This window comes from Chryseobacterium sp. c4a, from assembly GCF_009900745.1.
In the GTDB taxonomy this organism is placed as follows: domain Bacteria; phylum Bacteroidota; class Bacteroidia; order Flavobacteriales; family Weeksellaceae; genus Chryseobacterium.
In genome coordinates this window covers 1-57,671 of record NZ_WXVU01000007.1, presented here as the reverse complement: position 1 = coordinate 57,671, position 57,671 = coordinate 1, and the positions used below count along the sequence as shown (strand labels likewise).

47 protein-coding genes, 1 tRNA gene and 1 riboswitch (1 of these 49 running past the window's edge) are annotated in these 57,671 nt (G+C 36.1%); of the genes, 14 read left to right on the top strand and 34 right to left on the bottom strand.

Annotation, left to right across the window (positions count from 1 at the left end; translation table 11 throughout):
* The 9 genes from scpA to GTR01_RS11210 all read right to left on the bottom strand — a co-directional run.
* Positions 1–1,678 carry the 5' portion of a methylmalonyl-CoA mutase gene (scpA, locus tag GTR01_RS11250; protein WP_160137941.1) on the bottom strand. 452 nt of this gene lie to the left of the window's left edge, so the window shows 1,678 of its 2,130 coding nt (coding positions 1–1,678); the start codon lies at positions 1,676–1,678; its stop codon lies beyond the left edge, outside the window.
* Positions 1,679–1,815: 137 nt separating this feature from the next.
* Positions 1,816–4,827 carry a reprolysin-like metallopeptidase gene (locus tag GTR01_RS11245; protein ID WP_160137940.1) on the bottom strand — a complete coding sequence of 1,004 codons (3,012 nt, stop codon included), beginning with the start codon at positions 4,825–4,827 and terminating at the stop codon, positions 1,816–1,818.
* A 138-nt stretch (positions 4,828–4,965) separates the two neighbouring features.
* Entirely contained in the window at positions 4,966–7,068 is a 2,103-nt protein-coding gene (locus GTR01_RS11240; protein WP_160137939.1) for a prolyl oligopeptidase family serine peptidase, read from the bottom strand.
* Positions 7,069–7,174: 106 nt separating this feature from the next.
* Positions 7,175–7,840 (bottom strand): hypothetical protein, encoded by a 666-nt coding sequence (locus GTR01_RS11235; protein ID WP_160137938.1) that lies wholly within the window; start codon positions 7,838–7,840, stop codon positions 7,175–7,177.
* A gap of 88 nt (positions 7,841–7,928) precedes the next feature.
* Positions 7,929–9,014, bottom strand: a complete 1,086-nt coding sequence (gene prfA / locus GTR01_RS11230) for a peptide chain release factor 1 (protein ID WP_160137937.1) — start codon at positions 9,012–9,014, stop codon at positions 7,929–7,931.
* Positions 9,015–9,162: 148 nt separating this feature from the next.
* A complete protein-coding gene (locus GTR01_RS11225) occupies positions 9,163–10,461 on the bottom strand; it encodes an APC family permease (protein WP_160137936.1) in 1,299 nt (432 codons plus the stop codon).
* Between the two features lie 7 nt (positions 10,462–10,468).
* Positions 10,469–12,922, bottom strand: coding sequence for a TonB-dependent receptor plug domain-containing protein (locus tag GTR01_RS11220; protein ID WP_160137935.1), 2,454 nt, complete (start codon positions 12,920–12,922; stop codon positions 10,469–10,471).
* Between the two features lie 96 nt (positions 12,923–13,018).
* A riboswitch (SAM riboswitch) is annotated at positions 13,019–13,124 on the bottom strand.
* Positions 13,125–13,216: 92 nt separating this feature from the next.
* Positions 13,217–16,051, bottom strand: coding sequence for an alpha-amylase family glycosyl hydrolase (locus GTR01_RS11215; RefSeq protein WP_160137934.1), 2,835 nt, complete (start codon positions 16,049–16,051; stop codon positions 13,217–13,219).
* Positions 16,052–16,239: 188 nt separating this feature from the next.
* Positions 16,240–17,268 carry a T9SS type A sorting domain-containing protein gene (locus GTR01_RS11210; protein ID WP_160137933.1) on the bottom strand — a complete coding sequence of 343 codons (1,029 nt, stop codon included), beginning with the start codon at positions 17,266–17,268 and terminating at the stop codon, positions 16,240–16,242.
* Between the two features lie 144 nt (positions 17,269–17,412).
* Here GTR01_RS11210 and GTR01_RS11205 point away from each other — a divergent pair, with 144 nt between their 5' ends.
* Complete coding sequence (locus GTR01_RS11205; protein WP_160137932.1) at positions 17,413–18,285, top strand: helix-turn-helix transcriptional regulator; 873 nt, start codon at positions 17,413–17,415, stop codon at positions 18,283–18,285.
* Between the two features lie 93 nt (positions 18,286–18,378).
* On the opposite strand, the gene GTR01_RS11200 is transcribed toward GTR01_RS11205, so the two are convergent.
* On the bottom strand, positions 18,379–18,663 hold the full coding sequence (locus GTR01_RS11200; protein WP_181575077.1) for a hypothetical protein: 285 nt from the start codon (positions 18,661–18,663) through the stop codon (positions 18,379–18,381).
* A gap of 170 nt (positions 18,664–18,833) precedes the next feature.
* Entirely contained in the window at positions 18,834–20,441 is a 1,608-nt protein-coding gene (locus tag GTR01_RS11195; RefSeq protein WP_160137931.1) for a fumarate hydratase, read from the bottom strand.
* 197 nt (positions 20,442–20,638) lie between these two features.
* On the opposite strand from GTR01_RS11195, the gene fumC reads away from it, so the two are divergent.
* Positions 20,639–22,033: a class II fumarate hydratase gene (gene fumC / locus GTR01_RS11190; RefSeq protein ID WP_160137930.1), complete on the top strand. Its 1,395-nt coding sequence runs from the start codon at positions 20,639–20,641 to the stop codon at positions 22,031–22,033.
* A 202-nt stretch (positions 22,034–22,235) separates the two neighbouring features.
* Complete coding sequence (locus tag GTR01_RS11185) at positions 22,236–23,261, top strand: hypothetical protein (protein WP_160137929.1); 1,026 nt, start codon at positions 22,236–22,238, stop codon at positions 23,259–23,261.
* A gap of 64 nt (positions 23,262–23,325) precedes the next feature.
* Here GTR01_RS11185 and GTR01_RS11180 read toward each other — a convergent pair whose 3' ends face one another.
* From GTR01_RS11180 to GTR01_RS11150, 7 genes are all read right to left on the bottom strand, one after another.
* The gene (locus GTR01_RS11180) at positions 23,326–24,975 is read right to left on the bottom strand and encodes a DNA repair protein RecN (RefSeq protein ID WP_160137928.1); all 1,650 of its coding nucleotides are present in this window, start codon (positions 24,973–24,975) and stop codon (positions 23,326–23,328) included.
* 96 nt (positions 24,976–25,071) lie between these two features.
* Positions 25,072–25,605, bottom strand: a complete 534-nt coding sequence (locus GTR01_RS11175; protein ID WP_160137927.1) for an SMI1/KNR4 family protein — start codon at positions 25,603–25,605, stop codon at positions 25,072–25,074.
* Positions 25,593–26,498 carry a DUF4835 family protein gene (locus GTR01_RS11170; protein ID WP_160137926.1) on the bottom strand — a complete coding sequence of 302 codons (906 nt, stop codon included), beginning with the start codon at positions 26,496–26,498 and terminating at the stop codon, positions 25,593–25,595. Before GTR01_RS11170 ends, GTR01_RS11175 begins: the two co-directional genes overlap by 13 nt.
* Positions 26,499–26,619: 121 nt before the next feature.
* Positions 26,620–27,825, bottom strand: a complete 1,206-nt coding sequence (coaBC, locus tag GTR01_RS11165) for a bifunctional phosphopantothenoylcysteine decarboxylase/phosphopantothenate--cysteine ligase CoaBC (protein WP_160137925.1) — start codon at positions 27,823–27,825, stop codon at positions 26,620–26,622.
* A gap of 123 nt (positions 27,826–27,948) precedes the next feature.
* Positions 27,949–28,272 (bottom strand): DNA-directed RNA polymerase subunit omega, encoded by a 324-nt coding sequence (locus GTR01_RS11160; RefSeq protein WP_034681463.1) that lies wholly within the window; start codon positions 28,270–28,272, stop codon positions 27,949–27,951.
* 42 nt (positions 28,273–28,314) lie between these two features.
* The gene (locus GTR01_RS11155; RefSeq protein ID WP_160137924.1) at positions 28,315–29,310 is read right to left on the bottom strand and encodes an outer membrane protein assembly factor BamD; all 996 of its coding nucleotides are present in this window, start codon (positions 29,308–29,310) and stop codon (positions 28,315–28,317) included.
* Positions 29,311–29,413: 103 nt separating this feature from the next.
* Positions 29,414–30,043 (bottom strand): TetR/AcrR family transcriptional regulator, encoded by a 630-nt coding sequence (locus tag GTR01_RS11150; RefSeq protein ID WP_066693165.1) that lies wholly within the window; start codon positions 30,041–30,043, stop codon positions 29,414–29,416.
* Between the two features lie 96 nt (positions 30,044–30,139).
* Here GTR01_RS11150 and GTR01_RS11145 point away from each other — a divergent pair, with 96 nt between their 5' ends.
* The 4 genes from GTR01_RS11145 to GTR01_RS11130 all read left to right on the top strand — a co-directional run bounded on the left by GTR01_RS11145 (position 30,140) and on the right by GTR01_RS11130 (position 32,637).
* Positions 30,140–30,766: a TatD family hydrolase gene (locus GTR01_RS11145; protein ID WP_160137923.1), complete on the top strand. Its 627-nt coding sequence runs from the start codon at positions 30,140–30,142 to the stop codon at positions 30,764–30,766.
* Positions 30,759–31,484: a ThiF family adenylyltransferase gene (locus tag GTR01_RS11140; protein ID WP_160137922.1), complete on the top strand. Its 726-nt coding sequence runs from the start codon at positions 30,759–30,761 to the stop codon at positions 31,482–31,484. Before GTR01_RS11145 ends, GTR01_RS11140 begins: the two co-directional genes overlap by 8 nt.
* Positions 31,484–31,855 carry a ribonuclease P protein component gene (rnpA, locus tag GTR01_RS11135; protein WP_160137921.1) on the top strand — a complete coding sequence of 124 codons (372 nt, stop codon included), beginning with the start codon at positions 31,484–31,486 and terminating at the stop codon, positions 31,853–31,855. Before GTR01_RS11140 ends, rnpA begins: the two co-directional genes overlap by 1 nt.
* Before the next feature lie 179 nt (positions 31,856–32,034).
* Complete coding sequence (locus GTR01_RS11130) at positions 32,035–32,637, top strand: DUF4126 domain-containing protein (RefSeq protein ID WP_160137920.1); 603 nt, start codon at positions 32,035–32,037, stop codon at positions 32,635–32,637.
* 45 nt (positions 32,638–32,682) lie between these two features.
* Here GTR01_RS11130 and GTR01_RS11125 read toward each other — a convergent pair whose 3' ends face one another.
* Genes GTR01_RS11125 through miaB form a run of 7 tightly spaced genes read right to left on the bottom strand, consistent with a single transcriptional unit; the run spans position 32,683 to position 40,005 of the window.
* Positions 32,683–34,689 carry a tetratricopeptide repeat protein gene (locus GTR01_RS11125; protein ID WP_160137919.1) on the bottom strand — a complete coding sequence of 669 codons (2,007 nt, stop codon included), beginning with the start codon at positions 34,687–34,689 and terminating at the stop codon, positions 32,683–32,685.
* Position 34,690: 1 nt separating this feature from the next.
* Positions 34,691–35,242, bottom strand: a complete 552-nt coding sequence (locus GTR01_RS11120) for an LptE family protein (protein ID WP_160137918.1) — start codon at positions 35,240–35,242, stop codon at positions 34,691–34,693.
* Positions 35,232–35,939: a hypothetical protein gene (locus GTR01_RS11115; protein WP_160137917.1), complete on the bottom strand. Its 708-nt coding sequence runs from the start codon at positions 35,937–35,939 to the stop codon at positions 35,232–35,234. Before GTR01_RS11115 ends, GTR01_RS11120 begins: the two co-directional genes overlap by 11 nt.
* A gap of 15 nt (positions 35,940–35,954) precedes the next feature.
* Positions 35,955–37,244, bottom strand: a complete 1,290-nt coding sequence (locus GTR01_RS11110) for a sigma-54 interaction domain-containing protein (protein WP_160137916.1) — start codon at positions 37,242–37,244, stop codon at positions 35,955–35,957.
* 30 nt (positions 37,245–37,274) lie between these two features.
* Positions 37,275–38,072, bottom strand: a complete 798-nt coding sequence (locus tag GTR01_RS11105; protein WP_160137915.1) for a tetratricopeptide repeat protein — start codon at positions 38,070–38,072, stop codon at positions 37,275–37,277.
* The gene (locus tag GTR01_RS11100; protein WP_160137914.1) at positions 38,044–38,559 is read right to left on the bottom strand and encodes a hypothetical protein; all 516 of its coding nucleotides are present in this window, start codon (positions 38,557–38,559) and stop codon (positions 38,044–38,046) included. Before GTR01_RS11100 ends, GTR01_RS11105 begins: the two co-directional genes overlap by 29 nt.
* A 9-nt stretch (positions 38,560–38,568) precedes the next feature.
* Positions 38,569–40,005: a tRNA (N6-isopentenyl adenosine(37)-C2)-methylthiotransferase MiaB gene (gene miaB / locus GTR01_RS11095; protein ID WP_160137913.1), complete on the bottom strand. Its 1,437-nt coding sequence runs from the start codon at positions 40,003–40,005 to the stop codon at positions 38,569–38,571.
* A gap of 45 nt (positions 40,006–40,050) precedes the next feature.
* Here miaB and GTR01_RS11090 point away from each other — a divergent pair, with 45 nt between their 5' ends.
* Positions 40,051–40,257 (top strand): hypothetical protein, encoded by a 207-nt coding sequence (locus GTR01_RS11090; protein WP_160137912.1) that lies wholly within the window; start codon positions 40,051–40,053, stop codon positions 40,255–40,257.
* Positions 40,258–40,347: 90 nt separating this feature from the next.
* Here the strand turns inward: GTR01_RS11090 and GTR01_RS11085 are convergent, their stop codons facing one another.
* The 8 genes from GTR01_RS11085 to GTR01_RS11050 all read right to left on the bottom strand — a co-directional run bounded on the left by GTR01_RS11085 (position 40,348) and on the right by GTR01_RS11050 (position 51,879).
* Complete coding sequence (locus tag GTR01_RS11085; protein ID WP_160137911.1) at positions 40,348–40,818, bottom strand: energy transducer TonB; 471 nt, start codon at positions 40,816–40,818, stop codon at positions 40,348–40,350.
* Between the two features lie 9 nt (positions 40,819–40,827).
* Positions 40,828–41,307 carry an energy transducer TonB gene (locus GTR01_RS11080; protein WP_160137910.1) on the bottom strand — a complete coding sequence of 160 codons (480 nt, stop codon included), beginning with the start codon at positions 41,305–41,307 and terminating at the stop codon, positions 40,828–40,830.
* A gap of 120 nt (positions 41,308–41,427) precedes the next feature.
* Positions 41,428–43,161, bottom strand: a complete 1,734-nt coding sequence (locus GTR01_RS11075) for a thiamine pyrophosphate-dependent enzyme (RefSeq protein ID WP_160137909.1) — start codon at positions 43,159–43,161, stop codon at positions 41,428–41,430.
* A gap of 295 nt (positions 43,162–43,456) precedes the next feature.
* Positions 43,457–44,659, bottom strand: a complete 1,203-nt coding sequence (gene lysA, locus GTR01_RS11070; protein ID WP_185155121.1) for a diaminopimelate decarboxylase — start codon at positions 44,657–44,659, stop codon at positions 43,457–43,459.
* Positions 44,660–44,919: 260 nt separating this feature from the next.
* Entirely contained in the window at positions 44,920–46,143 is a 1,224-nt protein-coding gene (locus tag GTR01_RS11065) for a PolC-type DNA polymerase III (RefSeq protein ID WP_160137908.1), read from the bottom strand.
* Between the two features lie 164 nt (positions 46,144–46,307).
* Positions 46,308–48,740, bottom strand: coding sequence for a delta-60 repeat domain-containing protein (locus GTR01_RS11060; protein ID WP_160137907.1), 2,433 nt, complete (start codon positions 48,738–48,740; stop codon positions 46,308–46,310).
* Positions 48,741–48,746: 6 nt separating this feature from the next.
* Positions 48,747–50,279, bottom strand: coding sequence for a T9SS type A sorting domain-containing protein (locus GTR01_RS11055; protein WP_160137906.1), 1,533 nt, complete (start codon positions 50,277–50,279; stop codon positions 48,747–48,749).
* Between the two features lie 73 nt (positions 50,280–50,352).
* Complete coding sequence (locus GTR01_RS11050) at positions 50,353–51,879, bottom strand: helicase HerA-like domain-containing protein (RefSeq protein ID WP_160137905.1); 1,527 nt, start codon at positions 51,877–51,879, stop codon at positions 50,353–50,355.
* A gap of 358 nt (positions 51,880–52,237) precedes the next feature.
* Between GTR01_RS11050 and GTR01_RS11045 the strand changes: the two genes are divergently transcribed.
* The 3 genes from GTR01_RS11045 to GTR01_RS11035 are packed head-to-tail and all read left to right on the top strand — an operon-like array spanning position 52,238 to position 54,341.
* A complete protein-coding gene (locus GTR01_RS11045) occupies positions 52,238–53,647 on the top strand; it encodes an MBL fold metallo-hydrolase (RefSeq protein ID WP_160137904.1) in 1,410 nt (469 codons plus the stop codon).
* Positions 53,648–53,651: 4 nt separating this feature from the next.
* Positions 53,652–54,023: a rhodanese-like domain-containing protein gene (locus GTR01_RS11040; protein WP_160137903.1), complete on the top strand. Its 372-nt coding sequence runs from the start codon at positions 53,652–53,654 to the stop codon at positions 54,021–54,023.
* Positions 54,024–54,041: 18 nt separating this feature from the next.
* Positions 54,042–54,341: a thioredoxin family protein gene (locus GTR01_RS11035; RefSeq protein WP_160137902.1), complete on the top strand. Its 300-nt coding sequence runs from the start codon at positions 54,042–54,044 to the stop codon at positions 54,339–54,341.
* Positions 54,342–54,385: 44 nt separating this feature from the next.
* Here GTR01_RS11035 and GTR01_RS11030 read toward each other — a convergent pair whose 3' ends face one another.
* On the bottom strand, positions 54,386–55,138 hold the full coding sequence (locus GTR01_RS11030; RefSeq protein ID WP_160137901.1) for a nitrilase-related carbon-nitrogen hydrolase: 753 nt from the start codon (positions 55,136–55,138) through the stop codon (positions 54,386–54,388).
* Positions 55,139–55,326: 188 nt separating this feature from the next.
* On the opposite strand from GTR01_RS11030, the gene GTR01_RS11025 reads away from it, so the two are divergent.
* The 3 genes from GTR01_RS11025 to GTR01_RS11015 all read left to right on the top strand — a co-directional run bounded on the left by GTR01_RS11025 (position 55,327) and on the right by GTR01_RS11015 (position 57,514).
* Positions 55,327–55,767, top strand: coding sequence for a DUF6646 family protein (locus GTR01_RS11025; RefSeq protein WP_160137900.1), 441 nt, complete (start codon positions 55,327–55,329; stop codon positions 55,765–55,767).
* Positions 55,768–55,873: 106 nt separating this feature from the next.
* Entirely contained in the window at positions 55,874–57,355 is a 1,482-nt protein-coding gene (gene rseP, locus GTR01_RS11020; protein WP_160137899.1) for an RIP metalloprotease RseP, read from the top strand.
* An 82-nt stretch (positions 57,356–57,437) separates the two neighbouring features.
* Positions 57,438–57,514: transfer RNA gene (locus GTR01_RS11015), tRNA-Asn, on the top strand.
* Positions 57,515–57,671 lie beyond the last annotated feature (157 nt).

The window sequence follows — 57,671 nt, the reverse complement described above, 5'->3', positions numbered from 1 at the left end:
ATTCGTTTTTTCCGGCATTCATAGCGTATACTCCAGATATTGTTTTAATATTTGCTTTATATCTTCCGAAGGTTTCTTCCATAGCATCACTCATTTCGCCAAGAGTCACTCTTCTTCTTGCCGCTTCTATACAAAGGGCCAGCAGATTTCCTTTTCCTGTTTTTGCACTTTCTCGGATTTCATTAAGGATTTCCGTTACGGCATCTGTATTTCTTTCTGCTTTGATGCTATTTAAACGTTCAATTTGCTTTCTGCGAACTTCGGTATTATCAATATCAAGAATCTCTATTGCATCTTGCTTTAATGATGATTTAAATGAGTTTACTCCAATAATAAATTCTTCCCCACTATCGATCTTAGCTTGCTTTTTAGCAGCGGCTTCTTCAATTCTCATTTTTGGAATACCTGCTTCAATCGCTTTTGTCATTCCTCCTTCCTGCTCTACTTCATCAATATACCTCATCGCCTCTTCAATCATTTGCTGGGTAAGGCTTTCTACAAGGTTACTTCCTCCCATTGGATCTACAACATCACAAATTCCGCTTTCCTGTTGAAGAATGATCTGTGTATTTCTTGCAATTTTAGCTGAATAATCAGTAGGAAGAGCAATAGCTTCATCCAATGCATTTGTATGGAGAGATTGTGTTCCTCCTAATGCAGAGGATAATGCTTCAATGGCTGTTCTTGTGATATTATTGAAAGGCTCCTGTTCCGTTAATGACCATCCTGAAGTCTGTGAGTGGGTTCTTAAAGCTAAAGATTTTGGATTCTGGGGATTAAACTGCTTTAAAAGAGTTGCCCAGATATATCTTGCGGCACGCATTTTCGCAATTTCCATGAAGTGATTCATTCCGATTGCCCAGAAGAATGATAATCTTGGAGCGAAATCATCTACATTCATTCCTGCCTTGATTCCCGTTCTTACATATTCCAGGCCGTCTGCAAGGGTATAAGCCATTTCCAGTACCGGAGTAGCTCCTGCTTCCTGCATGTGGTACCCTGAAATGGAGATAGAGTTGAATTTCGGAATGTTTTGTGAAGTATATTCAAAAATATCAGCAATGATCTTCATGGATGGAGCGGGTGGATAGATATAGGTATTTCTTACCATAAACTCTTTCAGAATATCGTTTTGAATGGTTCCTGAAAGCAATTCTTGTTGTACGCCCTGCTCTTCTGCTGCTACAATATAGAAAGACAGAATTGGCAGCACAGCTCCATTCATTGTCATGGAAACGGAAATCTGGTCTAATGGGATTTCATTAAACAGGATCTTCATATCCTCTACTGAATCGATGGCTACTCCCGCTTTTCCTACGTCTCCTACTACTCTTGCGTGATCAGAATCATACCCTCTGTGGGTAGCAAGGTCAAAGGCTACGGAAAGTCCTTTCTGTCCTGCTGCAAGATTTCTTCTGTAAAAGGCATTGGATTCTTCGGCTGTAGAGAATCCGGCATACTGACGGATCGTCCATGGCTTTTGAACATACATGGTGGAATACGGGCCTCTCAGGTAAGGTTCAATTCCCGGAGAAGTCTGTGTTAATGCTTCATCTTTTACATCCTTTTTTTCATAGGATGATTTAAGTTCCAACCCGTCTTTTTCAAAGTTGTAAATTTCTCTTTCCTGAGGTAATACATTAAAATCGGGCTTTTTCACAGAAATTGTTTTTCGCATTCCAATAATTTTTGTCCCCGTAAAGTTAATTTTTTTGAGCGAAACACGAAACTTCTGTTAACATTCAGTTTTTGTGAATTTTATCAAACGAAAAAGGCCGGGCAATGCCCGGCCTTTAATCAATTTATTTACTCTTATTATTTTTTAATAAGCTTAGTATTGTAAGTGTTTTTATCATCTTTGATAGTCACTACATACATTCCTTTGATTAATGAAGCTACGTTAATTCTTTGTCCGTCAATCTGACCTTCCTGAACTAATCTTCCGTCAGCAGAGTAGATTTTGTAATCTGCTTTACCTTTAAGGTTTTTAACCTCTACGAAAGTATCTGCAGGGTTAGGATAAAGAGAAACTTCTGAAGATGCTTTTGTACCTTTTGTTTCATCTGTTCCTAATGTTCCTGTAATTTTTACAGAAAAATCCATAATTCCACCACCACCACTAGTAATTTCACCACATGGAGCTGTATCTAAAGTAGGAGTTCCATACTTAGTGATAACCCTCATTCTTAAAAGCTTATCTCCAGCATAGGTTACTGCCGGAACTATAAAGTTTCTTGGCCCAAACGTAACACTTCCTGCAGGAACTCCTCCACTCACAGAAATTACTCTTTCACTTGGATATTCAAATATTCCATTTCTGTTATAATCAATCCACACAGAAAGGTTAAGAGGAACATTACTATTACTATATGACTGAAGTACAACAGGTGTCAGATCATATGAAGTACCCTGAACTAAATTGATGATTTTATCAGGATCTTCTGATAAATCTTTATAAGATCTTAAAGTAGGATCATCATAAACAATATTAGATACTGTTACTTTTCTAATCGCCCCTACGTATGATGTTCCAGAATTTATTAGACAGTAATCAATACCTGTTTTTAATCCCTTCGTTTTAAAGGTATAATTATTAGAGGGTGCACCAGGAACACTGTTTGTAACTGCTGCAACCTGCACTTCATAATTTGTTTCATCTTCAAGTCCGGTTAAAACTACAGAGTTTACCGGGCTCGTCACATTTGTCCAGTTTGAGGCAGTCAATTTTCTGTAATTAACAGAGTAAGTAGCTCCAGGTACACTATTCCAGGATACCCTCGCTGTCGTTTTGAAAACTTCACTATCTATAACTGAAACACCTGTTGGAGCAGCCGTTGTAGACGTAGGTGCATCAGCAACCGTAATTTGAGGAGAAACAGCATAGAAAACATTTCCAATTGCTGATATTCTTAGCTTAATTGGCGCAGTAATAGTAGCTGGCATCTGACCTGTATAAATACCTGTATTTGGTGTAGAAGCTACAAGATCCGTCCAGGTAGCACCATTATCAGAGGTATAATCTATCTTTACATTTGGTGAGTTATAAGGTGCGTTATTTGTATTGGCAACTTCCCACTGAATGGTATTATTTGCATTTTTATACAATATTGAAGAAGATGTCAGGCCATTAAACTTGAAAGGCCCGTCATTTCCTACTGTAGTATTAACTTCTTCAGTAGACAACATTGGTCTTTGTGCATTCTCATCTCTTACTGTTATAGCATGTTTCAATACTCTTGGAATATAAGACACTGTCTCCCACTTTGTTTTGTCTGTCAATTTTCCACTCATAACAATAGAGAAACTAGGAAAATATCTTCTTCCGCTTGTAGTACCAAAATAAGATCTTGTCAATGCTCCTTGTGGGTTATATCCCCATCCACTATCTCCAGAAATTGTACCCAAATTCGTTACACTATCATTCTGTTCCCATGTATATTTTATAGGATCGCCTTGGGCATCTGTTGCTGAAGCATCAAGATAAAATGCTGTTCCTTTAGGAATCGTATAAGCTGTAAGCGCTGAAATTACAGGCGGAGTATTCACAGCTGAAGTAATATCTTCTGAAGTACCACAGTTTGGTTTTCCTTCCAGACTTGTAAGAATCTGATCTATAGATTTAAAATGGAAATAGGCATCTGACACCATAGCTACATTATCATCAGTAATCCCTGCATAGCCCATGATGGTAGTCCCTCCTCCCGGTTCTACATTGGCACCAGATCCTTCAGATTTATTTGAGAATGTATGATTTCCTCCCAGCTGATGCCCCATTTCGTGGGCTACATAATCTATATCAAAAGAATCCCCCATTGGGTTTGTACTTTGGGTAAAGGCAGATCCTTTTGCCAAAGAATTGTTATTTGCAGGATCAACACACGTGGATCCAATAGACCCTGCATTTCCATTTCCTCCTGCGGCATGGAATACATGCCCCATATCATAATTGGCATTTCCCACATTCTGAGTCAGCATTCGCTGAAGCTGAAGATTGAATGATGGATCTGTCTGAACTGCCGGAGGAGTATAGAAATCTGTAGCAGGATCGGTATAAATGATATTGGGAAGATCCTGAATAATTACCTTAATACCAAAATCTTTCTGGAAGACACCATTTACTCGGTTTATCGTAGCATTCATTTGTGCCACGGTATTGGCAGTTCCACCATTAGGATCAAACTTTTTAGTATACTCACCTGTAACTGCTAAAGCGAGCCTGTAAGTTCTGAATTTTGTACTGGAGGGTCTGTTAGTAATCCCTGCATTAATATTGGAAAGATTTTTTTTCCCGTTAGCCTCTAATGATTTTATATCCTTAAAGTTTTTCTCTTCCGTAGTACATTCGAAACCATGGTCACTTCCTGTTCTTTTCGTCTTATAGAAAACGCCATACACCTGCTTATCTGTAGTGATAGGCTCTATAAACTGGAATTTGCCATCCTTAATGATCATAGACTGCATTTCCGTTGGAGAGGTACTGAATCTTAAATATTTAGAAGGATCATCTACACCAACTCCCATATAAGATCCCAGCTGATATCTGTCTGCCATAGATTTTTCCATAACAGGATCACTGTATACCGCAAATTTTTCAATTTTTCCTTCTGCTGTAGGCAGAGAAACAATGACTGCCTGAGCACCTTTTCCTGTTTCTACAGCTCCTTTCAAAGTATTCCTAAGAGATTGTAAATCTATTCTATAAGAATACTGAACCTCAACTTCTTTTCTGATTTCAGATGTCTTTTGTGAGGCGGGTGTCCACCTCTGTGCATTAAAGCTAGACAGCCCTGCTGCCAATGCACAAACTAGTAAAATTCTTTTTTTCATAATTACTTAATCAATCTAAGATTAATAAACTTTAAATATCCGCGATAAAAATAAGAATTATAAACATAATTATATATAAAAAAAACGACTAACTTTTAATAAAATTAGCCGTTTTTTAAATATTTTATTTTTTAATTACTATTTCTTTATTCCCATCTCATATAAAGCAAATGATATCAAATCTGCATTTTCACCAATCACCTGATCTGTCGATCTTCCGGCACCGTGACCTGCATTCTTCTCAATTCTTAATAAAATAGGATTCTTACAAGCCTGCTTTTCCTGAAGCTCTGCTCCAAACTTGAAAGAGTGAGCTGGAACTACCCTGTCATCATGATCACTAGTAATAATCATGGTAGACGGATAACACGTTTTTGCTTTTACGTTGTGTACAGGTGAATATGATTTCAAATACTCAAACATTTCTTTGTTGTCTTCTGCTGTTCCGTAGTCATAAGCCCAACCAGCACCTGCTGTAAATTTGTTGTACCTTAACATATCCAATACTCCAACTCCAGGGAATGCTACTCTTGCCAAGTCAGGACGTAAAGTCATGGTTGCTCCTACCAATAAACCTCCGTTTGATCTTCCGGAAAGTGCCATATATTCTTTTGAAGTATACCCTTTGCTTTGCAGATATTCTCCTGCTGCAATAAAGTCTTCAAATACGTTTCTTTTCTGCATCTTTGTTCCGGCATCGTGCCATTTCTTACCGTATTCACCTCCTCCGCGAATGTTTGGCACAGCATAGATACCTCCATTTTCCATCCAGATCGCATTCACTACTGAGAAAGATGGCTGTAAACTGATATTGAATCCACCGTAAGAGTACAAAATAGTAGGGTTTTTACCATCAAGCTTAGTTCCCTTCTTGTAATTAATCATCATCGGTACTTTTGTTCCATCCTTAGAAGTATAGAATACTTGCTCAGAAACATAATCATCCGGGTTGAATTTCACTTTTGGCTTTTGATACACTTCGGATTTCCCAGAATCTACATTGTATTTGTAAGTCGTTCCAGGAGTAATATAGTTGCTAAAAGAGTAATAAATATCTTTCTCTTTTTCTTTACCTCCAAAACCTGAAATATTTCCTTTTCCAGGAAGAGTAATTTCTCGGATCAGTTTTCCGGTTTTATCATATTGTTTTACCTGATCTATCGCATCCACCATATAAGTTGCGAAGAAATATCCGCCCCCTGAAGAAATTCCCAGTACATTTTCCGTTTGTGGAATGACATCTTTCCATGTTTCCGGAGCAGGGTTAGCGATTGTTGTTTTTACAAGACGCATATTCGGAGCATCTTTATCTGTAGAAATGAAAAGATCATCACCCTGAGTATCTACGATGTGAGCATTGATATCAAATCCTTTATTGATTTGAACAAAGTCACCTCCTTTTTTCAGGTCTTTAATAAACAATTCATTTCCATTGGTTGCATTAGCTGCTGAGATGATTAAATATCTCTGATCATCAGAAACACTAGCTCCCAGATATCTTCTTGGAGTTTTTTCTCCACCAAAGATCAGCTTATCTTCAGACTGCTTTGTTCCCAGCTTATGAAAATAAACTTTATGCTTATCTGTCATTCCGGAAAGAACAGTTCCTTCCTTCGGTTTATCATAGCTTGAATAATAGAATCCTTCATCGCCCTGCCATGAAATTCCACTGAATTTTACATCTACTAAGGTTTCATCGATCTGTTTTTTGGTAACAGCATCAATGATAATGATCTTATTCCAGTCACTTCCGCCTTCTGAAATAGAATAGGCTGCAAGATTTCCTTTTTTATTGAAAGAAAGATTTGATAGTGAAGTAGTTCCTTTTTCTGAGAATTTATTTGGATCTAAAAATACTTCTGTCGCTTTGGTTTTATTATTGGTTCTGTATAATACAGATTGTGCCTGCAACCCATCATTCTTTGAATAATAAGTGTAATCTCCTTCTTTGAAAGGTGCTGAGATTTTTTCATAATTCCAGATATCTTTCAACTGGTTTTTGATTTTATCTCTGAAAGGAATTTTTGAAAGATAATTCTGGCTATATGCTACTTCTTCATCTACCCATTTTTTAGTGGCATCAGAATCATTTTCAAGATCTCTGTACGGATCTGAAACTGCAGTTCCAAAATAAGTATCGGTTTGAGCACCCTTTAATGCTTTTGGATAATTCATTGTTTGAGAGTAAAAAGATGCTGAAAACAGAACTCCAGCCGTTAATAACATAGGTTTAAAATTCATACTGAACAGTTTTTATCAAAAATACATAAAGTATGTGAAATAAAAAAAGTCTCAAAAAATTGAGACTTTTAATTATTTAATGAGCTATTAATCAATTATCCTTCAATTAAAAGCTGTCAAAATAGAAATCGGTAAGGTTGGTAACAATCTGATCCGGGCTTCCGTTCCAATAGTATATTTTGCCTCCTTCTTTCAGTTCATACAGACTAAAGTTCTGCTCTGTAGTTACTGTTTTATCTGCATTTTTAAAATCTTCTACTATCTGAATTAAATATTTTTTTAACTCTTCAGCCTTTACTTTCTTCGTGTCACCTTTGGGGCCATGCGTTAATTTTGAAGGCAGCTGAAAACTTACGGTATAACTTATTTCTGCAATTTTTTCTCCTTCAAGATATTCATTTGGAATAACTTTTACATTGTTAACGGTTACTTTTGCTTTTTTAAAATTCCCGATCATTGCCATGTAATAGTCTTCCGCTTCTTTTTTACATGCTGAAGCCGTAGCTTTAGAAAAAGCAGAAAGGAAATTCTCTACACTGCTGTTGATCATTTCCTGCGAAGACTTTTTGAAATTGATCTGGTAAGCATCCTGTCCTTCTACTGTAGGTCTTAAATAATCATTAAGCTTATTTAAAGCTGCTTCATCGTTATTTACTAAAGTCTGAAAGTAAAGCTCAAAGACTTCTTTTGGTTTCTTTACCTCTGTTTGTGCAGAAACATATTGCCCCACCATGGTAAGCAATAGCAAAAAAATAATTTTGTAGTTTTTCATAGTTTATAATTTATAATTTGAATAATTGTTCTGGTTAAAAGAAAAGCCCCTGAAAAAATCAGAGGCTTTTTTATATTTTTTGAAACTCTTAGTAGTTTTCTTCTTCTCCCTTCATTTTTTCTGCGTTCTCAGCCATAATTACGGCATCAATCATTTCAGCAATATCTCCATTCATGTAAGCATCCAGATTATACATTGATTTGTTGATTCTGTGATCTGTTACTCTTCCCTGTGGATAGTTGTACGTTTTGATCTTTGCAGAACGGTCACCTGTAGAAACCATAGATTTACGTTGTGCAGCAATATCTCCCTGTACTTTCTGTAATTCGATATCGTATAGCTTTGTTCTTAGCATTTCCATTGCCAGCTCACGGTTTGCCAGCTGAGAACGAGCTTGTTGGCAAACTACCACTAGCCCTGAAGGCTTGTGCGTTAACTGTACTTTTGTTTCAACCTTGTTTACGTTCTGACCTCCGGCACCTCCTGAACGGGAAGTCTGCATTTCAATATCAGCAGGATTCAATTCGAAGTCTACTTCTTCTGCTTCCGGTAAAACAGCTATTGTAATGGCTGAGGTATGAACTCTACCCTGAGATTCTGTTTCCGGTACACGCTGCACACGGTGAACTCCGGATTCGAATTTCATGATTCCGTATACTCCTTCACCTTCCACCTTCATGATCAATTCCTTGTATCCTTTTGCTGCTTCATTGGAATCTGTTACTTCATGTCTCCATCCTTTTGTTTTAAAATACATGGTATACATTCTGTACACGTCTTCTACGAAGATAGCTGCTTCATCACCTCCGGTTCCGGCACGTAATTCAACGATAACGTTTTTATCATCTGCTGGATCTTTAGGAATCAAAAGAACTTTAAGCTCTTCTTCTAATCCCGGAAGTTTGGACTGTGCTTCCAGTTTTTCTTCTTTTGCAAGATCTACAAGATCTCTGTCTGAGCCATCTGCAATAATTTCGTCAGATTCTTCAATGCTGTCTAAAGCACCTTTATACTGATCGTAAACTCTTACAATTTTCCCCAAATCACTATATTCTTTGTTCAAAGAAGAATATCTTTTTTGGTCTGAAATGACATCAGGCTGTATAATAAGGTCTGCAACCTCATTATATCTTTGTTTTATAGCTTCTAATTTTGGAATTAATGATTTAGACATTGTCGAATTTTTGTGGGTGCAAAGATAAGAATTATTAATTCAAAATTAAAGTATAAATTTTTGAGCATTAGGGATCAAGGGAATAAATCTGTAAAAATATCTATTTACAAATTACCTCATCTGCTTTTTTATGCTTCCGATATTCTCTTTAAACTCCTTTGGAAAGTCTTCTGTCCACCCAATATAAAATAAGACCTACAGCTATAATTCCTAGTCCTATTAAACTTTCTTTAGGATTATGGATAAAGGTAAAGTACAGAATATAAATACTGAATAATAAGAAAACTGTCGGGAAAATATAAAAAGCATTGGACTTAAATATTTTTCTATCCTTCTTTTTAAGAAAATACACCGTTGAAATTGCTAAACTGGCAAACAACTGAAGAATAAAAGCCGTGTACACAAAGATTTCTTTAAAACTTCCTGTTAAAATAATGATTGTAGCGATGATGGCATGAGCAAAGATCGCTCTTACAGGTATTCCTTTTTTATTCCCAACAGAAAGTGGCTTCCAGATGCGGGTATCTTTTGCAAAAGCCTGCGTAAGCCTTGATCCTACCCAAAGATATCCACTGATAGTTGCAATGAGCTGTAATGCAATAAAAATATTCACAATTTTCCCAAAAGAAAGCCCCAACATATTTACCGCGGCTTCTCCCATTACATCTTCTTTTCCTGCTAATTGACTTACCGGAGCATGTTTCAGCATAATGTAGTTTACCAGAATATAGCTTACCGTCACAAAAACAGTTCCTATAATCAGTGATTTGGGAAGATTTTTCTGAACATCTTTTATTTCTCCTGCAATATAGGACGCAGAATTCCACCCGGTATAAGAATAGGTAACAAAAACCAGCGAGGTTGCAAAGGCGGGAAGCATAATTTCATTCTGCCAGCTATCACTAAAGTTTAAGCTATTTCCAATTTCCGGAGAGTCTGATAATCCAACTCCTAAAATTACCAAAACAATAATAAAAGCTATTTTAATGAAGGTGAAAAAATTATGAAACCGGCTTGAAGTTTTCAAACTGAATGACAAAGTAATAGCCACCAAAAATATGGCTGCAATCGCAAAACCATTTCCAAATGAGTAATCAAATACGGAAAGATATTTTGACATCGCTAATGCTGCTAAAGCAACAGGCGAAGAAAATCCGATAATCAAGGAGATCCAGCTTATCAGATACCCGAATAAAGGATGATAAGTTTCTTTAAGATAGATAAAATCGCCGCCATTTCCTTTAAAATGGGAGCCTAATTCTGCATAGCAAAAGGCCCCGAACAACGCGAGAATTCCACCGATTACCCATAACAGGAAAATACTGTAGGTATTGGTGATATCGGATAACTGAAATCCCAAAGTTGTAAAAATACCCGTTCCAATCATATTGGAAACGACAATAGCTGCGGCTGTTTTCCAGCCAATCTGATGTGAAACAGTACTCATTTACTCATTAAAAATTAAAATTAAGCCTTCCGAAGAAATAGCTTCCCAATGTCCCCATCTGAACCGGCGCATATTTGAATACTCCATAATACGAATTTTTATAGACCTGAAGATCCGGGAAAACATCAAATACATTATTGGCTCCTACCGTAAAGTTGATATTTTTCGTAATATCATACCCTACACTAATGTCTGTTACCACTTTAGGTGAAAACTCCTGAACCACTCCGAAAGGATAGCCGTCTCTTATCACTTTACCAAAATAAGTATTTCTGACAAGAAAATTGAATTTTCCTATTCCATAAGTCAATCCTAATGATGCTTTTGTTTTGGGTGATAAGGTTTCAATAATATTGATCTGATCCGGGCCAAAGAATTCATTTTGAGGAGTTCCCAGATTTTCAGGGAAGTGAAAATCTGTAATTTTTGTTTCGGTATAATTTCCTGCAAGGTTAATATTTAAGTTTCCTCCTGCCAGCTTCCAATCATAAGAAACTACTACATCTACACCTTTCGTTTCGGTATCAATGGCGTTTGCAAAGAATCGGCCACTTTCCACCGCATTTCCTTCTCCTACTACTTTAGGATCAGATAATCTGGAATCTGTAATATTGCTGGTAATGACAATTCTGTCTTTTACTTTAATGATATATCCATCTACCGTAATGAATAGTCCTTTGACAGGTTGTAAGGTAAATCCTGCACTTCCATTGACGGATGTTTCCTGCTTTAATTTATCAAATCCAAGAACCTGGGCGGCTTGGCTGTCATTATTAAAGATTCCTTTCCTTACAATTCCCTCTCCTGAGGTAGAAATATCTGCAAAAGAGTTATTAAAATACTGCTGCTGAAGCGATGGTGCTCTGAATCCGGTTCCGACTGCTGCTCTTACTGCATAATTTTTTATAAATTCATATCTTACCGCCAGCTTCCCGTTCAGGGTGCTTCCAAAGTCTGAGTAGTTTTCAAATCTTGCAGCAGCATCAATATTCAGTTTTTTATCTAAATCATAGGAAAGGTCAGCATATACGGCTGTTGAATGTCTGTTTTTTTTCAAAGCATTATCCGGTGAAAAACCTATAAAAGACTGTGAGCCTCCTGCTCCAATCACTGCAGAGCCTTTTGTCGCTACATTACCGTTTACATCATATTGAGTATAAGAAGCCTGATCTCCTGCTTTAATTTGGTATTGTTCAAATCTGAATTCTCCTCCAAAGGCAACATTGAAGTTCTTTATTTTTTTTGAAACATCAAGATTCACCGTATTTTGCAAAAAACTATGTGCTCCTGCATAAAAACGAGTGGGTGACTTTATTCCCAAAGATGCATTATTGGTATTGCTTACGTTATAATTGAAGGTATTATTCCCAAAGGTATTACTCAGATCAATCAGCCAGTTATTTACATTATATTTAGCACCTACAGCATAGGAAATATCATAAATCTGAGAGTTCAAAACTGCCTGAAAACCGTAAGGATAGATTTCTTTTACAATATTAGAAGTTTCATTGGGAAGTCTTCTGAAGCCATATCCTTTTCCTTCTTTAATACTGAAACCTCCAAAAGAATAGAATTTAAAGTTTTCATTCAAAGGATATTCTGAATTGAAGAACAATTGTCCCTGTCTAATCTGGGCATCTCCGATCTGGAAATTAAAATCATCTCTTGTTAATCCATACTCTTTAATTTTTGCATCATCCGCAGCTATGGCTGCTTTTATAGCTTCATCATCTCCAGCAAATTCATAGGCAAAATTATCTCCAAAAATATCCAAACCATGATTTTGAGTTCTTGTAGTTTTTCCTCTGTGGCTTAGCTGTAATGAAAGATTGATAAACCCTTCATTCTTTCCCAAAGAAGTTCCATAATTTACCCCCGCCTGGTAAGTATCACCATCATTTCTTCCGCTTAATCCATAGGTTAAACTTGCTGAAGCTCCTGCATTTTTTTTCAAAATAATATTGATAACTCCAGCGATAGCATCAGAACCATATTGTGCTGCCGCACCATCTCTTAGCACTTCTATTTTTTCAATAGCAATAACAGGAATGGTACTTAAATCTGTTCCTACAGAGCCGTTTCCTACGGTATTCTGATAGTTGACAAGAGATGTTGTGTGCCTTCTTTTTCCGTTAAGCAATACTAAAACCTGATCCGGCCCCATTCCTCTTAATGTTACAGGATCAATGTGCTCTGTTCCGTCAGATGCAGATTGTCTTACCGAATTAAATGAAGGGATCACATAATTAAGAAGATCCTGAGCTGTCATTTGTGGAGATGATCTTTGAACTTTATCGATATTGATAACATCTACAGGAACCGGTGTTTCCAGCTTTGTTCTTTTAACGTTACGGTTTCCTACGATGATAATATCTTCGATTTGTTTTCCTTTTTCCTCTTGCTCCTGAGCTGCGACCAAAATTGTCCCTAGCAGTAATACGGCGGTGCTTAATTTTTTCATCTTTGTTCTTGCCAATTAATTAATATTCTTCTGCAGGTTATTCTGCAGCTATACAAGACTTCAAGAAAATGGAATTCATATAAGAAATATTGACTTCACTTATCTCCCCCTTAGGGTTGGAATTAGCACCTTTACATTTCTGGAATCATGCAGGTTGCTAAGGTTTCATTGGGCCAAATCCCTCCACCTTTCTTGATAAATCTAGTGCAAAGGTAGACTAATTTTTCAAATCTGCAAAAAGTACCTCATTACTATGAAGAAAAAAGGACAAATCTATTGATTTGCCCTTTGTATTTATTTTACAATCATCTTTTGAATAGCCATTCCACTTTCTGATTTCAGGTGAACCAGGTAAGTTCCCGGTGGATAATTGATCTTTCGTTCAAAAATACCATTCTCTTTATCCAGTTTGAATGTATCCACCTTTTTACCACTGATATCAAAGATGGTAATTTCTCCATTTTTGGCTTTGTTAAAAATTAATTGTACAGAACCATTTTTTATCGGATTGTTTGCAACCTGAAGAGATAATTTATTAACAGCATTTACATCAGAGGTCGATAAAGCTCCGGCATAATTTCCAAAAATCCTGAACTCTCCAGGTTGTAAAGTAATCGGAGCGATTGTAGAGCTAATGTTTGAGATCGTATCATCCATCAGGTTTTTCCACTGACCAGCATAAGGGAAATAAGGCACAACATTTTGTACAGAAGTGGAATAATTCGCAAGAACTACTACATTTTTCATCCCGTTGAGAGTGCTGTCATATATATAAATCCTTGTAATCAGCCCATCAGGATCATTGGTGAGATTATTTGATTCGATGCTATAGGTCTTAGATTTAAACACCGGATTTGTATTTCTGATGTCGATAATTTTCGCCCAGGTATCATAAACAGCCTTTCTATTGACATCAGTATCATATCCTAATGTGAAAGCGATAGGTTTTTCATCTGTTCTGCATCCATTATTAATGCTCCCATCAGCACATCTGTTGATGCTGAATTCATAGCCTAATTCTCCAAACTGCCAGATCATCTTTGGGCCAGGAATAGTAAAAAATGTAGCACCGAAAGTTTTCATTCTTTCTAAAGCTGTATTCAGGTTTTTTACACTATAACTCCCGTTGACTGCTCCATAGGCCAGATTTTTAAACATCAGCCTTTCTTCATCATGGCTCTCACCATATCCTACAGCACGCATATTGATAAAACCATGAAGGCTATGATTCATGCGATCATAGCTGCTGTTTTCCTTATATCCCATTGTATTCTGATTATAAGGTTCAGTTTGTTTATTCCAAAGCATAACTCCTTTTCCTTCAGCCACTCTATAATTAGCCCATTCTTGTTCTTCAGCATCAGTTCCAAGATGTTCAAATATCATATATGAATTCGGATCAAGTGCCCATTGCCTGTCAGCATAGTTTTTCATAATATCCACTCTATCTTGTTGATAGGCATTGGTACAGTTTTCATCATTTTCAGAACAGTTCTGAGTGAACCCTTTTGTCAAATCCCAACGGAATCCGTCAATATGATATTCTGTCAACCACTGCTGAAGACACCTCTCAACGTAATATTGCGTTGAAGGACTTGTATGATTAAAATCGTTGAACACATTATAGGAATGTTTAGGAACCTGATTGAAGTAAGGATTATCCGGAGCTACATCACCGTAACCATCTCCATCAGGATCTATATTCCAAAGCCTGGCTAAAGGAGAGCGCCCGGTCGCATGATTAAAGGCTACATCCAGAATAACTGCGATTCCGTTCTGATGGCAGAGATCAACAAATTCTTTGAATTTTTCAGGAGTTCCATATGCTTTATCTAAGGCATAATGAAAAGATGTATTGTATCCCCACGAAAGATTCCCATCAAATTCCATGATGGGCAGTAATTCAATTGCATTGATCTTTAAGTTTTTTAAATAGGTAATTTTATTAATCAGAGACTGCCAGTTTTTTTCCTGTGTAAAATCTCTCAAGAGCAGCTCGTATACTATAAGATCTTCCTTAGCTGGTCTTTGAAAATTAGTCATCTGCCAATTGTAAGGAGTTTGCCCCGTTTTGAATGTTGAAACCTCAAAGTTCTGTCCCGCAGGAAACGCAGGAAGATTAGGATAAGTAGCCGCAGAGATCCATGGATCATCGTAAGGAGATAAGATCTGAGACGAATAAGGGTCTGCTACTTTTTTCATGTCATTTGTTCTGTATTGGAATGTATACAGCTGTTGTGGAGTCAATCCGTTCAATTCGATCCAGTAAAGATCCGGATTTGTGGTATCTCTTTTCATCAGATAGGTATCATTCACCACCCAATTATTAAAACTTCCGATCACATGAACAAAGTTTTTATGAGGTGCATACAGAGCGAGCCCCACCTTGGTTTGATCTGTTGGACTATAGTTTATTCCCTGTCTGATCCAGTTCGGAATAGCTTCAGAAATTACATTCCGGGGAACCTGTAGAATAAATGTTGAACTTTTGGAACTTCCACCCTCTGTTGCAATCAGTTCCATATTGGCATCTTGTGAGACCGTATAATTAAAAGAATAAGCCTGGGAAGGAACAGAAGCAGTATTCACGACTACTCCATTGGCTTTAAGTTGAAAAGTAGCATTAACATTTGTACTTGCTGTAATATTGATGGAATTTCCTGTTGGAACTGTTGTAAGACTATTCGCCGCAGGATTGGTTAAGTTTAAGTTTAAAACTCCTACATTGACAAAAATATCCGGCGAAGTCTGATGTGCTCCGGTTTTATCTTTTATTAAAAACCCAAATCTTCCGATTCCCGTTCTTCCGAAGAAAGCCGTTGGTGTTAATATTAACGAATAAGTGTCTGTTCCAGGGTTATAACTAAGTTTATTTAGGTCATTGGAATTGTTCCAGCTTCCGTGGGTAGGACAATCCTGGCTATTCTGATAGTTTGTATCAAAAGACCATGACCAGATATAAATTGAATTATTGGTGACTCCCCAAGCCGATTCATCAATCTGATTCCCAGGAATTGTTAACGTAATTGCATCCGTTTCATTAAATGGCTGGGGAGAAATCGTATAATTGATCTGCCCAAAAACCACCATTGTAATGAACATCAAAACAACAGAATAAAATTTTTTCATGTCTTTATTTTTATCGAATATAATATTAATTTCTTTTTGCAGTGTTGATTTTATTTTATTTTGATTCAATAAATAACAAAAAAGACCCATGAAAAAATTCCATGAGCCTTTCAATAAAAGTAATTGTAATGAACTATATCGTATGTAACGGAAATCAATCAGATATATTGATTCAAATGTTAAAAAAATTAATCTTTCATAATTTTCTTTACCACAGACTCTCCGTTTTTTAATTTTAATTCTATCATATAGGTTCCTTTGGGCAGGCTGTTCATATCAATATTATCATTTGATAATGAAGTAAATACATTTTGTCCTATAGCATTTATAATCTTTATTTCTTTAATTTCAGATTCACTTTTAACCGTAAGAATTCCTTTAACAGGATTTGGATATACATCCACTGAATTTCTTTTCAGACGAATATCTGCTGTTCCTAATTCCTCCTGAGCTTTCATACATCTTACTGATGCACCTTGCCCTCGTGGTGCTCCAGCAGCAGCATTCACAACTCCTCCTACATACAGGTATTTTCCTCCGATTCCAGTTGGCGTAGAACTCCAGAAGTATCCTCTTTTTCCTACAAACGTAAAGCCTCCGTCTGAACCACGGTAGCCTCCCATTGGCAACTTTAAATTACCACCATAAGCTTTTACCGTAGAAATAATATTCTCAGCCTGAACAATATTTCCCCAATCTGTCTGAGAAGGAAGCCTCCAGCCTGAGCCAATTGCCTTACAAGGATCTACTCCTACTGTTTCTGTAATATCTGCCAGTCCTGTTCCTATCCATTTATCATCTGCTCCGTTAGTATCCCACCACGCTGGAGCGCCCGTGACAAAAGCTCCAGATCCTTGTAATCCATTGGGAGTATTATCAGTAGGTGAAGACACTGTGGAAGAGTTTCTCAGCTGATGTCCATCATCCCATCTCCCCCATTGAAACAAATCTCCATACGATTTTTCGTCATCTAATGATTCGGCAACTCTTTCGCTTCCAAGATTCTGCATCAACCAGACATTTCCATCTCCCGCTCTTACTGTAATATAATTAACCGACTGACCTCGATAAGTAAAACTAACACATCCCAAATCTCCAGTATTACTCCCGGGAATTGTATTGGTACAGCCTTGCTGCTGTGCATTCAAAGCGCTTCCCATCATCAACAATAACCCAATTCCAAGGTTTCGTACTGCAAAATATAAATCTCCAATCATTATTATTATTTTTAATTATTCTAAATTTAATTTAATTTTGCGCAAAAGTACTTTAGGGAATTAATACTGGGTTATCATTTTCCAACTTTTAGTTATCCTATTGAAAGTACTTTAAGCCGTATTATGATCGTAAAAATGTGTTGTATGGGGAATCAACAGAAAAATAACATGATCTTCAAATCTGAGAATATTGAAATTATGCTGCAGGATACATCGGATTCTGAGCAGGTTTCAGAATCATATATTTTTGAAAACTTTTCAAGTTTTAATCTTCTTTTTTTATTAAGCTCAGATATTCATCTCAAGGCTTATGATTGTGATACTTCAATAGTATTTAAAAAAAACCAGTATATCCTTCACTATTCTCCTCAGAAAAGCAAAGCTGTATTATGGACAGACACTGAAGAAAGTCTGAAATATCTTCAAATTCAGCTTAACTATCAATATATTTCAAACCTTATCAACCCTGAATCTAACCGAGAAGGGACTGAAATTTTGGAAAATATGATCCATAATCATTTTATTTTTCTCCAAAAAGCCACTCCTCCGAACATGACTGTTGAAATGCACATCATTATAAAAGAGATTTTAAGCTACTCTAAAAAGGGAGTAATGCAAAAGCTTTTTATAGAAGCAAAGATTATTAAACTGCTTATTCTCATCTTTGAGCAGTTTAATGACAAAAATAATTTGGAACAAACTTCAAAAACTCCTGCAATCATTAAAAAATTTATTGATGAAAATTATCACAGGAACATAAAAGCTGAAGAAATTGGAAAATTGGTGGGGTATAACCAAAACCTCATCAGAAAAGAATTCAAAGCTGAATATCATACTACAATTACACACTATATTTCAGAATTGAGAATGCTGAGAGCCCGAAAACTCATTACGGATAAGAAAATTATGATCAAAGAAATCGCGATTGAATGCGGATATGAATATCTTCAGAATTTTACCCGGGCATTTAAGAAAAAATTTGGGGTATCACCGGAGCATCTGAGAAATAATAAATAGAAAAACCGCTTAAAAAAATTAAGCGGTTTATATATGTTGTTTTGCTTTGATATTACTTTTTCAGAATTCAGGTGAAAAAGCAATGACAATCAATTAATGATGATGTCCGTGATCGTGAAGGAAAGGTCCGTTTCCTTTAGGCTGGCTGTAGATTGTTTCTACGCCTTCCTGCTCAGTAATAAGCTTTCTTCTGATATCTTCAGGATCGAAAGGCTTCACTTTTCCGAAGTACTCTTTCAAACCTTCAGTCAGCCACATTGGGATAACTAATCCGAAGAACATAAAAATACACCAGAATCCTACTAAGAACATAGTAATGAAAAATACAGTCCAAAGGAACTGGTAAAACGGCCAAAATGCTGATAAAATAGTTATCATTCTCTTAAAGATTTTAGGCAAAAATAAAGCTTTTTTCTTTTTTACACAAAAGATACAGGCTCTATTTTTTAATTTATTTTAATTCTATATAGATTATAAGCCTATGAGAGTGGAGATTTAAGGTTTAGACAACATCTTGTATCTCCACACTCAAGACCATTTTATTCTGATTAATGAGCCAGATCTGCAAAGAAATCATTTCCTTTATCATCAGTAATGATGAATGCAGGGAAGTCTTTTACTTCGATCTTTCTTACGGCTTCCATTCCTAATTCAGGGAAGTCTACTACATCTACGGATACAATATTATCCTTTGCAAGAATAGCAGCTGGGCCACCGATAGATCCAAGGTAGAAACCTCCATATTTGCTACAAGCATTGGTCACATCTTTACTTCTGTTTCCTTTTGCAAGCATAATCATACTTCCACCATGGCTCTGGAATTCATCCACATATACATCCATTCTTCCTGCAGTAGTAGGCCCAAAACTTCCTGAAGCCATTCCTTCCGGTGTTTTTGCTGGCCCTGCGTAATAAATCGGGTGGTTTTTGAAATATTCCGGCATTGGTTTTCCACTATCGATAATTTCTTTGATCTTAGCGTGAGCAATATCTCTTGCTACAATCAATGTTCCGTTTAGCTTTAACCTTGTTTTGATTGGATATTTTGAAAGCTCAGCCAGGATTTCAGGCATTGGCTTATTCAAATTAATTTCAACTGCTTCTTCAAGATGCGGTGGTGTAGCTGGTAAGAATCTCTTTGGATCTTGCTCCAATTGCTCAAGGAAGATTCCGTCTTTTGTAATTTTTCCTTTGATATTTCTATCTGCAGAACATGACACTCCCATTCCTACCGGACAAGAAGCAGCGTGTCTAGGAAGTCTGATTACTCTTACATCGTGTGTAAGGTATTTCCCTCCAAACTGTGCTCCAATCGCACTCTCCTGGCAGATTTTCTGAACTTTAGCTTCCCATTCAAGGTCTCTGAATGCCTGGCCTGCTTCATTTCCTTCTGTTGGAAGATTGTCATAATATTTTGCAGATGCTTTCTTTACTGCAGCAAGGTTTGCTTCCGCTGAAGTTCCTCCAATTACCAAAGCTAAGTGATAAGGCGGACAAGCAGCCGTTCCAAGATCAGAAATCTTTTCTTTGATGAATTCTTCAAGAGATTTCTCGTTCAATAAAGATTTTGTCTTTTGATATAGGAATGTTTTATTTGCAGACCCTCCACCTTTTGTTAAGAATAAAAACTCATAGTAATCTCCTTTTTTAGCATAGATATCGATCTGTGCCGGTAGGTTTGATCCTGAATTTTTCTCATCAAACATAGTCAAAGGAACTACTTGAGAATATCTTAAATTTCTTTTTTGATAGGTATTGAAGATTCCACGGCTTAAAAATTCACCATCATCCACTCCTGTGTATACGTTTTCTCCTTTTTTACCCATTACAATTGCAGTTCCTGTATCCTGACAAGAAGGAAGAGCTCCCTCCACTGCTACAGCAGCATTTTGTAACAAGTTATAAGCAACGAATCTATCATTGTCGGTAGCTTCAGGATCATCAATGATTCTTTTAAGGCTTTCCAGGTGGGAAGAACGCAACATAAAAGAAACATCTGCCATAGCCTCTTCAGCCAGTAATTCCAATCCCTTCGGGTCAACTGTTAAAATTTCTCTGTCGCCCAGTTTTTCAACCTTTACATAATCTGATGTAAGCTTTTTGTACACCGTATCATCTTTCTGAATTGGATACGGATCCTGATATCTAAAGTCCATTCAATTTTTTGTTTGTACAAAAATACGGCTTCCATTAAAAAAATATGAGTAAAATCAGTCATTAAAATTGATATTTATAATGATTATAAATTGCGAGTTTTTGAGTTTATAAGTACCTTTATACTAATCAAATAATGAATCCATAAAAAGGTAAAAAGTGGCTTCAGAATTAAAAAGACTATAAAATTTCAACCACAATGAATTACAGAATAGAAAAAGACACCATGGGAGAAGTGCAGGTACCTGCAGATAAATTTTGGGGTGCACAGACAGAACGTTCAAGAAACAATTTCAAAATTGGCCCTGAGGGATCTATGCCTCATGAAATCATTGAAGCTTTTGCTTATTTAAAGAAAGCTGCGGCTTATACAAATACTGATTTGGGAGTGCTATCCTCTGAAAAAAGAGATATGATCGCGAAAGTTTGTGATGAAATTCTTGAAGGAAAACTAAATGATCAATTTCCTTTGGTCATCTGGCAGACCGGTTCCGGAACCCAATCGAACATGAATGTCAATGAAGTGGTATCCAACCGTGCTCACGTTAATAACGGCGGAACTTTGGGCGAGAAATCTGAAATTCATCCGAATGATGATGTGAATAAATCTCAGTCGTCCAACGATACCTACCCTACTGCCATGCACATTGCAGCGTATAAAAAAGTAGTGGAAGTAACCATTCCGGCCGTTGAAAAGTTAAAAAATACGCTTGCTGAAAAAGCCAAAGCCTTCAAAGATGTAGTAAAAATCGGAAGAACTCACCTGATGGATGCTACTCCATTGACTTTAGGACAGGAATTCTCCGGTTATGTTGCACAATTGGAGTTTGGACTAAGAGCTTTAAAAAATACATTACCTCACCTTTCTGAATTAGCTTTGGGTGGCACTGCAGTTGGAACAGGATTGAATACACCAGCTGGTTATGATGTAAAAGTTGCGGAATACATTGCAAAGTTTACCAATCATCCGTTTATTACTGCTGAAAATAAATTTGAAGCACTGGCTGCCCACGATGCGATCGTTGAAAGCCATGGTGCATTAAAACAGCTTGCGGTTTCTTTATACAAAATAGCTCAGGATATCAGATTATTGGCTTCCGGACCACGTTCCGGAATCGGTGAAATTCATATTCCAGAAAATGAACCTGGATCTTCTATCATGCCCGGAAAGGTAAATCCTACACAAAATGAAGCAATGACAATGGTTTGTGCTCAGGTTCTAGGAAACGATACTACCATTTCATTTGCAGGAACTCAGGGAAATTACGAACTGAATGTTTTCAAACCCGTAATGGCTTACAACTTCCTTCAATCTGCACAGCTTATTGCGGATGCATGTATTTCATTCAATGATCATTGTGCTATAGGTATTGAACCAAACCACGAGAGAATTAAAGAGCTTGTAGACAAATCTTTAATGCTCGTAACCGCTTTAAATACTCATATCGGATATGAAAATGCAGCAAAAATTGCTAAAACAGCTCATAAAAATGGAACAACATTAAAAGAAGAAGCCGTTAATCTCGGACTTTTAACTGCTGAACAATTTGATGAATGGGTAAAACCTGAAGATATGGTAGGTAGTTTAAAATAATTTTAGAAACATAGATTAAATAGCAAGAAGCCACAGATTTTCTCTGTGGCTTTTTGCTATTTCCTGCTTTCTCAATTGATTATAGTATGAATTACTAATTACCTAAAACAACACTTTAATTTAACAGAAACAATCTCATTTTTTACTTACTTTTACAACATTAATCCACATAAAGTGGCATTATTATAAAAAATTAATATCCATGAAAAAAATGTTTTTGTGGGCTTTTATAGCCCTCTCATTAAACTGTCATGCTCAATTGCTGGGAAAATTAAAAGACAAATTAGCGTCCAAAGATAAATTGGAGCTCTTCCCTGAACAAAAGCTTGACTTTCCACAATACCAAAATCATATTGGAGAAGTCTGTTTTTCAAACGATGATTTTGATCGCACACTTCCTGAAGCTAAATACATCAAGACTTACACCCTTGGAGATAATTTATCAGTCCGAGCATTCATGGCTAATTCTCCGGCCAACAGCGCGATGATACAATGGGCAGAAAGCGGCAAAAAACCTAAAGAAATTAACGCGAACAAAAGTGCTTTTGGCCGTTGTAAAATTGCATTCCTGGTATATTTTGATGGAAAAATGATTGGCGGAACAAGCCATGGTGAATATTTTGAGCCCACATCAATGACAGGATTGCCAACCTATAGAATGGAATTAAATGATGGTACTGATAAGAACTTTTTTGGTGAAAGTATATATCGTACACTTCTTGAAAAACAAGAATTGCTAACTCCCGGAACTCACAAATTAAAGGTAGAATTGGTACCAGTTATGATGGGTGATGCCACAGGTTTTGAGTACAAACCTATTGCTGTTGGTGAAATTGATATGATCGTTCCAAAAGAAATAAAAATAGCGGCAGGTGATTGTTTTCCTAAAAGTGTTATAAATGATCCTAAATTGGAAGCCGAAGTACTGAAAGCCGCTAAAGTAGCTTTTAAAGAAAATGCACCCAATGCCCTCAAGGCTCTATTTCCATTCGAGAAAATTTATATTGTAAGAGGAGATCACGGTGAAATTATTAAAAAATCATTTATGGCAGCAATTGCCTGCAAAAACAATAAAGGAGAAGTTTGGTATGATTACTTTATTTTTGAGAAGATGTATGATGGTTCCAAATATCTACCAGCAGCTATAAGCTCTGATGCAACTGTAAATAATGCTTTTGCCCCGGATGGCAAAAACGTCAATGCAGCCTGTCTTAAATTCTTAAAATAAGAAAACTTAGCTTTCAAAATATATAGAGACTGTTCCAAAAGGCAGTCTCTTTTTTATTGGCTTTTTAGCCAATAAGTTCTTTAGCTTGAGCAAGTGCTGCTTCAGTAATCTTACTTCCTGAAAGCAACTGAGCAATTTCATTCAGCTTCTCTTCATCACTTAAAGGAATGATGGTAGATTGGGTTTTCCCTGCAATATCCTGTTTTACCACTTTATAATTATCGTTTCCTTTAGCTGCTACCTGCGCCAGGTGAGAAATAACAATAAGCTGCATATCTTCAGACATTTCGCGCATAAGGTTTCCAATTTCTTCGGCTACTTTTCCTGAAACTCCGGTATCAATTTCGTCTAAAATCAATGTTGGTAATTCGTCACTTTCTGCAATAATCTTTTTTACCGCCAACATTACCCTTGATCTTTCTCCTCCGGAAATGGCTGTCTGAATAGGTTTCAAAGGAAATCCTGAATTTGCCTGGAATAAAAGCTGAATACTTTCTTTTCCAAATTGATTAAATTCTTCTGTATCTACTAATTCTATATCTACTCTGGCTTTTTCAAGACCTAGCTTTTTCAAAAGTCCTTCTGCTTTTTTGATGAAAACAGGAACATTCTTTTTTCTGTTTTTAGAAAGTTTTTCGGCAAGAATCTGAAGTGACTTTTCTTTCTTAGAAATACTATCTTCAGTTTCAACAATTTGAGCTTCAAGTTCTGAAGCTCCTTTCTGATCGCCAGCCAATTCATTTCTGATCTCAATCAGTTCAGGAAGATCCGAAACATTATGTTTAAGGAATAAAGCATTGATCTTGTTATTCAACTCAGTAAGAACAAGAAGATTTTCAGGATTGATCTCCAATTTCTCGGCTTCATGTTCCAATTCAGAAATAATATCTTTCAACTCTACAAATGAAGTTTCAAGCCTTTGATCCAGCTCTGCAAAACTGGTTGAAATACCGGCAATTCTGGAAAGCTTAGCTTTTGCTTCATTGAAAAATGAAAGAATTCCGATTTCTTCCTGATGGAACCTGGAAAGGATCTGACCAACATTCTCTGAGATCATCCCTGCATTTTCCTGAATAGATAACTGATTCTGAATATCTTCGTAATCTACATCATCCAGTTTTAATTCTTCAAGCTCATTGAGTAAGAATTCTTTATAATCACTTTCTTTATTAGCTTCCGAAAGTTGTGTTTTAAGCTTTTTAAGCAATACTTTCAGATTCTGAAATTCTGAAAATTCCTGCTGATAATCTTCTATCATCTTTTTGTTTCCAGAAAGACCATCAATAATTTTAAACTGATATTCTGAAGTAAAAAGATTGGATGTTTCAAATTGAGAATGGATATCAATTAGCTGAGAAGAAAGCTCTTTAAGAATATCTAATGTCACCGGAACATCATTAATAAATGCCCGGGATTTCCCTGAGGGCAATATTTCTCTTCTGATAATAGTTTGCAATTCATAATCAAGATCGTTTTCAATGAAAAATTTCTTGAATTGATTGTTCAGTGCAAATTCCGTTTCAACAATGCTTTTTTCTTCTGCTTTTGAGATTGATTTTACATCGGCTCTTTCCCCCAGGATAAGTCGCAATGCACCCAAAATAATGGATTTTCCAGCTCCGGTTTCTCCGGTAATTACCTGAAGACCGTTATGCAACGATACATCAAGGGTATCGATAAGGGCAAAATTCTTAATGTAAATTCTTGAAAGCATGGATGATCCGTGTTTTTATCAGATATTAATATTGATTGTAAAAATAAGTTTTTTTAACGAAAACAGAAATGAAAGAAAGCTATAAAATATAGAGATCTATGCTTTTGAAATTTCGGTCAACAGCTCATGGAAGTTTTTGTATTGATACTCAAAAGAATCCTCAATTTCATGATCCCAACGAACAATCGTATTATTGTTATGGGTATCAAAACACAGTAACCCCCAGTCACTGTATATGGCAAAGGGTACATATCCTTTATCAAAAAGAAATTCTTTTGGATAGGTATCAAACATCATTTCACGCAAACAGGCTCTCCATGTGCTCAGAGGATGTGAGCAAAAGGAAACTTCTGCGATCTGAAGTTCATAAAAATGCTTGTATTTCAGGAATATTTTAAAATCTTCAGGAAAAACAAACCCGGTTTCTGTTTCCAGCTCCTGAAGTTCAGTATCAGTAACGGTACTTTCAATGGGAATCCAGAACTTCCATTCTTCATCAGGCTGAACCGGAGCAAGCATTTTATCTTCGATATCACATGGAAGTTGGTTGAGTTTATGCTCTATCCAAAAACTGAGGGTTTTATCAATAATCTGTTCGATATTCTCTTTATCAATCTTTAGCTCTTCCATTTACTCCATTTACTATCAGTATGTTTGGGAGCAAGAATCATCATATTTTGCTTGAGATCGTTAAGAATAAGTCCACCATTACTTCCTGAATTGAAAACATTGAAGATCTCATCGCTCTTAGTATCCATAAAAAGATTAAAGAAAGTTCCTTGCTGGAATGTATTTTCATACATTTTAAGCTGCATCAATGCATCAAAAATCACTTTTTTGGCAGGAATTTGATCCTGGTTGAACAGGTTGTCCATTCCGGATCTGTGGTAAGTGTATATGGTAGATCTCAATTGACTCCAATTGGGATTCATAATTTCATTGATCAAGATAGAACGGCTTCTTGGTTCATTAATGGTATTCCAGCCTTCATAGTTTCTGTTTTGTGAGTTTTGGGCAATCTGCTGAGCTTTTGAAAACCATGGGGTTCCCCCCATAGACTGGAAACTGTCCCCATCATACCCCAAAATAAGATAAATATAAAAACTGATGACATCTGTAAGGTTCTTTCCGGAAAACTGTCTTTCGTTGAAAATAAGGTTTTCGTTCTCAATATATTCAAAGGCAAATCTTTGATCCTGAAAATTCAACAAAGGAGATTCATAGGTTGTATTAAATACCGGACGTACTGCCTGAACAACAATATTACCTTTAAATTTGTTTACATCTCTTTCAGCAATGACAATGGAAAAATTACATTTTATCTTTTCAAAATTCTGCAATTTCTTACCTGTCCAGCTTGTGTTGTTGATAAAGTCTCTAAGACTTTTCTCCAACGCTTTAAAAGCCTGCTTGTTACTTCCCCCTATATTTTGAGAATTTACCACCACATTGGCCAACAACTCCTGGGAGAAACCAAGATTAAAGATAAATAACAGAAAAAATAAACTTATAATTTTTTTCATATAGAGATGCTTATTGTTTTTTAAATGTCCTATGTAATCGTACTATCCCCATGGATATTGCCTTTATAAGTTCTGACGATTTCATTGTCTATTAAAAATTGAAAACGGAAATTTATTAAAATTATTTTAAAAGCTGAGATTCAACAAAATTGAGAATATCTTTTGCCACTTCGCCTTTCGATTTCAGGTCAAATTCTTTTTTCTCTGTCTTGGTGAATATTCTAATTTTATTGGTATCGTTTTTAAACCCTGCTCCTTCATCGCGTAAAGAGTTTAAGACAATCATATCAAGGTTTTTCTTTTCCAGTTTTCCTTTGGCATTTTCTTCTTCATTCTGAGTTTCCAAAGCAAATCCTACTAAAAACTGATGGGTTTTCTTTTCACCCATTGTTTTAAGGATATCAGGATTTTTCACCAATTCAATGGTAAGGTTATCATCATTTTTCTTGATTTTTTCCTTAGCGACATCCTTTGGTGCATAATCGGCAACTGCAGCACTTGCAATTCCTATGTCTATTCTGTCATAGAATTCAAATACTTTAGCCAACATTTCTTTTGCAGAAGTAACTTTATGTAATTCTATCTTTTTATCCTGAAGAGTTTGTGTACTTGGCCCTGAGATCAGAATCACTTTTGCGCCTCTTTTAGAAGCTTCTTCTGCCAAAGAGAATCCCATTTTCCCTGAAGAATGATTCCCTATGAACCTTACCGGATCAATAGCCTCATAAGTAGGCCCGGCAGTGATTAAAACAGTTTTACCTTCAAGGCTTTTATCAGCAGAGTGACTTGAAATGTAGCTTTCAACAGCTCCAAAAATGGTGGTTGGCTCAGCCATCCTTCCTTGTCCAATCAGACCACTTGCCAGCTCTCCATTTTCGGCTGGAATAATAATATGTCCGTAACCTTCTGCCTGTTCTAAATTCTTCTTCGTGGAAGGATGTGCATACATATCCAGATCCATTGCAGGGGCAATAAATACCGGACATTTTGCAGACATATACGTTGCAATAACAAGGTTATCACACATTCCATGAATCATTTTAGACAAAGTATTAGCCGTACACGGAGCTACGATCATTACATCTGCCCATAAAGCCATTTCCACATGGCTATTCCAGGTTCCATTATCTCCATAGAAGTCGGAATAAACAGGTTTCTTTGATAATGTAGCTAAGCTTAATTTAGTTACAAAATGTTCTGCATCTGGGGTCATAATCACCTGTACTTCGGCTCCTTTTTTTATAAAGTCTCTTATCAGAAAGTGAACTTTATAGGCTGCAATTCCTCCAGAAACGGCAATAAGGATCTTTTTACCGGAAACACTCATTTAGCTTTAATTTTTTGAAATACTAAAATACTTATTTTTTCCCACAATCAGGGTTTAAAACAGCAAAGGTCATAAAAGAAAATTAATTCTTTTATGACCTTTGTTTATAAAAAAGACAGAAAATTACTTTCTTTCTTCTGTTTTTCTAAAATATACGTCTTCATTTAACCATTCTTCAATCGCAATTGAAGTTGGCTTTGGAAGTTTTTCGTAATGCTTAGAGATCTCAATCTGTTCTCTGTTTTCGAAAACCTCTTCTAATGTAGAATTGTGAACAGCAAATTCATCCAATTTGTTGTGAAGCTCCGTACGGATCTCCGCATTGATTTGCTCTGCTCTCTTTCCCATGATAACAATAGCTTCGTAGATTGAACCTACTTTATCTTCAATCTTATCTTTGTCGTAAGTAATAGTATTTACTTCTGCTTTTGTATCTTTTACACTCATTTTGAGAAAATTATTTTTATTTTAAGATGGCAAATTTACGAATTATCTTTTAATTTTGAAAGTCGCTGCAGGTGGAGGGGTCTTAAGTGCCGCACTATCCCTCTGCATCTGCTTTGCTTGCTTTTCGTTGCTAATCTGATCTTTGATCTGTTGCTCAGTTTTATTCTGGTTGGCAAGCTTATCTGCTTCTTTCTTTTGTCTGGCAGTTAGGGATGCAATTCTTGCTTCGGTTTCTTTTTTAACCACTACAAAATTTGCTTTCTCTTTTTCCAGTTTTACTCTTAAATCAGCTGCAGTCTTAGCGTTTTCCGTATTAGGCATTTCTTTTTCAACCATTTTCACATAGGTTAAAGCACTTTCAATACGCTCATCTTTAAGGTTATAAACAGACTTTAGAGCCAATTCATAACGAGACTTCATGATATAATCATAAATTTTCGGACGAAGTTTTGTTCCCGGGAAGTCTTCTAATACGTTTTCCAATGCTACATTTACAGCTTTGTAATCACCCATTCTAAAGTATTGTCTCCCGTTTTCGTACGCTTTAAATTCTAATTTATACGACAACTCATCAATAAGCTGAGTAATATTCTTAGATCTTTCTGAATTTGGATAATTGTTCAGGAAATCCTGAAGCTCATTAATTGCTAATTCTGTACTTGATTGATCCAGGTTGTAATCCATAGATCCCTCATAGTAGCATAATGCCGACATATAAGCAGCTTCTTCAGCTCTTGGATCTTTTGGAAAGTTTACCGCAAAGTTTTTAAACTGGTGTCCTGCCAGTTTATAACTCTTATCATAATAGTTTGCGTAAGCTGTATTGAAACCTACATTAGGAAAATCATCCGTTCCTGCTACAAGGTTTGCAAGTCTGTCATAAAGAGCCAATGCATTTTTCCACTTTTTCTTAGCGAAGTTTTCATTGGCAGCTTTTAAGATAAAATCTTTATCAGCACTCTTCATTGCTCTTTCCTGCTGGCTAACACATGATGCGATCACTGCTACAGCAAAAAGACCTAAAATATATTTTTTCATATAAAAAGTTCAACAGTTTTCGGATTATACAGCCGATTTACTAATTTGCAAAAATATAACTTTTTTGTCAATAGATTTTTTTTTATGAATATTTAACGTAATTTTAGTCTGCAGCGTATCCCAAAATTGCAAAAACACTTAATAAAAGATTCATTCTCACTTTTTTTTCGGCCTCTTTTGCATAGGCTTCTTCGTTTTTACTAGGTACGTAAAGTTCATAAAAGTTTTTATTTCGGATCACAAATAAGGTAGAACCGATAATCATGGTAAGAATATCTTCCGGCTTTGGGGTAAAGGTAAATACTCCGGAAGCAACACCTTTTTTAATGACTTCATCCAGTTTCTTTACAAACAACTGATAAAAATCCAGCAATTCGTCTTTTAGATTTTCTGTATGACGGAGTTCCTGGGTAACAAACCCATGAAAATAATTATATTTAAACAGTTGGGAAACGATATACTTTATCATTTCACGCATCTGCATTTCCGGTTTTCCTTCTTTAATCGTATCAGCAAATTCTGAAAAGTTTTCCCTGGTCTTCAATACCCTATACTGATAGAGATAAGACATCATTTTCTCCTTAGAACCGAAGTAATAGGAGATCATAGCGACATTGATATTCGCTTTGGAGCAAATATCCCTTACAGAAGTTCCCTCGTACCCTTTCTTTGCAATTAATTCTTCTGCAATATCCAGTATGTGAATCTGTTTTTCAGTAAATTTTTTTTTCATAAAGTGTACTTTGAGTAAAGTTAAGAAATTTTTAACACATTTATAAACGATCGTTTAATAATTTTATATTAATTCGAAATAGTAGTATTTTTGGTTATGGAATTTTTTGATTTTCACCACCATAAAAAATATATCAGAGACGGAATTTATAATCTGGATATTGAACAAATCCCGCCAGACTTCCCCTATTCAATAGGAATACATCCCAATGATATTGATGCTGATAATATTGAACACCAGTTGAACTGGGTGAAAAGTATGATGTTTCAGAATTGTTTTGCCATTGGAGAATGTGGTCTCGATTCTCTTGTTTCAACTGATCAGAAAATTCAGGAAGAAGTTTTTTTAAAACAGATTCATATTTCCAATGAAGTAAAAAAGCCTATTATTGTACATTGTGTCAGAAAATTTTATGAAGTAATTTCCTTTAAAAAAAAGGCGGGACAACCCATGATTATTCATGGTTTTAATAAAAAAAGGCAAATTGCGGGAGATCTTCTGGCCAATAATTTTTATCTGAGTTTTGGAAAAGCTGTTTTGTATAATTTATCTTTGCAGGATATTTTAAAAAACACTCCACTGGATAGATTCTTTTTAGAAACAGACAATGAAGATTTTAAGATCGAGGAATTGTACTTAAAAGTTTCGGAAATAAAAGGAATTTCTTTGGATGATCTCAACGAACAAATTTTAGAAAATTTACACACGATAAGAAATGGATAAATACTGGCTGGAAAGAACGGAACTTTTGGTGAAGGAAGAAGGATTGGAAAAGCTGATTAAAGCAAACCTCCTGATAGTAGGACTGGGCGGAGTAGGTTCTTTTGCAGCAGAATTCCTAGCAAGAGCTGGTGTGGGAAATATGACGATTGTAGATGGTGACACGGTAGACATTACGAATATTAACAGACAGCTTCCTGCCTTACGTTCAACGGTAGGACAACATAAGGTGGAAGTGGTTGCAGAAAGACTACTTGACATCAATCCAGAGCTTAACCTCATTAAAATCAACGAATTTTTAAATCCGGAAAGAATGGATGAAGTTCTTGATTCAGGAAAGTTTGATTATGTTCTTGACTGCATCGATAGTGTAACACCAAAAATATGTCTGATAAAGGCAGCAAGAAGGAGGAAGATCAAAATCGTCAGCTCTATGGGCGCTGGCGGAAAAATGGATCCAAGCATGGTAATGGTAAGAGACATCAGTAAAACCCACAACTGCTTCCTTGCTAAACAGGTAAGAAAAAGATTGAAAAAGGAAAAAATCAATAAAGGCATTCGATGTGTATTTTCCAATGAAATTCAAAAGGAAGAGAGTCTGAAAATGACTGATGGAAGCAACTTCAAAAAATCATTTTATGGTACCATCAGCTTTATTCCAGCTATTTTCGGTTTATATGCTGCTGCTGAAGTGATTAATTATTTAGTGAAAAAAGATTAATGCAGAATTCCCAATATCCCAGAGCGGAAAAGCTCAAAAAAAACACAGAGATCAGTTTACTTTTTGAAAAAGGTAAGTGGAGAACTTCCGGAAATCTGAGAATTATTATTTTAAAAGATAAGCCCACTCTTCCGGTAGAAAATGGAAAACTGGGAGTTTCTGTTTCTAAAAGATATTTTAAAAGAGCGGTTCACAGAAACCGTATCAAAAGATTATTAAGAGAGTGCTACCGATTAAATAAGAGCTTATTTAAGGAAGCTTTTGGAGAAAAGACTATGGCCATGCTGTTCTGGGTTTCTTCTGAAATGCCTCCAAAATTTCAGGATGTGGAAGCACAGTTTATTAAGCTTTGTGAGGCACAGAAAAAGTGATTTTTGATATAATTGCTAACTTCTTTGCTTTCTCACGCAGATTTCACTGATTAAGCAGTTTTTTACCTTTACGGGTAATGTCATGCCTTATTTCAATCTTAAAAATCCTTCGCCTCAACTTTACAACATCTCACATACTTTTTGTAATTTTATAGGAAACAATAAATCTGAAAATTAATATGTTGGATCAAGTTCCCTATCTCTCGTATGTCATTAGTGCATTCATTGGCATCGGATTATCTGCAGCTACAGGCTTCAGGGTTTTCCTTCCTATGTTTGCTGTAAGCCTTGCTTCCTATTTTCACTGGATTCCGATGAATGAAAATTTTGAATGGCTGGCAGGCTTACCTGCACTCATTACAACAGGAATTGCAACTGTGGTTGAGATTCTTGCGTACTATATTCCTTTCGTTGATCATTTATTGGATACCGTTTCTGTTCCTTTGGCAACTGTAGCGGGTTCAGTCTTATTTGCCAGTCAGTTTGCGGATTTGGGAACTTTTCCACAGTGGGCACTGGCATTGATTGCCGGTGGAGGAACGGCAGCTACCATAAGCACCGGCTTTGCCGGAATACGGGCTGCTTCTACAGCAACAACAGGCGGGCTTGGAAACTCCGTAGTAGGAACTACGGAAACGGCAGGAGCTGGTATTATGGCCATCCTTGCCATGGTAGCACCTATTATTGCCGCTATTCTGGCCATTGGTTTATTGTTTCTGGTGATTATCTATGGACGGAAAGCGTGGAGAAAACTTCGGGGTAAAAAGGCTCCATCAAGCTAATACAATAAAAAAGGTACAGTTTTTACAGCTGTACCTTTTTATATTTTAGTTTTTACTTCTAAAGTCTTTGATCTCTTTAATTCTGGTCTGGAAATAATCTTTCTTTTCCGGATGTTTTTTGATCAGTATTTCAAATGCTTTAATGGCTTTAGAATATAATTTCTGTTCAAAATAAAGATTGGCCAACGTTTCCGTCATTAAGTGGGAAATATCGTCATTTTTCTCTTTGACAACGTAAGTACTTTCTTCTTTTAACTGACTGATTCTTGGATTATTTTCAATAAAGGTTTCGATCGCCTTTTCTTTGATCTCTTCTTTTTCTTTTTCAACTTCGTCTGTTCTGCCTATTTTCAACCAGCTTTGCCATGTATTGATAAATCCGGGAACATTACTATCGATTGAAGATTGAGGAGTACTTTCCACTACGGCTTCCTTCATCGGTTCTTCTTTTACAGGCTCTTCTTTATCTTCCTTCTTTGATTCACCAACTTTCAGGCTCGAAATATCTGTACCAAAGAAAGAAACATTCATTACCGGAACTTCTTCTTTCTGACCGGCTTCAAGAGTTTCTTGTATTTTCTCAGCGTTTTCGGATTGTTCTTCTGATGATACCTGAACGTCTTCTACAACAGGAGCTTCCTCAATTGCTTCAGGCTCATTAACAGATTCTATAGTTTCTACTGAAGGAACTTCTTCTTTGATAGGAGTATTGCTTACAGACACCACTGTTTCTACAGGTTTCTTGATCAAAGAATCAGGCATATTAGACTCAAGGCTCATTGGTTTCCATGCAGTCTGAACTTCAGGAACTGATTCTTCTACAACTTTTTCTGCTGAAGCTTCAATTTCCGGTTCTGTATGTTCAGCTACTTCGTCCTGTACTTCTTCATCTTTTTCTTTGGTCTCTTCCTGCTGATTTGAGTTTTCCTGATCAGTTGACCAGAAATGAAAACTTTGAGTCTCTGCGAAGCTTATTTCGTGATCTTCAGCAGGTTCCGGCTCTTTCTGTTCCTCTTGCGGAGCAGATTTAGTTTCCTTCATTTTCTTCTCAACCTCCTCGATCAGTCGTCTCATTTCCTCTTCATGTTTATTTACATTGAGAGTAGGAATATCAACAATTTCAGTAACCTCTTCAGTATTGGCTTGAATTTTAACGTCCGGCAAGAATGCGTCTGTTCCATGGAAACTTAGCTCAGCATCCGGTTCTGCTGCGATCTCTTCTTCAATTTCAGAAACAGGGATCTCTTCATTAGCAATAGCTTCTGCATCCTCTGTTGGTTCTTCACCTATATTTTCTTCAATATTTGTTTCCGGCAATATAGATTCTGTTTCCTCAAAGCTTAGATGCTCTGCTTCTCCAACAGTTTCCTCTACCTCTTCTGAAGCAACCTGCTCTTCGCTAATGACCACCTCCGGAGTAAAGTCTTCACCAGCATTTTCTTCTATTTCCTGCTGTTGTGCTTCATCTGATTCCTGTTGAACATGCTCAATACCTTCAGGTTCATTTTTCTGAGTAACCAAAGTTCCTGATTCTATTGTAGATTCAAGATCAATTGTTTCAGAATTAGTCTCATCAAGGAAATTTTCTTCTCCTTCGAACAGAATTCTATTTCGTTCTCCGTTTACATAAAGATGTTTTACCTCCTGGGCTGTGTCTACTATGCATGCTTCCTTTTCTTCAGTCTCGGTTTTTTCCGAAGCTGGAGATGTTTCGTCTCTTTTTATCGGGAAACCTTTAACATTATAGTTATATCTGACTGGCTTTTCAGCAGCTATTACAGATGGTTTATCTTCAATTACTTCCGGTTTTACTTCCTGCTGAATTTTCCCATTTATCAGTTGATAAAGAATTTTTTTATCAGTGGTATAAGCCGCTGTTACTGAAAGTTCTTTCTGATAATTTTCTTTTTCATACAGATGTACTCCATACAAGTGAAGTGCCCTGATATTTTGGATATAGGGAAATGCGTGAATCTCTTCCTTCAAAAGTCCTAGGTCTTCTGACTGAATATTTTTCGGATTTTTTATTAATTCTAAAACTCTGGGATTCATCTTACCAATTCGCTACAATGTCGTTAAAAATCTTGTTAATAATTCTTTCATTCACAATTTTCACCTGCTGACTTTCGATATCACTTTGTGACAAGCTGCTGTTAAAAGTAGCCTCATCGGAATAGGTTCTGTCAAAACTGGATTCTGGGTGTACTTTATTTTCATAATGTACTTTTACCGTAATTGTAAGTTTATTTTGAGCCTGCTGTATCACTCCTCCAGAGGGGTTAGTCTGCGTAGTGGAGCTGATCGTAGTAGGTGCAATGGAATAGTCTGTAATTTCTCCTTCTATTAAAATATCAGGATTTGATTTTGTTCCTTTCAGAGTGGTTCTCTGTAAAAATCTGTTCTGAATATCTGTTGAAAACTGCTGAGACAATGCAGGGTTTACAAGAGGGGCATTATTGGGAAATTCGTTGATCTGAACCGTTTTTTCATCTGTAAGAGATGATCCGGTAAAACTATAACATGATTTCAATACTCCCAGCAAAGCCAAAAGTACCATCATCAATAATGGTTGTTTCAGACTGATATTTTTAATTTTAAAATTCATTTTTAGATCCAATTTCAGTGATTTCATCATGCTCTATTTGCTGAATAGCATCTTCATAAGCAAAGTAATTCGCAGTATATGTAAATGGAATAGTAAGAATAATTCCAATCCCACACGCAAGAATTCCAATCTGAGCCAAAAGGCCTACTACAAGTGAGAAAAGAAGAATTGCAATAAGATTCCCTCGAGTCATTACTTTTGAAATATTCCATGCTGTTTTCAAGTCTTTAATCCCTTTCAGACTGATTAACGGAACCATATAGAAGGCTTTTAATGCAAAATAATAAACTGCAACCATGATAAAAATTACGTAAGGAATAACAAAAATCATAGCAAGTGGCCCTGCATCATTTCTATCTTGGGATAATGCTCCCGTTAAAATCAATACAATCATCAATGGAATGTAAATGACAAAAATCCCTCCAAAAATAATTAACTGCAATTTAAGGTAGGGCATAATATCTTTAAAATCGAAAATATCACCTGGGCTGGCTGGCTGGTTTCTATTCAATTTTTGAAGATACTTATACATATTCCCCATAGCCACCAAACCGCAAAAAGGAATAATTGCCATTACCATGCACAATAAAAATGCAACAAGTATGTTTCCAAAATCTTTCTTTAAAAGTTCGACTCCTTTGTTAATATATTCCCCGAATTTAAAATTGATCGGTTTAGGTTTTAAATTTACATTCATGCCTTATTGTGTTTACTAATCTTCCAGATTATACTGTTTTATTTTTCTATATAAAGTTCTTTGTGAAATTCCCAATTCATCTGCCGCTCTGTTTCTTCTTCCTTTATGCTTTTCCAAAGCTTTGATAATCAAATCTTTTTCATTATTCTGAAGAGAAAGAGATTCTGGTCTGTTTTCTTCTATTTCAATATCCTCAATATCTTCATAGCTATCCTCCGGGCTTGAAATAATAGTCGGAGTCTGTACTACCGGTGCTTCATTATTATTTTCAAAATACAGCAAGGATCCGGAGCTTACTTGTGGCTGAGTTTCTGGAGTATAGATTCTGTTGATCAGATTTTTCTCGTGATTGCTCAGATCTGCAGTTCCCCTGTTCTTTATTAATTCCGAAGTTAAGGATTTTAAATCATTAATATCGTTTCGCATATCAAAGAGTATCTTATACATGATTTCTCTTTCACTTCCGAAATCATTGGATTTGGGAGTACTCTGATTATTTACGACCATCGGAAGATGGGTTTCCATCGGGATATATTCTGCAAGTTTTTCAGCAGTGATATTTCTGTTTCTTTCCACAACCGTCATCTGCTCCACAAGATTTCTCAGCTGGCGGACGTTCCCCGGAAAAGGGTAATTTTCTATGTAATGAACGGCACTCTGCTCCAATTCCAATTCAGGCATTCTGTATTTTTCTGCAAAGTCTATGGCAAATTTCCTGAACAGTAAATGAATGTCTCCTTTTCTTTCTCTTAAAGGCGGCATATCGATCTGAACGGTATTCAAACGGTAATATAAATCCTCTCGGAATCTTCCGTCATGAATAGCTTTCATCATATTAACGTTGGTAGCCGCTACAATTCTTACATTGGTTTTTTGTACCTGCGAAGATCCTACTTTCATAAATTCTCCACTTTCCAGAACTCTTAAAAGACGAACCTGAGTTTGTAATGGAAGTTCTCCTACCTCATCCAAAAAGATAGTACCACCGTCTGCCACCTCAAAATATCCTTTTCTGGTAGCTGTAGCTCCTGTAAAGGCTCCTTTTTCATGTCCAAATAATTCTGAATCAATAGTTCCTTCGGGAATCGCTCCACAATTGACTACGATATAAGGCTGGTGTTTTCTTCTGGATTCTGAATGAATGATCTTCGGGATAAATTCTTTTCCTACTCCACTCTCTCCCATCACAAGGACAGAGATATCTGTAGGGGCAACCTGTATCGATTTTTCCAGGGCTCTGTTGAGTGCCGGAAAATTCCCGATAATTCCGAAGCGGTTTTTTATGTTTTGTAGCTCGTTGCTCATAAGTAAATTTTTGATTATTGATTTAATATTCTACAGTTCTTCAATCTGTTGTCTGTAGACTTTGTTAAAATGATGAGTGTATCCATCTTTCATGGTCTTTCCGTCATCATACGTTTTTAAGGCTAACGTTTTTAAATCTAAATAATCTTTGTTTCTGATCTTAGAAACTTTACTTTTAAAGTATATGTTCTCGGCAAAGTCGTATTCTTTGCTTTGTTTTTCAAAATTCTCCAGGGCTTTATCATATCGTCCCAGCTCAAAATAGGTTACGCCAAGCTGGTAATGATCAAACATTCCCTTTACATAGCCTCTTGTAGCAAGCAGTCTTTCGATAATTCCGACAGCCTTTTGTTTCTGTCCTAAAGCACTATAGGACATAGCTTTCACTACATCCAGGTTATAATCTCCGTTTTGCGACCTTCCTAGGTCTTCCGGATAATATTTTTTAAGCTCTTCCAGATCTAGAATAGCTCCTTTATAGTCTCTTAAAAACTGAAAATTGCACCATCCTCTATATCCCAAATGTTTTTTAGGATCTAAAGAAACAGCTTTATCAATCAGTATTTTCCAGGTTGCAAAATCTCCGTTTTTGAGATAAGGCACTGCTTTCTCCATGTAAGCATTGGAGAAGTCCGGACAAAGTTCTATGGCTCTGTCAAAACCTTCCTGAGATACTCGGAAGCCCTGTAAATCTGAAGCTTGATTGTGTAGTTCACAAGCTTTTTTACAGTCCTCACCCTCTATTGCGTTACAGTTAACCTGTGCAATAGTATTGGTGTACACTATAAGTAACAAAAAGCTAAGGTAATACCTCTGAAACTTTTCCATCTTCAATTTTATAGGTTAAATACTGATAGTAATCTACTTTTAAACCTTCTATCTCTTTCGGCATCCAGCCATTTAATGATTTTGTGAATTTTAGCAGCCTATTTTCCAATTCTCCATCTAAAGGGAGATCCTTCAAATCCGAATCCAGATGCTTGAGTCTGAACATGCCTGCCTTTCCTTCACAATTTACTAAAAATCTTACGGTAATATAACCGTTGATCTTTTTTTCTGAAAATATATTTTCTTTTTTAAGTTTTTCTTCAATAACGATCTTTTCTCCTTTATAATCAAACTGTTGGGATACATTATAATATTGAGGGCTAAAAGGTTTATCTTTTAATGCTCCACATTTCTTAAAACCTGCTTCATCCAACTTTTCATCAAAAGTTATATCTCCCACAGTATCCGGATATTTACTCACTTTTTTATCTGTCTGACAGGAAATCAGAGTAAAGGCAAACAGGGCAAAAAGAGAGACCGCCTTCAAAACTTACGTTTATTCTGTGATTCTTCCTAAAAGTGTGCCTTGTGTGTTATCATACACAAAAACCTCCACAATGTCACCTATTTGTTGTCCTTCAGACTTATCAAAGACACAAACGGCATTCTGAGAGTTTCTTCCCTTCCATTGATTTTCGTTTTTCTTGGAAGTTCCCTCAATCAGAATTTTATGCATTCTTCCTACATAAGACTTCATTCTCATTCGGGAAAGCTCTCCCTGAAGTGCGATGACCTCAGCAAGTCGTCTCTGTTTCACATCAGCCGGAATATTATCTTCCATCTTTTTGTGTGCAGGAGTTCCTGGTCTTTCCGAATAAGCAAACATATAACCATAGTCATATTCTACTTCTTTCATCAGACTTAGGGTATCCTGGTGATCTTCTTCAGATTCATTACAGAACCCAACGATCATATCCTGAGAGAAAGCGACTTCCGGAACAATTTCTTTTGCTTTTTTAATGAGCTCAAGATATTCTTCACGGGTATGTTGTCTGTTCATCGCTTCCAGCATATTATTGCTACCACTCTGAACGGGAAGGTGTACATATTTACAGATGTTATCGTGCTTCGCCATCATTTTGAATACATCAAGACTCATATCCTGAGGGTTTGATGTTGAGAATCTGATTCTCATTTCCGGAACAGCTTTAGCCACAAGATCAAGCAACTGAGCAAAATTAACGGCAGTTGCCTTCTGCATTTCAGAAGCTTTGGCAAAGTCTTTTTTAGGCCCGCCTCCATACCATAGGTAAGAGTCTACGTTTTGTCCTAAAAGGGTAATTTCTTTATACCCACTATTGGCAAGGTCTTTACATTCTTCGATAATGGAATGTGGATCACGACTTCTTTCTCTACCTCTGGTAAATGGCACTACACAGAATGTGCACATATTATCACAACCTCTGGTAATCGTTACAAAAGCGGTAACTCCGTTTCCACCTAAACGAACAGGATTGATATCCGCATAAGTTTCTTCTTTGGAAAGGATTACATTGATTGCATCTCTGCCATCATCCGTTTCCTTCAGCAGGTTAGGTAAATCTCTATAAGCATCTGGCCCCACTACAAGATCAACCAGTTGTTCTTCTTCTAAAAATTTAGTCTTCAGTCTTTCTGCCATACATCCAAGAACTCCTACCGTCATATTCGGTTTTTCTTTTTTGAGATTCTTGAATTGGGAAAGACGCATTCTTACCGTCTGTTCTGCTTTTTCACGAATAGAACATGTATTTAACAGGATCAGATCTGCTTCTTCAACTTTCATTGTGGTATTATACCCTTGTTCGTTAAGGATAGATGCTACAATTTCGGAATCAGAGAAGTTCATCTGGCAACCATAGCTTTCTAAAAACAGCTTTTTAGAATTTTCAGGCCTTTCGGCAATAGCAAATGCTTCGCCCTGTTTTGTTTCGTCTATATATTTTTCCTGCACAATAATCAATTTAAGGTTCGGGATTAAAACACAAGGATTCTTTCCGTGAATTTTAAACTACGAACAGATGAGTCTGCAAAGATACAAAATATTGTGACAGAATGGCCGGACTATCTTTCTGTAAATGTTACTGAAAAATCTACAGGAGGTTCAACCCTCTTTTTTATGGGAATATTAGCACCCGGAGCGGGTTTTTACACTTTCTTCATTCTCGAAAATATGCTCATGAAATTAATATTAAAGCTTGGATAGTCAATAACTGAATAAATCCAGGGTTCACAATATACCTCTGATGACCTATTATTTTTCACTTGCCTATCCTACTTTATGATCAGGATGTAATTAATCTCCGTGATCAAAATGATCTGATGTAAAGTTAATTTTGATGATCTTCTTGGAAATTACAGGCTGACCATCTTTCATTGCAGGCTTCCATTTCTTTTTTACTTTTTTAATAGCAAATTTCATATCATCAATAAACATATCACTATTCTTTACTTTTGGAAGCACATCAAGGTTTTCCACTTTGCCGCTTGTATTCACGTCAAAAACAAAAACAAATTTTCCGTTTACTGCATATTTTCCCAAATCGATATAGGAATGAATCATTTGTAGGAACTCTTTAGCAAAAGCCTCATCACCACCCGGAAATTCTGCATTTTGGGAAGTCGTTGTAGCTTCTTTCGGAGCTTGTGATTCTTGGGAATATCCTACAATCCCAAAAAACAGGAGTAAAATTATAATTGCTTTTCTCAAGCTTATTATATCGTTGTTGAATAATAGTAAGAAAGTGGTTAGTAGTTTTTTATTCATGATTTAGTTTTACATATCTATTGACACAGAAGAGAAGTTCATTTTAACTTTCATTTCAGATTTTACAGGTTGTCCGTTACAGGTGGCAGGTTTCCAATTTCTTTTGATTCTTCTCACTACATATTGCATATCATCAAAGAAAGCTTCACTATGCAAAACTTTTGGAGTTCCTACCGCATCAATCACTTTTCCTGTTTCATCGATAATCAAGGTAAATGTAAAGTCCCCGCTCAGCGTATAAAAATCTGCATTCAGATAGGTATACATATATTTGCTTAGGATCTCTTTGTATGCTGAAGCTCCTCCTTCAAAAGCAGCCGGCTTAAAATCATTACACTTTACTGCAATTTGCATAAAAGGTTCTTTAATGTCTATTTTGAATAGGTTTTTATTATTTTCTATAATAAAAGAGTCATCTCTATCCTCAAGCTCTTGTGCAAAGGCGAAATTTGCAAAAAATAAAGCAAAAAATAAAAGTACTGTTCTCATAGCTTGATTCATTAAATTAGTCAACAAAGGTAAATATTTAGATGGCTTACAAAAAAGAAAAACTTCACACAATGTATGAAGTTTTCAAAAAACATTTCTGAGATTACTTTATGGGATAGACTACAATAACCCCTTAATATGTTTATAGTTACTTTTTACTGTTTCAAACACCTCATCCATTTTCCCTCCCAACATCAGCTGAGCCATAGATTTTGTCATCCCAAGAACCTGTTCCAGTTCAATTTTCGGAGGTAATGCCAATGCATTAGGATTCGTAAAAATATTGAGAAGAAAAGGGCCATCATGGTTGAGACATTCCTTAATGGCATTTTCCACCTCTTCAGGTTGATGTACATTTTTCCCCGGATAGCCCATTGCCTGAGCTACCAATGCAAAATCAGGATTAATCATATCGGTTTCGTTATCCGGCATTCCCCCAACTTCCATTTCCAACTTTACCATCCCCAGAGTTCTGTTATTGAATACAATGAGCTTTATGGGGAGCTTATACTGAAAAATAGTCGCCATATCTCCCAATAACATGGATAAACCACCATCTCCACACATTGCAATTACCTGCTTATCCGGATGGGACAAAGAAGCTCCGATGGCCATTGGCATTGCGTTGGCCATAGATCCATGATTAAATGATCCTAGCATCTTCCGCTCTCCTGTTCCGGTAATAAATCTGGCTCCCCAAACGCAGCACATTCCGGTATCTACCGTAAAAATTGCATCTTTTTTAGCTAACTTATCTAATGTATGAGCTACATATTCCGGTTGAATTGCATTTTCTTTTCCTGAGTCTCTTACATATTCAAGCTGATTTTCTTTTACTTTATCATAAAATGCCAACTGCTCATTGAGAAAGTCAACGTCTGTTTTCTCATTCAACATAGGAAGTAAAGCTATAATGGTTTGCTTAACATCACCTGTTAATCCCAATTCAAGCTTTGCTCTTCTGCCTAATCTTTCCGGGCTTTCATCGATCTGAACAATCTTATTTTTTATGGGCATAAATTTCTGGTAAGGGAAATCTGTTCCAAGAAGAATAACGAGATCTGCTTCGTGCATAGCATGATAAGCTGATGGAAAACCCAACAAGCCTGTCAGTCCAATTTCATTAGGATTATTAGGCTGAATTGCCATTTTTCCTCTGAAGGAATATCCAACCGGAGCTTTTAGCAATTGAGATAATTTTATGACTTCAGCACTGGCTTCAGCAGCACCGATACCACAGTAAAGTGTTACTTTTTTATTTCCATTAATAAGTTCTGCCAGATTTTTCAGCTCTTCATCAGAAGGTCTTATCACAGGATTGGTTTTAAAAATCTGAGTCGAAGTTGTAGCTTCCTGTGCATCTAATTCTGAAACATCACCCGGAAGACCGATCACAGCGACTCCTTTTTTAGAGATTGCGTGTTGAATAGCAGTCTGAAGCGTTCTCTGTACTTGTTCGGGACGGGTAATCATTTGATTATAATAACTACAATCATCAAAAAGCTTTATGGTATTGGTTTCCTGAAAATAATCCATCCCCATTTCCTCACTGGGAATTGTAGAAGCAATCACCAACATCGGAACATGAGATCTATGGGCTTCGTACACTCCATTAATAAGATGTACATGACCCGGGCCACAACTTCCGGCACATACTGCAAGTCCGTCAAGTTCAGCTTCAGCAGCAGCGGCATAAGCCCCTACTTCTTCGTGGCGTACATGAATCCACTGGATACTGCTTTTCTTCACCGCAATATTTAGGTGATTGAGACTATCTCCTGTTACTGCATAAATTCTTTTCACATTGGCATTTTCGAGCATTTCAACAATTTGCTCTGCTATATTCTTGGCCATAATTAATAGATTTGGTGTTATTTTTTCTTATTGTAAGCGGATTAAAATATCCTAACCCTATCAAATTTAGCCAATTAATTCATAATTCTGCCCTATGTAAATATTAAAAAAATTGTAAATTTCTCATGAGATGCTGGGGATAATAGCTTTTATTTTAACGCAGCGTTCACTGAGGTTATACATGAATACAAGATGAAGCTTAAATAATCCATAGAACTTTACAATCCGAGCATTTAAAAGCATAAAAAAACGGCTGTCTTTTTAAGACAGCCGTTCCTATATTATGATCTATTGATTAAATAACTACCTCAATCTGGTTTCTCAATAAGTCTTCAAATTCGTCTCTTTTACGAATCAGATGAGCTTTTCCGTCAAGGAATAAAACCTCAGCAGGCTTTAATCTTGAATTAAAGTTTGAACTCATTTCAAAACCATAAGCTCCTGCATTGTGGAATGCAAGAATATCCCCTTCTCTTACTTCATGCAGCTTTCTGTCCCACGCAAAAGTATCGGTTTCGCAGATGTTTCCTACTACAGTGTAAATTCTTTCTGCTCCTTTTGGATTGGAAAGGTTTTCAATAGCGTGGTAAGAATCGTAGAACATTGGACGGATCAGATGATTGAATCCAGAGTTTACTCCAACGAAAACTGTAGCAGTTGTTTGTTTGATCACATTAGCTTTCACTAAAAGATAACCGCTTTTTCCTACCAAAAATTTTCCCGGCTCAAACCATAGTTCGAATTTTCTACCAGTTGTTTTGGAAAACTCACCTAAAACTTTTTCAACTTTTTTCCCTAATGTTTTTACATCTGTTTCTTCTTCACTGTCCTGATAAGGGATTTTGAAACCACTTCCCATATCCAGGTACTTCAAGTTAGGGAAATGTTCAGAAAGTTCAAGCATGATATCCAGTGCCTGAAGGAAAACTTCAGGATCTTTGATTTCACTTCCTGTATGCATGTGAAGCCCCTCAACATTAAGGTTGGTACTTTTCATCACTCTTTCAATGTGACGAAGCTGGTGAATGGAAATTCCGAATTTGCTGTCGATGTGCCCTGTTGAAATTTTATAGTTCCCTCCAGCAAAGATATGCGGGTTGATTCTAACAAAAATAGGATAAGAATTTCCGTATTTATTCCCGAATTGCTCAAGAATAGAAATGTTATCAATATTAATATGAACTCCGAAAGTCATTGCTTCTTCTATTTCAGCTAAGTCAACACAATTGGGAGTAAACAATATTTTTTCTTTTGGAAATCCTGCCTTTAATCCTAATTTGACTTCATTAATAGATACACAATCCAAAGATGCGCCCAGCTTCTTGACATACTTGAGGATGTTGATATTAGTCAACGCCTTCGCTGCATAGAAGAACTTAGTATGTTTTAAGAAAGAAGTTGTAAGTTTTTCGTATTGAACTTTGATGGATTCAGCATCGTAAACGTACACTGGTGTGCCAAACTCATTGGCAATCTTTAATAATTCCTGTGAATTCATAATTTCATTTTAACATAAAAAAAGGCAGATTCTTAGTAAAAGAGCCTGCCACATTGATTATTTTTTATGCAAGACAAGTCTTTTAAATATTCCAAACCTTAGAGAACTTAATAGCTCCCTTTTTTCCAGTTTTTATTTGTTTAAGAATTTGCATTGCTTCTATTTATTTTTTGCAAAAATACTATTTATTTTTTATTCTAAGAAAATTGATTTGAAAAGTAACCTCTTCCTGATCAAAATGTAAGGCTTCAATTTTCCTATTATTTCGGTAATGGTAAGGTTTCAAAATCACCACGAAGGAGAGCCAGCTGTAGTTCATTGTTCAAATCCGTTGATGATAATGGAAGATCAATTTTCAGTTTAGCAAGCTTACTTAGCGTCTGTATCTGTGTAAACAGTTCATAAAAGCCGAAAGACACTACCTTTCCGTTTTCAATAATCAAGAATAATTTCTCGCCCAACTTTCTTCCTGTCCCCAGCCACAGCTCATTTCTTTTTCTGAATTCTATTTTCTGTTTTAATGCCGCAGCATCATTATATTCTTCCTGAGCACCAATAAACTGAACGGCTTTTGTTCCCTGGGTAAATGATCTGAATTTCAGAATAGGTTTTTCTGTTTTATTCAGCTTATTTTTTTCAACCACATACTTCCCGTTTCTGAAATAAAGTCCAAAAGGTAAGATTTCTTTTTTCTTATTATTTTTAGAATTAAGAATTAATTTGGCAATAATATCGGTTCCGGTAAGCTCGAAATTGATCTGTGCAACATCTTTTTGAACTTGTTCCCACTTTTTCGATTTGGAATTAAATACCTTTTTGGAAAATTTATTGATATCCTGCACATAATCTGAAAAAATAATTCTTCCGGCTTCATCCTGAAAATAAACAAATCCTTTATCATTGGGAAGATCTTGTGTCAACTCCTTAATCTTGTTGATATAGGTTTTGGCATTGGTTTCTTCGTGTTGTTTTTGGATAATCTCGTTCTCAGTATCTTTTGATATCAAAAGTTTAAATAACTCCAGAGTCGCTCTGGCATCTCCATCTGCTCTATGATGATTAGTCAAAGGAATTCCCAATGACTTCACCAGTTTTCCTAAAGAATAGCTTACTTCATCCGGAATCAGTTTTTTAGCTAAAGGAATTGTATCTAAAGTATTGATTTTAAAATCGTAACCCAGCCTTTTGAACGATTGACGAAGCATTCTGTAATCGAAATCGATATTGTGTCCCACCAATGTTGTATTCTGGGTAATCTCAATAACTCTTTTGGCTATTTCATGGAACTTCGGAGCCGTTTTTACCATTTTCGGGGTAATACTGGTCAGCTTCTGAACAAAAGGTGTAATATCTCCTTCCGGATTAACAAGGGATATAAACTGATCTGTAATTTTCTGACCATCATATCTGTAGATGGCAATATCTATAATGCATTCATGTCTATAACCTGCACCATTACTTTCTATGTCTATAATTGAATACATTGATTTCCCGTTAACTGCTGTGTTTATTATTTAAAAAATTAAGCTCTTTAACCTGATATTATTTCCCCATCAGTAAAGATAACCTGCTAAAATAACAAAAAATATATCAAAACAAGCAACTCAAAAAGCTTACCACTTCATTACTAATATATAAATTTATTCGATTATTTCAATCTTTTAAGCTTAGCTGTATCCATAAGGGCATTGGATGCATTTCTATTTTTGTTTAAACCACCGATTATTATTTCATTATTGGGAGTAATTCCCATAGCACTTATGATTTCAAAATAGTCACTAGGATTATTATCTTCCATATCAGAGAACACCCCATCATTTTGTATACTAAAGCTGGTGTCTAAAGTTCCGTTAGAGTTTACTCTTAAGATATATCCATCATCAAATACATATAGCTTCCTACGCTTTCCTGCAATCAAAAGTTTATTATCATTCTGAACTGTAACGGTATAAAACGTTGTATTCGAACTGGCGGAATTGTAAGCATATTCAAAAATACCGTTATTTCCGTAAGAAGTATCCAACATTCCTGCTGAATTATATTTTTCTACAATCAATGTAGTATTAAAATCTATAGTTTTTTCATTAATAATATAGACGTTGTTTAAATTATCCATGATTACTTTTTTAAATAAAGGAGCAGGATTTGAAGCCGTAATTTCCATTGTTCCCATATTTCCAAAGCTTGCTACCGGATTACCATCAAGGTCATATTGTTTGATCACTTTTTTATCGGTTGTAAAATCTAGGGTAACAATTCGTTGATTATTGACATCTACTCTATTCAAATCGGCAGACCCTGAGCCATATTGGGATACCATTGGAATATATTTGTTGTTATTAGCAAATGAACCATCAATAGTTCCGTCTAAATTATATCTGCACATCACAGGAGTTGAAAACTGAGTACCAAATGAAGAATAAAATGCATACATTTTATTTTTAGCTGCAGAGTACATAATTTTGTTGACGTATCTTTGATCTGCTCCCGGTAAGTTCTTAAACTCGAAGTTCTCTATAATTTTCCCATTATCATCTAAAATAATACTGTAAGCCTGGGTGCTGGTTCCGTAGATCAAAACATTAGCAACTACTTTATTATTAGGCAATAGATCAAATTCACTTGTAGCCATTCCTGTAAAGGTTCCCTTAGTCCCAAAAGATAAATCGGGAGTTCCGTCACTCAGGTATCTTTTCAATTGATTCTGATGGAGAACATAAATTTTACCATCCTGTCTTACTTTAAGATTTTTTATCTCTGTCGCATAAGAAGATCCGCAGTCGGCAGCAATAGCCGCTGTACTATTTCCCAATTTATTAAATTGAGTATATCTTCCCGTTGCTTCTCGGCAAAACCAATTTCCATACATGGTCATAGGGCTTGTAAAATTCCCCGGAGGTAAAACATTAAAAGCTCCTCCAATCAGATAATCGTCATAATAACTTTGATTACTCACAGCAGGGCCATTGGCAAATGTACTTCCATCAGCTTCAAATTCTCTGTATAAAACATCCTTATATAATCCCGGTTTCTTATATCCTATTGCATATATAATTTCATAATTACTGGCATTTACTTTAGCATCTACATCATTGATAACATCTTCTTTAGTTCCTTCATCATACGTTACTTTTCCAGTTCCTCCAAAGGAAGTATCATAACTTCCATCTGCATGAAGTCTCACTAATGCGGCATCAATATTTGTGGCTGTTTTAGTACAAGAGCCGCCCAGCATGATTTTACTGTTGTATAGTATCTTCATTACATTCAACTGGTCATTCTGTCCAAAAAAATCTATGGTTTTAATCCCATTCGTCCCAAAAGAAGCATCATAAGTTCCGTCAGGGTTTAATCTGGCAATAAAGAAATCTGTTTGACCTCCATTATTGGCTGTTCCTGCAATAAGGATTTTATCGTCTGAAAGAATTTTAAGGCTTTTAATTTCAGATTTTGTGCCCATTGGATAAAACATAAATCCTTTTTGGTTAAAAGTTTTATCCACATATCCGTTAGCAAGATTATAACGGACAATCACAGATTGATCTCCAGCTCTGCCTGCCACCCAAATTTTATTATTTTTAATATCAATGGCATTGGCTTCATCATCATTTGTAAAATCAGTAATTACTTGACCATCTCTATTAAAAGTTTGAGACAAATCCAGTTTTGCCTCTTTTGCAAGAATTTTTACGACCGCAATACTTTTGTTATTTTTATCCTTCGAATATCCTGCCAGATAGACATGTGCTCCATAATGCTTAATGGCATTCGCTCTTGAACCTTCATCACCAATAGAGATAAAAGCGCTATTATGCGTCTTTCCATTATAGTAAAAGAATCGGTCTTTATAGGCAAAACGTCCATCTACAGTAGGAGAAGTGACGTTCGCTCCAGATCCGGCGTATCCTGCTGCAAAAAGAGTATCATTTGTATATTCAATAGCAGTCAGTAGCTCCTTATCGTTATCATTTTCAACATAGCTAAACTGCCCTATTCCAAAGTTAGAATCAAGAATTCCCTGTTGAGAAAAAGCAAACTGAGAACATCCTAAAAAAAGGAGTAATTGTAGATTTTTTTTCATTTTGTGTTATTTTTTTATAATTCTTACAGACTGTGAAAAGTTTTTAGCTTCATATTTGATCACATAATTTCCTGTCACCAATCCGGAAAGATCAATGGAAACCTTATCATGATCAGCATCTAAACTTTGTTTTTTCAACAGTTTACCAGACATATCATACACTGAAACCTGAATAAGACCTGTAAGACTCTTATTTTCAGCTAATAAAATATCTTTAACGGGATTAGGATATACGTTGATAATATTATTTTTATTAGATTTTGACTCATTAACATCTAAAGTCAGTGATTTTAAGATCTTAAAAACCAGAAAATCATTATTAAACCTTCCTCCACCATAAAGACTTCCATCTGGGGCCAGCTGTATACTTTCCAGATTCACCACATCATCTACAGGAGAGTTAAGATTCCCTGAATAGGTAAAATAGTTGAATTTACCTTGGTTAGCAAAGGTTACGTCCATAATCCCGTCTAAATTGTAACGCGTTAACCACATAGAGTTGTTTGCACTTACTTTTTCGGTTCCGGCAATATATATCTTATTTCCATCAAGAAGGATATCATTAATAACATATTTAGGATTTAGGTTACTGCATAACCAGGGTGTTCCGCTGGGATTTAAAAAAATATTTGAAGACACCAAGGTCTGTAAATTAACTTTCAAAACCCTATGGTCACATTCGCTTACTTTATTGATAATATAGGCATACGTATTAGAATCATCTACAAGCATTTTTTTGAAGTATCCCGGATTATCGTATATGCTTGGAATATCATCATAATTAAAAGCAGGGTCAAGGGTTCCGTCCTGGTTTATTTTTCTAATAAAATTATACCTGCTTGTTCCGGAAGGGTTAATCTGTTTTTGACTATATCCTGTGATAAGGATTTTACCATCATTCAGCAGCTTAGCATCATTAATTATATCAAGCGAACCGATATCAATGGTAAGTGTCCCCTGGCTTCCAAACGAGAAATCAAAAAAACCATCCGGGTTATATCTTTCAATATACAGATCATCACCTTTTTGTCCAAAAACATAAATTTTATTATTAGGGAGTACCAGTAATCGGGTATATGTTTTTTGACCATATTCAAAATCCTGTTTTCCATGGAAGGCAAAATTTGGATCTAAAACTCCATTCTGATCTATTTTAGTTAATCCTAAATCAGAAAGAATCAAAAATGATCCGTCTGCGTATGCATGTACATCCCTGGTTGAAACCGCATAATGGTAAGAATCAAAATAGTAGTTTGCTTTTCCCTGATTTCCAAATGTAGGATTCAAACCAGAAGTAAGATTGTGTTTCAGAACTCCAAAACCACTTTCATAAGCCTGATAATCCTGTATTGCCACTCTCCCGAATGCATACAATGCATTGCTGGAAAGCTTAATATTGGAAAGTTCGTCGTAGCTTTTAGATTTATAGTCGGTTTGTAAAAAACCTGTTCCGTTAAAGTTTGAGTCAAGATACTGACTCTGCCCATGCGCTTTTGATAGGGATAGCGACATCAGCACAATAAATAATTGTACTCTCATGTGTGTTTTTAATTTGTTTTACAATAGTTTATATAAAAATAGGGAAAATTTCTTTTCCCTACTTTATTTTTTATCATCTTCTTCTGCCTCCAAGACCAAACATCCCTAAAATGGCTTTTGCGCCTTCCCTCATCAAGGTATTGGTAAAGGTTCTGCCAGCTTGACTTTGTAACACCTGTTCAAACATACCAGGCTCTTCTTTTACCGGTCTTGTTTTTTGATTAGGCATCGGATTCTGAGCGGCCTGTTCCATTCGGCTGGTTAACATTTCGTAAGCAGATTCTCTATCTATTGCCTGCTCATATTTAGCTACCATAGCTGAGCTGGAAGTAAGTTCTGTAATTTCCGCTTCACTTAAAACATCCATTCTTGATTCCGGAGAAATAAGATAAGTATGAACTAATGGTGTTGGAATTCCTTTTTCATCCAACGCCGTTACAAATGCTTCACCAATTCCCAAATTTTGAATCAAATTGGAAGCATTATAATATTCTGTTGTTGGGTAGTTTTCTACTGCTTTAGAAATTTCTTTTTTATCTTTTGCTGTAAAACCTCTCAGAGCATGCTGTATTTTCAACCCTAATTGGGATAAAACGCTTTCAGGAACATCACCCGGAATCTGGGTAATAAAATAAATACCTACTCCTTTTGAACGAATAAGCTTCACCATCGTTTCAATTTGTGAAAGAAGCGTTTTTGAAGCTTCATCAAAAAGTAAATGGGCCTCGTCTATGAATAGAACCAATTTTGGTTTCCCACTGTCGCCTTCTTCCGGAAAAGTCATATAGATTTCAGCAAAAAGAGAAAGCATGAAGGTAGAAAACAACTGTGGCTTATTTTGAATATCAGCTACTCTTAAAATATTAACAACTCCTTTTCCATCTCTGGTTTCCAATAAATCCTGAACATCAAAACTTAGCTCTCCAAAGAAATCTCCTGCTCCTTGTTGCTCCAAAGCTACAATAGATCTTAGAATTGCTCCTAATGAAGCTGATGCTATTGATCCGTAGTTGGCAGCAAGCTCAGCTTTTCCTTGTGCATTATCAGTCACATACTGAAGAACCTTCTTTAAATCTTTAAGATCAATTAAAGGAAGTCCTTTATCATCACAATATTTAAAGACAATAGACATGATACTTTGCTGAGTATCATTAAGCTGAAGAATTTTACTTAATAAAACCGGGCCGAATTCTGTTACGGTAGCCCTCAATTTTATTCCTTTTCCTCCTGAAATACTCATCAACTCTACTGGAAATCCTTGTGGAGTATAAGGAAGTTGTGTTTTCGCATATCTTTCTTCAATGATGGAATTCATCTGGCCTGCTTCTGCAATTCCCGAGAAGTCACCTTTGATATCCAGAACAAGAGAGGGAATTCCCTGATGAGAAAGCTGTTCTGCAAATACTTGTAAAGTTTTGGTTTTTCCTGTTCCGGTTGCTCCGGCAATAAGACCGTGACGGTTGATAGTTTTTAAAGGAATGGTTACATTCACTTCCTGAACAACTTCTCCGTCCAGCATTCCTTTTCCTAATATAATGTGATCTCCCTTAGGAGTGTATCTAGCATTTAATTCTTCAATAAATTGTGCTTTGTCTGCCATTTGATCGCTTTTTTTAACTTATAAATATAAAAGTTTTTATAAAATATTTTGTGATATTTCCCATGTAACTTTCATTAATAGCCTAGGGAAACAGCTTTGTCCCTGTTTAAGCAAATTTCAAACCATGATCTCTGAATTTAAAAAACAACCTACACTAAAAAGTTACACTCAACAAATAGACATGATAAAAAACAGCAATTAGCGCTTAACCTTATGTAAGGCATTCTTTTTGCTGAAAAAATAAAAGATATTAAACGAATGTTTAACACAATATTGAAAGAAACTATCAATGGAATTTAACATTTGATTTAGAATTTATCTAATACTTTGTATCTTTAACTATTAAAAAAATACCCCAATGAAAATTGAACAAATATATACGGGCTGTCTGGCTCAGGGTGCCTATTATATTGTATCAGAAAACGAAGCTGTCATTATTGATCCTTTAAGAGAGGTAAAACCCTATCTTGATCGATTGGAAAAAGATAATGTCACTTTAAAATATATCTTTGAAACTCACTTCCATGCTGATTTTGTTTCAGGACACTTAGATCTAAGCAAAAAAACAGGAGCTCCCATTGTATATGGGCCTACAGCAGCTCCTGAATTTGAAGCAATCATTGCAGAAGACCATCAGATTTTCGAGGTGGGAAAAATAAAAATAAAGGTACTTCACACTCCCGGTCATACCATGGAAAGTACAACTTATCTTTTAGTTGATGAAAATGGTAAGGAAACAGCCATCTTTACAGGAGACACTCTATTTTTAGGAGATGTAGGAAGACCAGATCTTGCACAAAAGGCGACTAACCTTACCCAGGAAGATCTTGCCGGTATTCTTTATGATAGTCTTCAGAGCAAAATTATGCCTTTGGATGACAGCATCACGGTTTACCCAGCTCACGGAGCAGGTTCTGCATGTGGAAAGAATATGCAGAAAGAGACTGTGGATATTTTAGGAAATCAAAAAAGAACAAATTACGCATTAAACCAGCCCGACAAAGCTTCTTTTATCAGAGAAGTTCTTGACGGACTCACTGCACCTCCAAAATATTTTGGAATGAATGTAGCCATGAACAAAAGTGGGTACGAAAGTCTGGATGTAGTGATGGATAAAGGACTACAACCTGTTTCTCCAGAAGATTTTGAAGCATTGGCAGAAGAAACCGGAGCATTAATTCTTGATACCAGAGGAGCTGCAGACTTTCATAAAGGCTTTGTTCCTAATGCCGTTAATATTGGATTAAAAGGTGATTTTGCCCCTTGGGTGGGAACCTTAATCGTAGATGTTAAGCATCCTTTACTATTGATAACAGACGAAGGAACTGAAGAGGAAGTCATTATCAGACTAAGCCGTGTAGGGTTCGATAATGTTGTAGGATATCTGAAAGGAGGTTTTGAAGCATGGAAAAATGCAGGTAAAGAGATTGATGAAGTAAAAAGAATCTCTCCAGCCGAATTTGCAGAACAGTTTACAGCTGATGCCACAGTAATCGACGTAAGAAAACTTACCGAATATTCTGCTGAACACATTGATAACGCTTACAACAGGCCTCTAGACTCTATCAGTGAATGGGCTCGTACTCTAGATAGCTCTGAACATTTCTTCCTTCATTGCGCAGGAGGGTATAGAAGCATGATCGCAGCAAGCATCCTTAATTCTCACGGAATCAGAAACTTTACTGAAATAGAAGGTGGTTTTAATGGGATCAAAAAAACAGAAAAACTTCCTACAACAGACTTTGTATGCCAATCCAAAACATCATAAGAGCATGAAAGGTAATCTTTTTGGAATTGTTTTATTTTCTATTTTAGTATTAAACAGCTGTAAAACAACCCATTCCGCAGAAGTTCATAAGACTAGCATTAAGGAAGTAGTAACCAGCTCAGATGTAACTTTACTAGACGTAAGAATTCCGGAACAATATGCTGCAGGTACGGCTAAGAATGCTATTAATATTCCATTGGCAGAGATTCAGAACAACATTGAAACTCTAAAAGGTAAAAAAGTAGTTGTTTTCTGTAACAAAGGGGTACAGGCAGACCAAGCTATGGAAATTTTAAAGAAAAACGGAGTGGAAGCCTACGATGGAACAAGTTGGAAAAATGTGAAAGGCATCCAGGACGAAGCTGATAAAAAATAAATTAAAAACTAAAAAACGATGTCACAAAAATTTCAGGAAATCATCAATTCCGAAAGACCGGTACTTATAGATTTTTTCGCTACATGGTGCCAACCTTGTAAGGTTCAGTCTTCGGTTTTAAACACTGTAAAAGAAAATATAGGCGAAGGCGCAAGGATCATCAAGGTTGATGTAGACCAATACCCTGCTTTGGCAGCACAATATGGAGTAAGAGGTGTTCCTACTTTAGCAGTGTTCAAAAATGGAGAACTTCTCTGGAAGGAGAGCGGAGTACATGATGTGAATACATTAACTCATCTTCTGCAACAATATATTTAATATAAAAAATAAGGCTGAGTTTAAATATGCTCAGCCTTATTTTTTTATAAATCAATTGAAAAATGATCTCGGTCATTTAAAAATTGAAAATGAGTTCTGAAATCTTTCAGCTCATTCATATCCAGCTCTGCAGATACAATATTTCCGTTTTTATTTGCAATCTCCTTTCCATCTGCAAAGAAACAATGAGAACTTTCCTGGTAGAACAAATTATTTCCATCTGTTCCTATTCTATTGAGCCCAAACACAAACGAAAGATTTTCAATAGCCCTTGCCTTTAAAAGATGCTCCCAGGCTCCTACTCTTTTTTCCGGCCAGTTGGCAACATATAAAACAGCATCATAATCATCATTATTTCTGGCAAACACAGGAAAACGAAGGTCATAGCAGACCTGAAGTAAAAAACGAATTCCTTTATACTCTACAATGACTCTGTTTTTCCCGGGAGTATATACTTTATCTTCTCCTGAAAAAGAAAACAAATGTCTCTTATCATAAAAAGCAACTTCTCCATTCGGTTGTACAAAATACATTCTGTTATAAAAGCTACCATTTTCCTCTACCGGAGCACTTCCACAGAACGCGGCATCCTTTTCTTTTGAAATCTTTTTCAAAAAATCCAGAGATTCACCCTCTCTGTCAGAAACTTCTGAGGCATCCATACAAAAACCTGTTGAAAACATTTCAGGCAGAAGAAACAAATCTGCTTCAAGATTTTCAAGCTCTCGTTCTATAATTTTAAAATTCTCTTCTTTATTTTTCCAGATGATATCCAAATTGAGCCCTACAATCTTCATCTTTTTATTTTTTTAAGTTATTTTAATAATCTGAAGTATAAAAATACGCCTTTTATATTGAATAATGAAAGGAGACTTATAATTCTTAATATTTATTAAAGTCTGCTATTTTTGTAGTATTCAATACTTTTCGGTTCTATTTTTGATGCAGGTATTTTTTATTAATATCATTAAACATTATAAAATTTATGAAGAAATTGGTTTTTATGGTGATGATGTTCTTTTTTGGAATCACGGCTAATGCTCAAGCGTGGACAGGGAAAGGAGATCAAAAAATTCAACTGGGTCTGAGTGCCTGGGGATATGGAACCGGGATCACAGGAACTTACGACTATGGGTTGAATAAGCTTATATCCGTGGGAGCCGGTCTTAATGGCTATTTCAGCAATTACAAGAACAACGATAAGGATAATCGGGTTTTTGTTTTTGGAAGACTGAATTTCCATCTTCAAGATGCATTAAATCTTCCGCCAAAGCTGGATATTTATCCAGGAGTTGATGTAGGTGTTGTTGGAAAAGACTTTGGAATAGGAGCACATATTGGTGCACGTTACTTCTTTACTGAAAGAATTGGGGTATTTGCAGAGGTAGGTAATAACGGTAGCCTTGGTGTTTCGTTCAATTTATAATCAAATAGTCCTGAAATATGACAAAGCTTCTCGTTTCGAGGGGCTTTTTTATTTGGCATAGTTTTGATAATTGTTACCTTTGCAAATTAAAATCTAAAATTTATTAATGGAAATAGCAATCAAACTCTTCCAGTTCATTCTGAGTATCTCTATACTTGTAGTTCTTCATGAGCTTGGGCACTTCTTACCGGCAATATGGTTCAAGACCAGAGCAGAGAAATTCTTTCTGTTTTTTGATCCTTACTTCTCCATATTCTCGATGAAGAAAATCAAGGGAAAATGGAAATATAAATTTTTATCTCCCAACCAACCGGACACCGAAGTGATAGAGGTAAATGGAAAAAAGGAAGAAGTTCCTATCGATATATCAAAACTTTCTGACGACGATTGGAGAAAATATCCGGAACAAACAAAATACGGAATCGGATGGCTGCCTTTCGGAGGATATGTAAAAATTGCCGGAATGGTAGACGAGAGCATGGATACTGCTCAAATGAAAAAACCGGCTGAATCTTGGGAATTCAGATCTAAACCAGCTTGGCAAAGACTGATCATCATGTTGGGTGGGGTTACTGTAAACTTCTTCTTAGCATGGATCATATTTTCAGCTTTAGTTGGAAAAAATGGAGAAAATATCTTTGAGGCAGATAAGATCACTACTCCACTTCATTATACAGAAGCAGCTAAGAAAATGGGCTTCCAGGATGGAGATAAAATATTAAAAGTGGATGGTAAAGTTCAAAAGGACTTTAAAAAATTGGCTTTAGACGTATTATTAAGTGATGAGATTACTGTTTCAAGGAATGGAAAAGAGGTTACTTTCCCTACCAATGATGACGGAAAAGTAATGGCATTCCATGATCCTGAGCCAAGAGCATTCCTTACTCCAAGAATGTCTCCTATCATTGATACCATTGTTACAAAATCAACAATAGATGCAGGACTAAAAATTGGTGATAAAATTCTTGCCATCAACGAAACTCCTATTAACTATTATGATGAGCTTAAACCTTTGGTAGTACCTAACGCAGGAAAAATCGTAGATTTCAAAGTAGCAAGAAATAACGAAACGGTTGATTTACATATTCCGGTATCTAAAGAAGGAACGATTGGAGTGATGTCTTTCAAAGAAATTGAGAAATATAATGTTCACAATGATTATTCATTCTTTGGATCGATCACCAGAGGATTTACTCTTACTATTGAAAGTTTAACATATCAGATTAAGCAGTTTAAATTAATCTTCAACAAGAAAGTTCAAGGGTATAAAAAAGTAGGTGGGCCTATCGCTATTGTAAAAAATATGCCGGTAGATAAAGATGCTACAGGTAATGTTTCGATCAACTGGTCTGCATTCTGGGGCTTTACAGCAATGTTCTCTGTATGGTTAGCATTCCTGAACCTTATTCCTATTCCTGGACTTGATGGTGGACACGTTTTATTCACGTTATATGAAATCGTTGTAGGAAAACCTGTGCCTCAGAAAGTATTGGAAAACGCTCAAATGGTAGGTGTTATCTTCCTGTTAGGCTTAATGTTACTGATATTCGGAAGTGATATTTTTAAAATGATTACAGGAGGTTTGTAATTTTTTTTGAAAATTTTTCTTAAAAATATTTGCAGGGTATAAATATTCGTCCTATATTTGCACCACTTAAAACAAAGGACATTCCTCCTTAGCTCAGTTGGTTAGAGCATCTGACTGTTAATCAGAGGGTCGCTGGTTCGAGCCCAGCAGGAGGAGCCACTAAAAATCAAGCACTTACAGCAATGTAGGTGCTTTTTGTTTTTATCAAGGTCAAGGCTTAAGTCAAGGCTAATATCTAAAAATAGTAAAACCAAGGTCAAGGCTTTGGTCAAGGTTGACAAAAATTACACCCTATTTCTAACAAAAATTGTCACAT

What these genes read in the sequence shown, in the direction of transcription:
- GTR01_RS11065 (WP_160137908.1), bottom strand. Translation starts at nt 46,143, where the DNA reads ATGTATTCAATTATAGACATAGAAAGTAATGGTGCAGGTTATAGACAT.
- coaBC (WP_160137925.1), bottom strand. Translation starts at nt 27,825, where the DNA reads ATGAGTGTTTCCGGTAAAAAGATCCTTATTGCCGTTTCTGGAGGAATT.
- GTR01_RS11085 (WP_160137911.1), bottom strand. Translation starts at nt 40,818, where the DNA reads ATGAATAAAAAACTACTAACCACTTTCTTACTATTATTCAACAACGAT.
- prfA (WP_160137937.1), bottom strand. Translation starts at nt 9,014, where the DNA reads ATGTCTAAATCATTAATTCCAAAATTAGAAGCTATAAAACAAAGATAT.
- GTR01_RS11120 (WP_160137918.1), bottom strand. Translation starts at nt 35,242, where the DNA reads ATGAATTTTAAAATTAAAAATATCAGTCTGAAACAACCATTATTGATG.
- GTR01_RS11170 (WP_160137926.1), bottom strand. Translation starts at nt 26,498, where the DNA reads ATGAAAAAAATTATAAGTTTATTTTTTCTGTTATTTATCTTTAATCTT.
- GTR01_RS11150 (WP_066693165.1), bottom strand. Translation starts at nt 30,043, where the DNA reads ATGAAAAAAAAATTTACTGAAAAACAGATTCACATACTGGATATTGCA.
- GTR01_RS11145 (WP_160137923.1), top strand. Translation starts at nt 30,140, where the DNA reads ATGGAATTTTTTGATTTTCACCACCATAAAAAATATATCAGAGACGGA.
- GTR01_RS11140 (WP_160137922.1), top strand. Translation starts at nt 30,759, where the DNA reads ATGGATAAATACTGGCTGGAAAGAACGGAACTTTTGGTGAAGGAAGAA.
- GTR01_RS11045 (WP_160137904.1), top strand. Translation starts at nt 52,238, where the DNA reads ATGAAAATTGAACAAATATATACGGGCTGTCTGGCTCAGGGTGCCTAT.
- GTR01_RS11130 (WP_160137920.1), top strand. Translation starts at nt 32,035, where the DNA reads ATGTTGGATCAAGTTCCCTATCTCTCGTATGTCATTAGTGCATTCATT.
- GTR01_RS11195 (WP_160137931.1), bottom strand. Translation starts at nt 20,441, where the DNA reads ATGGACTTTAGATATCAGGATCCGTATCCAATTCAGAAAGATGATACG.
- GTR01_RS11040 (WP_160137903.1), top strand. Translation starts at nt 53,652, where the DNA reads ATGAAAGGTAATCTTTTTGGAATTGTTTTATTTTCTATTTTAGTATTA.
- fumC (WP_160137930.1), top strand. Translation starts at nt 20,639, where the DNA reads ATGAATTACAGAATAGAAAAAGACACCATGGGAGAAGTGCAGGTACCT.
- GTR01_RS11075 (WP_160137909.1), bottom strand. Translation starts at nt 43,161, where the DNA reads ATGGCCAAGAATATAGCAGAGCAAATTGTTGAAATGCTCGAAAATGCC.
- rseP (WP_160137899.1), top strand. Translation starts at nt 55,874, where the DNA reads ATGGAAATAGCAATCAAACTCTTCCAGTTCATTCTGAGTATCTCTATA.
- GTR01_RS11220 (WP_160137935.1), bottom strand. Translation starts at nt 12,922, where the DNA reads ATGAAAAAATTAAGCACCGCCGTATTACTGCTAGGGACAATTTTGGTC.
- GTR01_RS11025 (WP_160137900.1), top strand. Translation starts at nt 55,327, where the DNA reads ATGAAGAAATTGGTTTTTATGGTGATGATGTTCTTTTTTGGAATCACG.
- GTR01_RS11210 (WP_160137933.1), bottom strand. Translation starts at nt 17,268, where the DNA reads ATGATTGGAGATTTATATTTTGCAGTACGAAACCTTGGAATTGGGTTA.
- GTR01_RS11080 (WP_160137910.1), bottom strand. Translation starts at nt 41,307, where the DNA reads ATGAGAACAGTACTTTTATTTTTTGCTTTATTTTTTGCAAATTTCGCC.
- GTR01_RS11060 (WP_160137907.1), bottom strand. Translation starts at nt 48,740, where the DNA reads ATGAAAAAAAATCTACAATTACTCCTTTTTTTAGGATGTTCTCAGTTT.
- GTR01_RS11180 (WP_160137928.1), bottom strand. Translation starts at nt 24,975, where the DNA reads ATGCTTTCAAGAATTTACATTAAGAATTTTGCCCTTATCGATACCCTT.
- GTR01_RS11160 (WP_034681463.1), bottom strand. Translation starts at nt 28,272, where the DNA reads ATGAGTGTAAAAGATACAAAAGCAGAAGTAAATACTATTACTTACGAC.
- GTR01_RS11200 (WP_181575077.1), bottom strand. Translation starts at nt 18,663, where the DNA reads ATGATAACTATTTTATCAGCATTTTGGCCGTTTTACCAGTTCCTTTGG.
- GTR01_RS11055 (WP_160137906.1), bottom strand. Translation starts at nt 50,279, where the DNA reads ATGAGAGTACAATTATTTATTGTGCTGATGTCGCTATCCCTATCAAAA.
- GTR01_RS11115 (WP_160137917.1), bottom strand. Translation starts at nt 35,939, where the DNA reads ATGAATGTAAATTTAAAACCTAAACCGATCAATTTTAAATTCGGGGAA.
- GTR01_RS11225 (WP_160137936.1), bottom strand. Translation starts at nt 10,461, where the DNA reads ATGAGTACTGTTTCACATCAGATTGGCTGGAAAACAGCCGCAGCTATT.
- GTR01_RS11235 (WP_160137938.1), bottom strand. Translation starts at nt 7,840, where the DNA reads ATGAAAAACTACAAAATTATTTTTTTGCTATTGCTTACCATGGTGGGG.
- GTR01_RS11205 (WP_160137932.1), top strand. Translation starts at nt 17,413, where the DNA reads ATGGGGAATCAACAGAAAAATAACATGATCTTCAAATCTGAGAATATT.
- lysA (WP_185155121.1), bottom strand. Translation starts at nt 44,659, where the DNA reads ATGAATTCACAGGAATTATTAAAGATTGCCAATGAGTTTGGCACACCA.
- GTR01_RS11240 (WP_160137939.1), bottom strand. Translation starts at nt 7,068, where the DNA reads ATGAATTTTAAACCTATGTTATTAACGGCTGGAGTTCTGTTTTCAGCA.
- GTR01_RS11155 (WP_160137924.1), bottom strand. Translation starts at nt 29,310, where the DNA reads ATGAAAAAATATATTTTAGGTCTTTTTGCTGTAGCAGTGATCGCATCA.
- GTR01_RS11035 (WP_160137902.1), top strand. Translation starts at nt 54,042, where the DNA reads ATGTCACAAAAATTTCAGGAAATCATCAATTCCGAAAGACCGGTACTT.
- GTR01_RS11050 (WP_160137905.1), bottom strand. Translation starts at nt 51,879, where the DNA reads ATGGCAGACAAAGCACAATTTATTGAAGAATTAAATGCTAGATACACT.
- GTR01_RS11110 (WP_160137916.1), bottom strand. Translation starts at nt 37,244, where the DNA reads ATGAGCAACGAGCTACAAAACATAAAAAACCGCTTCGGAATTATCGGG.
- GTR01_RS11245 (WP_160137940.1), bottom strand. Translation starts at nt 4,827, where the DNA reads ATGAAAAAAAGAATTTTACTAGTTTGTGCATTGGCAGCAGGGCTGTCT.
- GTR01_RS11030 (WP_160137901.1), bottom strand. Translation starts at nt 55,138, where the DNA reads ATGAAGATTGTAGGGCTCAATTTGGATATCATCTGGAAAAATAAAGAA.
- GTR01_RS11185 (WP_160137929.1), top strand. Translation starts at nt 22,236, where the DNA reads ATGAAAAAAATGTTTTTGTGGGCTTTTATAGCCCTCTCATTAAACTGT.
- rnpA (WP_160137921.1), top strand. Translation starts at nt 31,484, where the DNA reads ATGCAGAATTCCCAATATCCCAGAGCGGAAAAGCTCAAAAAAAACACA.
- GTR01_RS11175 (WP_160137927.1), bottom strand. Translation starts at nt 25,605, where the DNA reads ATGGAAGAGCTAAAGATTGATAAAGAGAATATCGAACAGATTATTGAT.
- GTR01_RS11105 (WP_160137915.1), bottom strand. Translation starts at nt 38,072, where the DNA reads ATGGAAAAGTTTCAGAGGTATTACCTTAGCTTTTTGTTACTTATAGTG.
- GTR01_RS11125 (WP_160137919.1), bottom strand. Translation starts at nt 34,689, where the DNA reads ATGAATCCCAGAGTTTTAGAATTAATAAAAAATCCGAAAAATATTCAG.
- GTR01_RS11215 (WP_160137934.1), bottom strand. Translation starts at nt 16,051, where the DNA reads ATGAAAAAATTTTATTCTGTTGTTTTGATGTTCATTACAATGGTGGTT.